The sequence below is a fragment of the Rhodanobacter sp. L36 genome, assembly GCF_009765755.1.
Taxonomy (GTDB): Bacteria; Pseudomonadota; Gammaproteobacteria; order Xanthomonadales; family Rhodanobacteraceae; genus Rhodanobacter.
In genome coordinates this window covers 441,096-496,655 of record NZ_LMUV01000011.1, presented here as the reverse complement: position 1 = coordinate 496,655, position 55,560 = coordinate 441,096, and the positions used below count along the sequence as shown (strand labels likewise).

Annotated in this window: 57 protein-coding genes and 6 tRNA genes (2 of these 63 running past the window's edge); 19 read left to right on the top strand and 44 right to left on the bottom strand. The window is 61.4% G+C overall.

The features are described from left to right. The 9 genes from tig to rlmE all read right to left on the bottom strand — a co-directional run. A protein-coding gene (gene tig / locus GSQ73_RS11990; RefSeq protein WP_158884276.1) for a trigger factor crosses the window boundary here: on the bottom strand, nt 1–1,134 show its 5' portion. The gene continues 159 nt to the left of window position 1, outside the view; the window shows 1,134 of its 1,293 coding nt (coding positions 1–1,134); it begins with the start codon at nt 1,132–1,134; its stop codon lies beyond the left edge, outside the window. An 85-nt stretch (nt 1,135–1,219) separates the two neighbouring features. After that, nucleotides 1,220–1,304 (bottom strand) — tRNA-Leu (locus GSQ73_RS11985). Nucleotides 1,305–1,618: 314 nt separating this feature from the next. Beyond that, nucleotides 1,619–1,694: transfer RNA gene (locus GSQ73_RS11980), tRNA-Lys, on the bottom strand. Nucleotides 1,695–1,731: 37 nt separating this feature from the next. After that, nucleotides 1,732–1,808 (bottom strand) — tRNA-His (locus tag GSQ73_RS11975). 15 nt (nt 1,809–1,823) lie between these two features. Next, nucleotides 1,824–1,900: transfer RNA gene (locus GSQ73_RS11970), tRNA-Arg, on the bottom strand. A 25-nt stretch (nt 1,901–1,925) separates the two neighbouring features. Continuing rightward, nucleotides 1,926–2,002: transfer RNA gene (locus tag GSQ73_RS11965), tRNA-Pro, on the bottom strand. Nucleotides 2,003–2,199: 197 nt separating this feature from the next. Continuing rightward, nucleotides 2,200–2,276: transfer RNA gene (locus GSQ73_RS11960), tRNA-Arg, on the bottom strand. Nucleotides 2,277–2,499: 223 nt separating this feature from the next. Beyond that, complete coding sequence (gene ftsH, locus GSQ73_RS11955) at nt 2,500–4,461, bottom strand: ATP-dependent zinc metalloprotease FtsH (protein WP_174236100.1); 1,962 nt, start codon at nt 4,459–4,461, stop codon at nt 2,500–2,502. After that, nucleotides 4,454–5,107: a 23S rRNA (uridine(2552)-2'-O)-methyltransferase RlmE gene (gene rlmE / locus GSQ73_RS11950; protein ID WP_158884274.1), complete on the bottom strand. Its 654-nt coding sequence runs from the start codon at nt 5,105–5,107 to the stop codon at nt 4,454–4,456. Before rlmE ends, ftsH begins: the two co-directional genes overlap by 8 nt. Nucleotides 5,108–5,185: 78 nt before the next feature. On the opposite strand from rlmE, the gene yhbY reads away from it, so the two are divergent. Beyond that, nucleotides 5,186–5,482, top strand: coding sequence for a ribosome assembly RNA-binding protein YhbY (yhbY, locus tag GSQ73_RS11945; RefSeq protein WP_158884272.1), 297 nt, complete (start codon nt 5,186–5,188; stop codon nt 5,480–5,482). Continuing rightward, nucleotides 5,482–5,865, top strand: a complete 384-nt coding sequence (locus GSQ73_RS11940; protein WP_158884270.1) for an Mth938-like domain-containing protein — start codon at nt 5,482–5,484, stop codon at nt 5,863–5,865. Before yhbY ends, GSQ73_RS11940 begins: the two co-directional genes overlap by 1 nt. A gap of 41 nt (nt 5,866–5,906) precedes the next feature. On the opposite strand, the gene GSQ73_RS11935 is transcribed toward GSQ73_RS11940, so the two are convergent. From GSQ73_RS11935 to surE, 4 genes are read right to left on the bottom strand one after another with little or no spacing between them, the layout of a single operon-like run. After that, nucleotides 5,907–6,920 (bottom strand): peptidoglycan DD-metalloendopeptidase family protein, encoded by a 1,014-nt coding sequence (locus tag GSQ73_RS11935; protein ID WP_158886444.1) that lies wholly within the window; start codon nt 6,918–6,920, stop codon nt 5,907–5,909. 53 nt (nt 6,921–6,973) lie between these two features. After that, nucleotides 6,974–7,579 (bottom strand): DedA family protein, encoded by a 606-nt coding sequence (locus GSQ73_RS11930; RefSeq protein ID WP_158884268.1) that lies wholly within the window; start codon nt 7,577–7,579, stop codon nt 6,974–6,976. Then, entirely contained in the window at nt 7,579–8,259 is a 681-nt protein-coding gene (locus tag GSQ73_RS11925) for a protein-L-isoaspartate(D-aspartate) O-methyltransferase (RefSeq protein ID WP_158884266.1), read from the bottom strand. The genes GSQ73_RS11930 and GSQ73_RS11925 overlap by 1 nt, the downstream gene beginning before the upstream one ends. After that, complete coding sequence (surE, locus tag GSQ73_RS11920) at nt 8,259–9,053, bottom strand: 5'/3'-nucleotidase SurE (RefSeq protein WP_158884264.1); 795 nt, start codon at nt 9,051–9,053, stop codon at nt 8,259–8,261. The genes GSQ73_RS11925 and surE overlap by 1 nt, the downstream gene beginning before the upstream one ends. Before the next feature lie 162 nt (nt 9,054–9,215). On the opposite strand from surE, the gene GSQ73_RS11915 reads away from it, so the two are divergent. Continuing rightward, entirely contained in the window at nt 9,216–9,761 is a 546-nt protein-coding gene (locus GSQ73_RS11915; RefSeq protein ID WP_158884262.1) for a Smr/MutS family protein, read from the top strand. A gap of 18 nt (nt 9,762–9,779) precedes the next feature. Here the strand turns inward: GSQ73_RS11915 and truD are convergent, their stop codons facing one another. The 7 genes from truD to GSQ73_RS11880 form a co-directional block, all read right to left on the bottom strand. Then, nucleotides 9,780–10,808: a tRNA pseudouridine(13) synthase TruD gene (gene truD, locus GSQ73_RS11910; protein WP_158884260.1), complete on the bottom strand. Its 1,029-nt coding sequence runs from the start codon at nt 10,806–10,808 to the stop codon at nt 9,780–9,782. A 92-nt stretch (nt 10,809–10,900) separates the two neighbouring features. After that, nucleotides 10,901–11,374 carry a 2-C-methyl-D-erythritol 2,4-cyclodiphosphate synthase gene (ispF, locus tag GSQ73_RS11905; protein ID WP_158886442.1) on the bottom strand — a complete coding sequence of 158 codons (474 nt, stop codon included), beginning with the start codon at nt 11,372–11,374 and terminating at the stop codon, nt 10,901–10,903. Beyond that, entirely contained in the window at nt 11,374–12,069 is a 696-nt protein-coding gene (ispD, locus tag GSQ73_RS11900; protein WP_158884258.1) for a 2-C-methyl-D-erythritol 4-phosphate cytidylyltransferase, read from the bottom strand. Before ispD ends, ispF begins: the two co-directional genes overlap by 1 nt. Beyond that, nucleotides 12,066–12,398 carry a cell division protein FtsB gene (gene ftsB, locus GSQ73_RS11895; protein WP_158884256.1) on the bottom strand — a complete coding sequence of 111 codons (333 nt, stop codon included), beginning with the start codon at nt 12,396–12,398 and terminating at the stop codon, nt 12,066–12,068. The genes ispD and ftsB overlap by 4 nt, the downstream gene beginning before the upstream one ends. A 19-nt stretch (nt 12,399–12,417) precedes the next feature. Further along, on the bottom strand, nt 12,418–13,716 hold the full coding sequence (gene eno / locus GSQ73_RS11890) for a phosphopyruvate hydratase (RefSeq protein ID WP_158884254.1): 1,299 nt from the start codon (nt 13,714–13,716) through the stop codon (nt 12,418–12,420). 117 nt (nt 13,717–13,833) lie between these two features. After that, nucleotides 13,834–14,667 (bottom strand): 3-deoxy-8-phosphooctulonate synthase, encoded by an 834-nt coding sequence (gene kdsA, locus GSQ73_RS11885; protein ID WP_158884252.1) that lies wholly within the window; start codon nt 14,665–14,667, stop codon nt 13,834–13,836. Then, nucleotides 14,664–16,337 carry a CTP synthase gene (locus tag GSQ73_RS11880; protein ID WP_158884250.1) on the bottom strand — a complete coding sequence of 558 codons (1,674 nt, stop codon included), beginning with the start codon at nt 16,335–16,337 and terminating at the stop codon, nt 14,664–14,666. The genes kdsA and GSQ73_RS11880 overlap by 4 nt, the downstream gene beginning before the upstream one ends. Nucleotides 16,338–16,476: 139 nt before the next feature. Here GSQ73_RS11880 and GSQ73_RS11875 point away from each other — a divergent pair, with 139 nt between their 5' ends. Then, entirely contained in the window at nt 16,477–18,282 is a 1,806-nt protein-coding gene (locus GSQ73_RS11875; RefSeq protein WP_158884247.1) for an aminopeptidase P family protein, read from the top strand. A gap of 176 nt (nt 18,283–18,458) precedes the next feature. On the opposite strand, the gene GSQ73_RS11870 is transcribed toward GSQ73_RS11875, so the two are convergent. From GSQ73_RS11870 to GSQ73_RS11840, 7 genes are all read right to left on the bottom strand, one after another. Next, entirely contained in the window at nt 18,459–21,215 is a 2,757-nt protein-coding gene (locus GSQ73_RS11870; RefSeq protein WP_254063398.1) for an EAL domain-containing protein, read from the bottom strand. A gap of 62 nt (nt 21,216–21,277) precedes the next feature. Beyond that, nucleotides 21,278–22,054 carry an iron-containing redox enzyme family protein gene (locus GSQ73_RS11865; protein WP_158884245.1) on the bottom strand — a complete coding sequence of 259 codons (777 nt, stop codon included), beginning with the start codon at nt 22,052–22,054 and terminating at the stop codon, nt 21,278–21,280. A gap of 842 nt (nt 22,055–22,896) precedes the next feature. Beyond that, nucleotides 22,897–23,574 carry an NAD(P)H-binding protein gene (locus tag GSQ73_RS11860; RefSeq protein ID WP_158884243.1) on the bottom strand — a complete coding sequence of 226 codons (678 nt, stop codon included), beginning with the start codon at nt 23,572–23,574 and terminating at the stop codon, nt 22,897–22,899. A 65-nt stretch (nt 23,575–23,639) separates the two neighbouring features. Continuing rightward, nucleotides 23,640–24,068, bottom strand: coding sequence for a group 1 truncated hemoglobin (locus GSQ73_RS11855; RefSeq protein ID WP_158884241.1), 429 nt, complete (start codon nt 24,066–24,068; stop codon nt 23,640–23,642). A 1-nt stretch (nt 24,069) separates the two neighbouring features. Then, nucleotides 24,070–24,960, bottom strand: a complete 891-nt coding sequence (locus GSQ73_RS11850) for a DUF3034 family protein (protein ID WP_254063397.1) — start codon at nt 24,958–24,960, stop codon at nt 24,070–24,072. 7 nt (nt 24,961–24,967) lie between these two features. Next, on the bottom strand, nt 24,968–27,355 hold the full coding sequence (locus GSQ73_RS11845) for an EAL domain-containing protein (RefSeq protein ID WP_158884239.1): 2,388 nt from the start codon (nt 27,353–27,355) through the stop codon (nt 24,968–24,970). Next, nucleotides 27,345–28,034, bottom strand: a complete 690-nt coding sequence (locus tag GSQ73_RS11840; RefSeq protein ID WP_254063396.1) for a methylamine utilization protein — start codon at nt 28,032–28,034, stop codon at nt 27,345–27,347. The genes GSQ73_RS11845 and GSQ73_RS11840 overlap by 11 nt, the downstream gene beginning before the upstream one ends. A 318-nt stretch (nt 28,035–28,352) precedes the next feature. On the opposite strand from GSQ73_RS11840, the gene GSQ73_RS11835 reads away from it, so the two are divergent. Continuing rightward, nucleotides 28,353–29,561, top strand: coding sequence for a glycoside hydrolase family 172 protein (locus GSQ73_RS11835; RefSeq protein WP_158884237.1), 1,209 nt, complete (start codon nt 28,353–28,355; stop codon nt 29,559–29,561). Nucleotides 29,562–29,615: 54 nt separating this feature from the next. On the opposite strand, the gene GSQ73_RS11830 is transcribed toward GSQ73_RS11835, so the two are convergent. The 3 genes from GSQ73_RS11830 to GSQ73_RS11820 form a co-directional block, all read right to left on the bottom strand. Continuing rightward, a complete protein-coding gene (locus GSQ73_RS11830; protein ID WP_158884235.1) occupies nt 29,616–29,792 on the bottom strand; it encodes a hypothetical protein in 177 nt (58 codons plus the stop codon). Next, nucleotides 29,789–30,274: a DUF6496 domain-containing protein gene (locus GSQ73_RS11825; protein WP_158884233.1), complete on the bottom strand. Its 486-nt coding sequence runs from the start codon at nt 30,272–30,274 to the stop codon at nt 29,789–29,791. Before GSQ73_RS11825 ends, GSQ73_RS11830 begins: the two co-directional genes overlap by 4 nt. A gap of 94 nt (nt 30,275–30,368) precedes the next feature. After that, entirely contained in the window at nt 30,369–32,186 is a 1,818-nt protein-coding gene (locus tag GSQ73_RS11820; RefSeq protein ID WP_158884231.1) for an FAD-dependent oxidoreductase, read from the bottom strand. Between the two features lie 76 nt (nt 32,187–32,262). On the opposite strand from GSQ73_RS11820, the gene GSQ73_RS11815 reads away from it, so the two are divergent. Both GSQ73_RS11815 and GSQ73_RS11810 read left to right on the top strand, forming a co-directional pair. Then, nucleotides 32,263–33,114, top strand: a complete 852-nt coding sequence (locus GSQ73_RS11815) for a hypothetical protein (RefSeq protein ID WP_158884230.1) — start codon at nt 32,263–32,265, stop codon at nt 33,112–33,114. 224 nt (nt 33,115–33,338) lie between these two features. Continuing rightward, a complete protein-coding gene (locus tag GSQ73_RS11810; protein ID WP_158884228.1) occupies nt 33,339–34,184 on the top strand; it encodes a DUF4097 family beta strand repeat-containing protein in 846 nt (281 codons plus the stop codon). Between the two features lie 21 nt (nt 34,185–34,205). On the opposite strand, the gene GSQ73_RS11805 is transcribed toward GSQ73_RS11810, so the two are convergent. After that, nucleotides 34,206–35,327 (bottom strand): M23 family metallopeptidase, encoded by a 1,122-nt coding sequence (locus tag GSQ73_RS11805; protein ID WP_216844773.1) that lies wholly within the window; start codon nt 35,325–35,327, stop codon nt 34,206–34,208. 447 nt (nt 35,328–35,774) lie between these two features. Between GSQ73_RS11805 and GSQ73_RS11800 the strand changes: the two genes are divergently transcribed. Beyond that, a complete protein-coding gene (locus tag GSQ73_RS11800) occupies nt 35,775–38,291 on the top strand; it encodes an HWE histidine kinase domain-containing protein (RefSeq protein WP_158884224.1) in 2,517 nt (838 codons plus the stop codon). Between the two features lie 21 nt (nt 38,292–38,312). Here GSQ73_RS11800 and GSQ73_RS11795 read toward each other — a convergent pair whose 3' ends face one another. Continuing rightward, nucleotides 38,313–39,116 (bottom strand): biliverdin-producing heme oxygenase, encoded by an 804-nt coding sequence (locus GSQ73_RS11795; protein WP_158884222.1) that lies wholly within the window; start codon nt 39,114–39,116, stop codon nt 38,313–38,315. 12 nt (nt 39,117–39,128) lie between these two features. Between GSQ73_RS11795 and GSQ73_RS11790 the strand changes: the two genes are divergently transcribed. The 3 genes from GSQ73_RS11790 to GSQ73_RS11780 all read left to right on the top strand — a co-directional run bounded on the left by GSQ73_RS11790 (nt 39,129) and on the right by GSQ73_RS11780 (nt 42,211). Beyond that, entirely contained in the window at nt 39,129–41,348 is a 2,220-nt protein-coding gene (locus GSQ73_RS11790; RefSeq protein WP_216844772.1) for a penicillin acylase family protein, read from the top strand. A gap of 67 nt (nt 41,349–41,415) precedes the next feature. Then, the gene (locus GSQ73_RS11785) at nt 41,416–41,874 is read left to right on the top strand and encodes an SRPBCC family protein (protein WP_158884221.1); all 459 of its coding nucleotides are present in this window, start codon (nt 41,416–41,418) and stop codon (nt 41,872–41,874) included. Continuing rightward, entirely contained in the window at nt 41,864–42,211 is a 348-nt protein-coding gene (locus GSQ73_RS11780) for a metalloregulator ArsR/SmtB family transcription factor (RefSeq protein ID WP_158884219.1), read from the top strand. Before GSQ73_RS11785 ends, GSQ73_RS11780 begins: the two co-directional genes overlap by 11 nt. 13 nt (nt 42,212–42,224) lie before the next feature. On the opposite strand, the gene GSQ73_RS11775 is transcribed toward GSQ73_RS11780, so the two are convergent. From GSQ73_RS11775 to GSQ73_RS11755, 5 genes are all read right to left on the bottom strand, one after another. Next, the gene (locus GSQ73_RS11775; protein ID WP_158884217.1) at nt 42,225–42,893 is read right to left on the bottom strand and encodes a CPBP family intramembrane glutamic endopeptidase; all 669 of its coding nucleotides are present in this window, start codon (nt 42,891–42,893) and stop codon (nt 42,225–42,227) included. Nucleotides 42,894–42,905: 12 nt separating this feature from the next. Continuing rightward, the gene (locus GSQ73_RS11770) at nt 42,906–43,499 is read right to left on the bottom strand and encodes a TetR/AcrR family transcriptional regulator (protein WP_158884215.1); all 594 of its coding nucleotides are present in this window, start codon (nt 43,497–43,499) and stop codon (nt 42,906–42,908) included. A gap of 51 nt (nt 43,500–43,550) precedes the next feature. Next, complete coding sequence (locus GSQ73_RS11765; protein ID WP_158884213.1) at nt 43,551–43,700, bottom strand: hypothetical protein; 150 nt, start codon at nt 43,698–43,700, stop codon at nt 43,551–43,553. 87 nt (nt 43,701–43,787) lie between these two features. Continuing rightward, nucleotides 43,788–44,552, bottom strand: coding sequence for a hypothetical protein (locus GSQ73_RS11760; protein ID WP_158884211.1), 765 nt, complete (start codon nt 44,550–44,552; stop codon nt 43,788–43,790). An 81-nt stretch (nt 44,553–44,633) separates the two neighbouring features. Next, nucleotides 44,634–45,338 (bottom strand): glutathione binding-like protein, encoded by a 705-nt coding sequence (locus GSQ73_RS11755; RefSeq protein WP_158884209.1) that lies wholly within the window; start codon nt 45,336–45,338, stop codon nt 44,634–44,636. A 248-nt stretch (nt 45,339–45,586) separates the two neighbouring features. On the opposite strand from GSQ73_RS11755, the gene GSQ73_RS11750 reads away from it, so the two are divergent. Then, nucleotides 45,587–46,015, top strand: a complete 429-nt coding sequence (locus GSQ73_RS11750) for a GFA family protein (protein WP_158884208.1) — start codon at nt 45,587–45,589, stop codon at nt 46,013–46,015. A gap of 185 nt (nt 46,016–46,200) precedes the next feature. Next, on the top strand, nt 46,201–47,070 hold the full coding sequence (locus GSQ73_RS11745; RefSeq protein WP_158884206.1) for a DoxX family protein: 870 nt from the start codon (nt 46,201–46,203) through the stop codon (nt 47,068–47,070). A 30-nt stretch (nt 47,071–47,100) separates the two neighbouring features. Here the strand turns inward: GSQ73_RS11745 and GSQ73_RS11740 are convergent, their stop codons facing one another. The 4 genes from GSQ73_RS11740 to GSQ73_RS11725 all read right to left on the bottom strand — a co-directional run bounded on the left by GSQ73_RS11740 (nt 47,101) and on the right by GSQ73_RS11725 (nt 50,795). After that, nucleotides 47,101–47,871, bottom strand: coding sequence for a hypothetical protein (locus GSQ73_RS11740; protein WP_158884204.1), 771 nt, complete (start codon nt 47,869–47,871; stop codon nt 47,101–47,103). A gap of 84 nt (nt 47,872–47,955) precedes the next feature. Then, nucleotides 47,956–48,636: a GNAT family N-acetyltransferase gene (locus tag GSQ73_RS11735; protein ID WP_158884202.1), complete on the bottom strand. Its 681-nt coding sequence runs from the start codon at nt 48,634–48,636 to the stop codon at nt 47,956–47,958. A gap of 72 nt (nt 48,637–48,708) precedes the next feature. Beyond that, complete coding sequence (gene bla / locus GSQ73_RS11730; protein ID WP_254063395.1) at nt 48,709–49,686, bottom strand: class A beta-lactamase; 978 nt, start codon at nt 49,684–49,686, stop codon at nt 48,709–48,711. A gap of 41 nt (nt 49,687–49,727) precedes the next feature. Beyond that, complete coding sequence (locus tag GSQ73_RS11725; RefSeq protein ID WP_158884200.1) at nt 49,728–50,795, bottom strand: hypothetical protein; 1,068 nt, start codon at nt 50,793–50,795, stop codon at nt 49,728–49,730. A gap of 550 nt (nt 50,796–51,345) precedes the next feature. Here GSQ73_RS11725 and GSQ73_RS11720 point away from each other — a divergent pair. After that, a complete protein-coding gene (locus GSQ73_RS11720) occupies nt 51,346–51,837 on the top strand; it encodes a gluconokinase, GntK/IdnK-type (RefSeq protein ID WP_216844771.1) in 492 nt (163 codons plus the stop codon). A 27-nt stretch (nt 51,838–51,864) separates the two neighbouring features. On the opposite strand, the gene GSQ73_RS11715 is transcribed toward GSQ73_RS11720, so the two are convergent. Continuing rightward, the gene (locus tag GSQ73_RS11715) at nt 51,865–52,029 is read right to left on the bottom strand and encodes a hypothetical protein (protein WP_158884198.1); all 165 of its coding nucleotides are present in this window, start codon (nt 52,027–52,029) and stop codon (nt 51,865–51,867) included. A gap of 303 nt (nt 52,030–52,332) precedes the next feature. On the opposite strand from GSQ73_RS11715, the gene GSQ73_RS11710 reads away from it, so the two are divergent. Beyond that, entirely contained in the window at nt 52,333–52,494 is a 162-nt protein-coding gene (locus GSQ73_RS11710; protein ID WP_158884196.1) for a hypothetical protein, read from the top strand. 31 nt (nt 52,495–52,525) lie between these two features. Further along, the gene (locus GSQ73_RS11705) at nt 52,526–52,684 is read left to right on the top strand and encodes a hypothetical protein (protein ID WP_158884194.1); all 159 of its coding nucleotides are present in this window, start codon (nt 52,526–52,528) and stop codon (nt 52,682–52,684) included. A gap of 21 nt (nt 52,685–52,705) precedes the next feature. Here the strand turns inward: GSQ73_RS11705 and GSQ73_RS11700 are convergent, their stop codons facing one another. Continuing rightward, nucleotides 52,706–53,170: an SgcJ/EcaC family oxidoreductase gene (locus GSQ73_RS11700; RefSeq protein ID WP_158884192.1), complete on the bottom strand. Its 465-nt coding sequence runs from the start codon at nt 53,168–53,170 to the stop codon at nt 52,706–52,708. A 191-nt stretch (nt 53,171–53,361) separates the two neighbouring features. Between GSQ73_RS11700 and GSQ73_RS11695 the strand changes: the two genes are divergently transcribed. Next, entirely contained in the window at nt 53,362–53,844 is a 483-nt protein-coding gene (locus tag GSQ73_RS11695) for a hypothetical protein (protein ID WP_158884190.1), read from the top strand. 124 nt (nt 53,845–53,968) lie between these two features. Next, nucleotides 53,969–54,829, top strand: a complete 861-nt coding sequence (locus GSQ73_RS11690; RefSeq protein WP_158884188.1) for a helix-turn-helix transcriptional regulator — start codon at nt 53,969–53,971, stop codon at nt 54,827–54,829. A gap of 102 nt (nt 54,830–54,931) precedes the next feature. On the opposite strand, the gene GSQ73_RS11685 is transcribed toward GSQ73_RS11690, so the two are convergent. Beyond that, the gene (locus GSQ73_RS11685) at nt 54,932–55,192 is read right to left on the bottom strand and encodes a hypothetical protein (RefSeq protein WP_158884186.1); all 261 of its coding nucleotides are present in this window, start codon (nt 55,190–55,192) and stop codon (nt 54,932–54,934) included. 109 nt (nt 55,193–55,301) lie between these two features. On the opposite strand from GSQ73_RS11685, the gene GSQ73_RS11680 reads away from it, so the two are divergent. Then, nucleotides 55,302–55,560: the beginning of a helix-turn-helix domain-containing protein gene (locus GSQ73_RS11680; protein WP_158884184.1), read on the top strand. The gene runs 962 nt beyond the window's last position; 259 of the gene's 1,221 nt are visible here — the first part of the coding sequence; the start codon lies at nt 55,302–55,304; the stop codon falls past the right edge of the window.

The window sequence follows — 55,560 nt, the reverse complement described above, 5'->3', positions numbered from 1 at the left end:
GGGTTCTTCGTAGGTGGAGGCGATTGCAGCAAGCTGCTCGGCCACCAGTTTGCGATCGATTTTGATGTCCTGCTTCCGCGCAATTTCTCCCATCAGCAAACCGGCGATGACTCGCTTGCGGGCAATCGGCATGGCTGCATCCACCAACTGCGGCGGCGGCTGTTGTCCGCGCGGCACACTTGCAGTAGCCATGTTGTTGGCTTCGGACTGGACCATCAGCTTCGGAACATCCAGATCACCATGGAGATCGGACAGCTTCTCCGCAACCTCGGACTTGAGACGCGCCATCAACGCAGCCTTCAGTTCACGCTCGAGATTCGCGCGAACTTCCTTGCGGAAAACTTCGAGATCGCCGTCGGCGATGCCGAACAACTTGGCGAACTCTTCGTCGATGTCCGGCAGCTTCGCTTCCTGCACCTTGATGATGTTGAAGTCGACCGCGGCGGCTTTGCCGGCAAGCTGCTCGTTGCGAAAATCTTCCGGAAAAGTGATCTCGGTTTCAAAGCTTTCCCCGGCCTTGCGACCGGTCAATGCTTCGTCGAGCGCCTTGAACAGGGTGCCTGAGCCGATGACGCTTCCGGCGCGCTCCTTGCCCTCTGCAGGGAAACAGTAATCGTCCACCTGAGCCGAGTATTCGAACATGACGAAATCCGTGTCGGCCGAAGCGCGATCGGTTTCCTCGAAACTGCGACGCTGCTGACGCAGGGTTTCCAGCATCTTGTCGATATCGGCATCGGTCACGGTGGCCACCGGACGATGAATCTCCAGCGCGCTCACGTCGACCGCCGGAAACTCCGGCATGATCTCGAACACCGCGGTGTACGCGATTTCGCCATTCTCCGGCTGCCCGGTCGTGTTGATGGCAGGGTTTGCGATTGGCTGGAGTTTCTCCTGTTCGACCGCCTCGCGCAGCGTGCTGCCGATCAGGTCGGAGAGCACTTCGCCGCGAACCTGATCGCCAAAACGCTGCTTGATCACCGTGGTGGGCACCTTGCCAGGGCGAAAGCCCTTCAAGCGGACGGTGCGACCCATCTCTGCGATCCGCGCACTCACCTGCGTTTCGAAACGCTCTGCGGGAAACTTCACCGTGAGCTTGCGCTCGAGCGTGCCGATGTTCTCAACCGAAACCTGCATGACGTCTCCTGGTACTACTTGGTGTTATGGGCCCGCACGAGGCACCACGGCGACGAATCGCCTGCAAAAAAGAAAATCATGGGCATGGTGCGAAAGGGGGGACTCGAACCCCCACGGGGTTAACCGCCAGAACCTAAATCTGGTGCGTCTACCAATTCCGCCACTCTCGCGCGCCACCCTTTGCCAGACCTGCGCAATCCCTGATCCGAAGTCGGAAACCATGGAGCACGCGCTCCGGAACGGTCTTCGATCACCCTCATTGCGTCCGTCTAAGTCGATGATTCCCTTGTACGAAAGCGATCCATTTTACGGTCGCAAAGCCCTGCAGCACAAGCACGGATAAGGCAAATCAGGAACATTCCGGCTTTCATCGCGTTTGAGGAAGAGTCGAATTCTCGAATACCCAAGTCGCTCGTACAACGCACGCCCTTTCCAGAACTCTGAAAGCAGAACGCCGGTCGCATGCGACCGGCGTTCTGGTGATTGGTGGGCCGTGAAGGATTCGAACCTTCGACCAATTGATTAAGAGTCAACTGCTCTACCAACTGAGCTAACGGCCCTTGAGTTGACGACTGACAGCAAGGGACTGCCTGAAACTGGGGTGGATGATGGGATTCGAACCCACGACAACCGGAATCACAATCCGGGACTCTAACCAGCTGAGCTACACCCACCATAAATCTTGTAACTGGTGCGCCCGACAGGACTCGAACCTGCAACCGTCGGCTTAGAAGGCCGATGCTCTATCCGGTTGAGCTACAGGCGCAGTCACCGCAGGCAGAACGCGTCGCTGGTCGGGGCAGAGGGATTCGAACCCCCGACTTTTGCGTCCCAAACGCAACGCTCTACCAGACTGAGCTATACCCCGCTTTCGAATCCCCGATTCATCACCATCGGAGCCTGGAAATGTTACGGGTGACGCCTCGCTCAGTCAATCCGTATCGAAGCACACCAAGAACATTTGAATCAAAAACATGTGTGGCAAATGTTGTATCCATCAAACTGATCAAGCTATTCGATGAAAACAAAACGGGGTGCAAAGCACCCCGCTTTACTGAATAAAAATGGTGCGCCCGGAGAGATTCGAACTCCCGACCACCTAGTTCGTAGCCAGGTACTCTATCCAACTGAGCTACGGGCGCACTGAAAAAATCTTCGGCTGTCTTCAGGACGTTGGGGCATCCTTCGGCAAACCGAGAAGCGGAATTATTCAGACTCCGCCCCGACGCGTCAACACTTTTCGATAAAATATTTCATCACACGACTGCGTTTACAAACGAGAAACGTGTTTTCGCGCCTGTGCAAAAACCTTCATGCTTCATTCGAACGACGATGAACGGCTGAATTAGACGTCCAAACGTGCAATCAGTTTTCCAGGTGATTTCGATTCTGCGTTGCGGGATCGCCGACCTTTCCCACGGGTGAGCCCGCATCACTTTTGGGCGGCGGCGGTGGTGGCGTCGAGCTGCTGGCAGTCGCGTCCTTCGTCCAATCGGCAGGCGGACCGGGTTCGCGGCCGGACATGATATCGTCAATCTGCCGCGCGTCGATGGTCTCGTATTGCAGCAAGGCATCGGCCATGACATGAAGCTTGTCGAGATTAGCTGTCAGCAACTCCTTGCTTCGGGCGTACGCACGATCGAGAATCCCGCGCACTACGCCGTCGATCTTGCTCGCTGTCTCGTTCGAGATGCTCTTGTGCTGCGTGACCGAGCGGCCTAGAAATACTTCGTCCTCGTCCTCGCCATAGGTAATCGGGCCAAGCTCGTCGGACAAGCCCCACTTGGTCGCCATGTTGCGCGCCATCTTGGTCGCCCGTTCGATATCGTTTGAAGCGCCGGTAGTGACCTTGTCCGCACCGAAGATCAGCTCTTCAGCCACGCGTCCACCGTAAAGCGAGCACAACTGCGACTGGATCGCCACGCGATTGATGCTGTACTTGTCGCCTTCCGGCAGATACATGGTGACGCCCAAGGCACGTCCGCGCGGGATGATCGTGACCTTGTAGACAGGGTCGTGTTCCGGCACCAGACGACCAATGATCGCGTGGCCGGCCTCGTGATAAGCGGTGAGCTTCTTCTCGTCTTCGCTCATCGCCATCGAACGGCGTTCGGCGCCCATCAGGATTTTGTCGCGCGCCTTGTCCAGATGAATCATGCGCACTTCGCGCGCGTTTTCGCGTGCCGCAAACAGCGCGGCCTCGTTGACCAGGTTCGCGAGATCGGCACCAGAGAAGCCCGGCGTTCCGCGCGCAATGGTCATAGCGTTCACATCGCTCGATGTGGGCACCTTGCGCATATGCACCTTGAGGATCTGTTCGCGACCGCGCACATCCGGCAAACCGACAACGACCTGACGATCGAAACGACCCGGCCGCAGCAGCGCAGGATCGAGCACGTCCGGACGGTTGGTCGCGGCAATCACAATGATGCCTTCGGTACCCTCGAAACCATCCATCTCGACCAGCAACTGGTTCAAGGTCTGCTCACGCTCGTCGTGACCACCACCGAGACCAGCCCCACGATGACGCCCGACTGCGTCGATTTCGTCGATGAAGATGATGCACGGCGCGTGTTTCTTGGCCTGCTCGAACATGTCCCGCACGCGACTCGCACCAACGCCGACGAACATCTCGACGAAATCCGAACCGGAGATCGCGAAGAACGGCACCTTTGCCTCGCCTGCAATGGCTTTCGCCAGCAGCGTCTTGCCGGTACCCGGCGGGCCGACCATCAGCACGCCACGCGGAATCTTGCCACCGAGCTTCTGGAACCGACCGGGATCACGCAGGAATTCGACGAGTTCGCCAACCTCCTCCTTTGCTTCATCGCAACCGGCGACATCGCTGAAGTTGACCTTGATCTGATCTTCGCCTTGCAGTTTGGCGCGCGAGCGGCCGAAACTCATGGCGCCACGACCGCCGCCGCCCGACTGCATCTGGCGCATGAACCAGATGAACACGCCAACGATGAGCAGCACCGGCAGCCAGCTCACCAGCAAACCGATCAGCGAGAAACCTTCGGACGGATCCTGACGAACCTCGACGTTCTTGTCCTGCATCCGCTTGACCACCTCGTTGGTGGTAAAGCCGAGCATCGGAGCGACCGTACGGAACGTGCTGCCGTCCTTCAACTTGCCGGTAATCGTCGCGGGCTGATCGGCACTGATCGTGGCGGTAGCCACGTTACCGTTGTCGACGTTCTGAACGAAGCCGCTGTAGGCGAGATCGGAGGAACCGGCCCCGTGCGGATTGAAGCTCTGGAACACCGCGAACAGCACGACTGCGATGATTACCCAGAGCAACACATTTTTCGCTGTCTCATTCATGCACGGTTCTCGCAGGTTGCGCCGCAGAAGGCTTTCGCCCCACCGCCAGCGCGTACACCTCACGCGAACGTGCGCGTGAGGCCTTGGGTTTACGCATGGTCACGCGCGTGAAGTCCGCGCGCAAGCTGCGCAAGTAGTCATCGAAGCCCGTTCCCTGAAACAACTTGATCAGAAACGAACCACCCGGCTTGAGCCACTGCCGGCTGAAATCGAGCGCCAGCTCTGCCAGATTCATCGCGCGAATCTGATCTGCCAGCGCCACACCACTCATATTGGGGGCCAGATCGCACAGTACAAGATCAAGCCTTTCTCCTTGAAGACGCCTTTCGAGCTCGCGCAAGACATCCTCCTCGCGAAAGTCGCCCTGCAGGAAATCCACGCCGGCGATGCTCTGCATCGGCAAAATGTCCAATGCGAAAATCTTGCCGCTTCCACCCAGACGCTGGCTGACCAGTTGGGACCAGCTGCCCGGCGCGGCCCCCAGGTCAACGACGTGGATTCCCGGCTTCAGCAATCGGTCTCGCTCGATCAACTCCTCCAGCTTGTACACCGCACGCGAACGCAGCCCTTCGGCCTGGGCTTTCTTCACATACTCATCATTGAAATGTTCTCGCAGCCAGACGGCGCTGCTCTTGCTGCGGGCCATTGCGCAATCGTCGCTGTGGGGATCAGAGAGTCGCATGATACCCTTTGCCGTTCATTTACCGCGAATCGAGCACGTTGCATGGCCCTTTCATCCTCGCAGACCCGTTACCTGCGCAGCCTCGCCCACGATCTGAGCCCGGTCGTCCTGCTTGGCAACAAGGGCGCCACGGATGCCGTGGTAAAGGAGTTGAATGGGGCACTCGATATTCACGAGCTGGTGAAGGTCAAGCTGTCCGGCGGCGACAAGGACGAAAGAAAGGCGCAGATCGATTTTCTGGTCGACGGCACCCGTTCCGAAAAAATCCATCAGATCGGCCACATCGTTGTCTTGTTCCGCCGCAATGCGGACGAACCGAAGATCGCCTTGCCCCGCTGATGGATATTTCGCTCGACCGTCCGGAAGGCTATTTGTTCGTGCGTCGGGTCGGCATCGAGAGCGTCACATTGATCGACCGCGAACTCAGCGCGAGCTTTCTGCTCGCCCCCGACCAGGCCATCGAAAACTGGCCGGTCAGTGACGCAGCCGCACTCGATGGCAGCCACGTCGAAGCCCTGCTCGCGCTGAAACCAGAACTCGTGATCCTTGGAACCGGTTCGCGGCAGACGTTTCCTTCGCCCGGATTCATGTCCGGTTTCCTGCGCAAAGGCGTCGGCATCGAGGCGATGGACAACGCCGCCGCCGCGCGTACCTACAATCTTCTGGCTGGTGAAGGGCGACGCGTGATTGCCGGATTCATTCTTCCGCGCGTCGACGCGTAAATCTTCCGCTTTGACACGGCTTTGCGGGTCACGACCCGCAATCAGCGCGAAGGAAGAAACCCGAGCGGATCGACCGGATTGCCATCCTTGCGTATCTGGAATTCCAGCTCATTGCGCGACGCGCCCGTGGAACCCATTTCCGCAATCGATTGGCCCGCCGTCACGCGCTGTCCTTCCTTGACCAGGCGTTTGCTGTTGTGACCATAGGCCGACAGAAAACTGTCGTTGTGCTTGATGATCACCAGTTCGCCGTAGCCGACCAGTCCATTGCCGCTGTACACCACCACACCGTCGGCGGCCGCACGGATCGGATCGCCGGCTTTTCCGGCGATTTCGATACCGGGAATCGCATCGCCACTCTGGAATCGCTTGAGCAGACTTCCGTCAGCCGGCCAGCGCCAGCTCACGCCGCCAATTGCGTGCGACGACCCGCCTGCAGCAGGTCTCGTGGGCGGCGCCGGCGGCGGCAAGGTTGCCAGCGGCGGCGTCGGCACACCGGCGACAGGGACGACAGTCGGTGCGGTCGCGGAAACGGCTGGCAGCGTCGGTTTGGGCTTGACCGAAACCGGCGTGCTCGCCACCGGCCGGCCGCTTGAAGCATCAGGTGTCGCAACGGGTTCGAACATGGGCGCTGATGGTGCCGCAGCGGACGACGCCGGCCGCGAATTCGTCGGAACTGCCTGCGGCGGTGAAGACGCGACAGTCACAGGAACAGTCGACCTCCCCTTGCCGGCAGGAGAAAGCTTCAACCGCTGACCCGGCCAGATCGTGTACGGAAGAGCTACACCATTCCATTGCGCGAGGTCGCGAAAATCCACGCCATTGCGGAAAGCGATCGAATAAAGGGTGTCGCCCTTCTTCACTTCGTAGCTGCCGCCCGGCACAGGTGTGCGAGCAGGTGCAGGCGCAGAAGCAACCGGCGCAGACGCGCCGTAATCAGTATCGGACGCAGGCTCGACGATCACCGAACTGCGCATGCTGCCGCATGCTGCGAGCAGAAGCGCTGCGATCGTGATTGCCAGCAATTGGAAGCGTCGACCCATGTGTTTCAGCATACCCAGCCCATGCAGCTTTTTCATGAAGAATCCTTTCATCCCGACGTCGGCGTTCAACGAGGCCACAGCCACCACGCGAGCAACAGCGCGAGAACCAGCAGCGCGATCCAGCCGATCCATTCGACATACTTGTGCAGAAGCTGTTCGGCGCGCTCGCCGAACAGCTTGATCAAAAGTGCCAGCACCCATACACGCTTGCCACGTCCAATCGCCATACAGGCGATGAACGCCGGCAACGGAATGCCGACGATGCCGGCAGCCCAGGTCACGAACTTCATTGGAATGACAGGCTGCAATGCGGCCAGTGCCAACGCACCAAGCATGGTCAGCCAATGTTGTCGCATGTCGTTGCGCAGGTTTTCCACCCAGACCGTGATGGTTTCCTGCATGTGCAGACTAAACAGCGGCTTCACCGCTTCGTACGCCCAATGTCCGAGTGCGTAACCGACCAGTGCCCCGATCAGCGAAAACAGCAGCGATATGTTTGCGTAAAAAAACGCCTTGTGCCGCCTCCCCAGCATCATCGGGGCGAGCATCACTTCCGGCATAACCGGAAAGATGAAAGCCTCGACGAAACTCAAACCACACAGGTAATAAATGGCCCGCGGCGCGCGTGCCCATACCAGCGCACGGGCATAGAGGTTTCCGAACAATCGCATCAGCCGATGCCGCCGAGCAGCGGCACGAAACTTACCGGACCAAGTTCTTCCTGGATGAAATCGCCGTTGCCATCGCCACGCATGCGGATCAACGTCTGCTTGCTTGGCGAACCGACCGGCGCCACCAGCACGCCCGTGGGCGTGAGTTGATCGAGGATGCGCGTCGGCACCGTATCGCCGGCGGCGGTGAGCATGATCGCGTCGAACGGCGCCTCGTCGACCCAGCCAAGCTTGCCGTCATCGTGACGCGTACGCACATTGGCAAGGCCCAACTGGCGAAAACGTCGACGTGCCTGTCGCAGGAGTTCCTCGATGCGCTCCACCGTGTAGAGCTGCGGCACAAGGCCGGCAAGTACGGCGGCCTGGTATCCCGAACCCGTGCCGATCTCCAGCACTCTTTGCGGCACGCCGAACTCGATCAACACTTCGGTCATACGCGCGACCACCCACGGCTGCGAAATGGTCTGGCCGTGGCCGATCGGCAATGCAGTGTTTTCGTAGGCGCGCGAATGCAGCGCCTGATCGATGAAGTGATGACGCGGAACGCTGCGCATCACATCGATGACGCGCGCATCGCGAATGCCGGATTCCTTCAGACTGGTCATCAGGCGATCGCGCGCACGCTGCGAGGTCATGCCTTCGCCTTTCAAATCAGAAGCCGGCAATGGATAGACAGTCATCAGGCGGCCTCGTCATTGGTCAGGTCGGCAACCATGTCGTCACTCAACGCCTGCATCCAGCTGCTTACTTTTTCCAGCGCCTGAAAACGCGTCAGGTCGACGTGGATCGGCGTCACCGAAACAAAGCCTCTTTGCACCGCGTTGAAATCCGTGCCGGGACTCGCGTCGTCGACCTCTCCAGCCGGGCCGATCCACCACATCGGACGACCACGCGGATCGGTCTGCGCCACCGATGGTTCGGAGCGATGACGGCGACCCAGCCGCGTGACTTCGAAACCCTTGATCTCGGACCACGGGCGATCCGGCACGTTGACATTGAGGATGGTGTCCGCCGGCAGCGGATCAACCAGCAACCGCTGCATCAACAACAGCACGGCTTTGGCTGCGGACTCATAGTGGACACCCTTGTGGTCGTGTGTGACCAGTGACACGGCGATCGCCGGCAAGCCGAGAAAGCGCCCTTCCATCGCCGCGGATACCGTGCCGGAATAGATCACGTCATCGCCGAGATTGGCCGAATTGTTGATGCCGGAAACCACGATGTCCGGCTCGTTTTCCAGCAAGCCCGCCAGCGCAAGATGCACGCAATCGGTGGGTGTGCCGGCGACGCGGTAGTAGCCGTTGGCCATGCGCGATACGCGAAGTGGTGCATCGAGTGTGAGGGAATTGCTGGCACCGGATCGATCACGATCGGGCGCCACCACGGTGACTTCGCCGACCGCACCCAGACGTTCGGCCAGCACGCGGATACCCGGTGCTTCAACGCCGTCATCGTTGCTGACAAGAACTCGCATGATGCTCCATCGAAAGATTGCGAAGTCGCACGCCGGACGGCCAAGGGGTTTCAGCGTCGACAGGTGCGATGCACTCTCCCGAGTTTACCGGAGCGTGCACGTGGATTCACACGGCCGTCGCGCGCATGGCGACTTCACACGGGCATTGGGTAGCATGCAGGCATGAAACGCCGCGCATCCGGGCCCGTCGATGACGACGACAGCCGTCTCTTTCGCGAGGCGATCGGCGAAGTGCGCCAGCTTGATCCGGTAACGCCACCGCCTGCGGCCGCGCGACCCGCACCGCACCCGCACATGTTCGAGGCGGATGAAGCCGCAGTTCCCGGCGAGTTGCTCAACATGGCGTTCGATCCGGCCTTGCTCGAGGTCGGCGAGGAACTGAGTTACCTGCGCGACGGTTATCCGCCGAAGTTGTTGAAGCAGCTCAAGCGCGGTCACTTCAGCGTGCAGGACGATCTGGACCTGCACCAGATGAACGCGGCGGCGGCGCAGGCAAGCATCATCGCGTTCCTGGCCGAAGCGAGGCAGCACGGCTGGCGATGCGTGCTGATCGTGCATGGAAAAGGCCTGCGTTCGCGCGCAGCCGGGCCGGTATTGAAAGGTCTCACGGATCGCATGCTGCGGCGGCGCGATGACGTGATCGCCTTTGCATCGGCGCGGCCGTCGCAAGGCGGCACCGGCGCGCTCGTGGTTCTGCTGAAAGGCTAGAAACTCGATCGATCGCGATCAGGTGCGCGCCAGTTCACGCACCACCACGGTGGCATACGCCCCGGCGGGCAACTCGAAGGACAGTTCGAGCGCGTCGTCTTCCAGCCAGCGCCACTTCAGATCCTTCGGCAGCAGACGCAGCGGACGACGTTCCTGATCCATGCGTGCGGCGGCGACGCCGTTCGCCAGATTGCTGTTGGTCGCCGCGACCTCGCGTTCGATGAAGCCGACGTCGCCGGATGTTGGCGGCTCATCCTGCCCCCACAGCGGCCCGGACGGATGGATATCGGCGCGGGCCAATCGTTCTGCCAGCACGTCATTGAACTGCTCGGGACCGAACCACGAACGCGAACCGGAAAGCGACCATACTTCGCCATCCAGCGGCGTGTCCCACGCGCCTTGTTCGACTCTTGCAGCCAGCACTTGATTGAAGATGTGAGAGCGCGCCGCCGAAAGCAGGAACGAGCGCTTATCGCGCTCGACGCGTTTCCCGGCAAACATCGCGCGCGCCTGCGCCACGTTTCCGCCCTCGCGTCCGAAGCGTTGCTCGCCAAAATAATTCGGCACGCCACGGACGGCTATTTGCTGCAGCACTTTTTCCGCTGCCTCGCGATCGCCGTGTATATCGCGCAGCACCAGCACGAAACGATTGCCACGCAATGCGCCGCGCTTCAGCTTGCGCGAGTGACGCGTCGCTGCCAGCACTTTGACCTCGGCGTGTGGAAATGCGGACCAGTCAAGATCAGGCCGACCGGCCAGCTGCACCGAAAAGGTCTGCCGCGTGACGGCGTGGCGATCCTTGAGGCCGGCGTAGCCCACCGCAACCTGCGACACGCCCGCAAACTTGGCCAATTCGCGCGCAACCCAGTCAGTATTGGCGTCGCGCTTTTCGACCCACAGCAACATGTGTTCACCCTGTCCGTCCGCGTCGTAACCGAGAATCTCCTCGACGCGGAAATCATCGGCCGTTGCACGCAGACGTGCCTGCAGCGGCGGCTCGCCGTAAGCACACGGAAGTTCGGACGAGGCAGGTTCGGGCTGAGACATGACACTCCACCGGTTCACCCGGCTACCAAATTAATTTCGTTCCATAGCGGCGCAAGGTTTGGTGTCCGGAGTAACAAGAACAGCGCAGATCGTCAGACCTTTTCGAGCAGCACGCAGGCCTGCGCAGCAATGCCCTCGCCACGCCCGGTGAATCCGAGTTTTTCCGTGGTGGTGGCCTTGACACTGATGCAGCCGATCTCGCTGGCCAGATCGGCAGCCAGCACTTCGCGCATCGCCTGCGCATGTGGGCCAATTTTTGGCGACTCGCAAACCACGGTGACGTCGGCGTTGCCTAATACGTACCCGTGCTGCGCCATCAGGGCCGCCGCATGTCGCAGAAACTGTCGGCTATCGGCATCGCGCCAACGCTCATCGCTCGGAGGAAAGTGCTGGCCGATATCGCCGAGCGCCAGCGCACCGAAAATCGCGTCGCACAGAGCGTGGATCACCACGTCGCCATCGGAATGCGCGAGCACACCCTGACGATGCGGAACGCGTACACCGCCCAGCATGATGTGGTCGCCGTCGCCGAAAGCATGCACGTCGAATCCGTTGCCGATGCGCATCATGCCGTCCTCGCCAGAAGGAATTCCGCCAGCGCGAAATCCGCCGGCGTGGTGACCTTGATGTTGTCTTCCGCGCCTTCGACCAGCAACGGCGCAAAGCCGGCCAGCTCCATCGCCATCGCTTCATCGCTGACCGTCACACCGGCACGTGCCGCGTCACGAAGGGCCGACGTCAACGGACCGCGACGAAACATCTGCGGCGTGAACGCACGCCAGCGATAATCGCGCGACTCGGTGAGCTCGCTGCGTCCAGCGTCATTGGCGCGCTTGAGCGTATCGCGCAACGGCGCACCGAGCAGGCCGCCATCCACCGCAGTGACAAGCTCGATCAGACGAGTGATGTCGGATGGCCGAGTGCACGGCCGCGCCGCGTCATGCACCAGCACAAAATCATCCGGCTTCACTTCTGGTGGCAAGGCCTCGAGACCGGCGAGTACCGAATCACTGCGCTCGGCGCCACCGATCGCAGTGAGCACCTGCTTGCCCTCGGGCAGTTTCAGCGCTCGCCAATGCGCGTCCGTCGCACTCAACAACACCAGCAAACCGGCGATACGCGGATGCGCCGCCAGCCGCTCCAAGGTGTGTTCGATCAAAGCACGACCCGCCAACGGCAGATATTGTTTCGGGCAATCACCACCGACGCGTGTGCCGCGCCCAGCTGCCGGAACGACGCACCAGAATACTGGCGAGCTCATGGCGAACCGGCTGTGGCAGCGGCTGCCGGCGGCGTCGAACTGCCAGCACCTGCCGGTTGTTCCACCACCTGATAAAACACCTCACCCGGCTTGATCAATCCGAGTTCGGTGCGCGCCCGCGCCTCGACTGCCTGATCGCCATTCTTCAGATCGAGCACATCCGCACCGAGCGCCTGATTGCGTTGCTGCAGGCGAGTGTTTTCTTCGGACTGTTTCTTCACCGCGACGCGCAGGCTGTCCACTTCGCGCATGCTGCCGTTGCCCGACCACAGCTTGAGCTGCAGTCCGATCAGGACGAGAAACAGGATAAGGGCGACCCAGCGCAACATGGTCGTCGATGACTCCCGCTCAGCCCGGCAGTCGGGTCAGGTTGGGGAATCCGTCGCGACCGGCATAGCGCGCCGCCGAACCCAACGCCTCCTCAATGCGCAACAGCTGGTTGTACTTCGCCACGCGATCGCTGCGGCAAAGCGAACCGGTCTTGATCTGCGTGGCAGTGGTGGCGACGGCGATGTCGGCGATGGTGGTGTCTTCGGTTTCGCCCGAGCGATGCGAGATCACCGCCGAGTACTTCGCCGCGTCCGCCATCGCGATCGCTTCCAGCGTTTCGGACAAGGTGCCGATCTGGTTCACCTTGATGAGGATCGAGTTGGCGATCTTTTTGTCGATGCCTTCGCGGAAGATCACCGGATTGGTCACGAACAAATCGTCGCCGACCACCTGGATACGATCGCCGATCGCGTCGGTCAGCAATTTCCAGCCGTCCCAGTCGCCCTCGGCCATGCCGTCCTCGATGGTGACAATCGGATACTGTTTCGCCCAGCTGGCAAGCAGGTCAACGAACTGTTCCGACGAATACTGCTTGCCTTCGCCGGCGAGGTCGTACTTGCCGTTCTTGTAGAACTCCGAGCTCGCCGCGTCGAGGCCGAGCAGGATGTCACTGCCGATCTTGTAGCCGGTCTTGCCGACCGCTTCGAGGATGGTGTCGAGTGCTTCGACGTTGGAGCGCAGGTTCGGCGCGAAGCCGCCTTCGTCGCCCACCGCCGTGCTCAGTCCGCGACCGTGCAGCACGCTCTTCAGCGCATGAAAGATTTCCGCGCCGGCGCGCAGCGCTTCGGCAAATGTCGGCAGGCCGACCGGCAGCACCATGAACTCCTGCACGTCGACGTTGTTGTCGGCATGCGCGCCGCCATTGATGATGTTCATCATCGGCACCGGCAACGCGCCGGGCTTGCCATTGGAAAGATATTTCCACAACGGCTCGCCACGCGCTGCAGCCGCCGCATGCGCAGCCGCCATCGAGACGCCAAGCAGCGCGTTGGCGCCGAGCTTGCCCTTGTTCGGCGTGCCATCGAGTGCGATCAGCCTCGCATCAAGACCTTTCTGGTCCGCCGCATCGAAACCCTTCAGCGCCTCCGCAATGATCGTGTTGACGTTGGCGACCGCGTTACGAACACCCTTGCCGCCGTAACGCGACTTGTCGCCATCGCGCAGCTCCACCGCTTCGCGCGAACCCGTGGACGCACCGCTCGGCACGGCAGCGCGGCCGAACCCGCCGCCAGCCAGCGTGACTTCGGCTTCCAGTGTCGGGTTGCCGCGCGAGTCGAGGATTTCACGGGCGTGGATGCGGGTGATGGCAGTCGTCATGTCAGTCCAGTAGGTGGTGGTGTTCAACGAATTCGTGTGGCCGCTTCGTTGCAGGAGTGCATCCTGTGCGCGATGCTCACCGTCATGTGACGAAAAGCTCGCGCACGGGGTGCGCTCCTACAAGTCTTGTTCTAGAAATCCGTATTTCTTGGTCACGGCGTCAAGCGCCATCAAAGTTTCCAGCAGCGCTTCCATCTTGCCGAGTGGCCACGCATTTGGGCCATCGGAAAGCGCCTTGCTTGGATCGGGATGCGTTTCGGCGAACAAGCCAGCGACGCCCACAGCCACGGCTGCACGCGCCAGTACCGGCACGAGTTCGCGCTGGCCACCGGAAGTCGCGCCCTGCCCGCCGGGCAACTGCACCGAATGCGTGGCGTCGAACACCACCGGGCAGGCGGTGTCGCGCATGACGCTCAGCGAGCGCATGTCGGACACGAGATTGTTGTAGCCGAAGCTCGCGCCGCGCTCGCAAACCATGATGTCGTCGTTGCCGACGGCCTTGGCCTTGGCGACGACATGCTTCATGTCCCAAGGCGCGAGGAACTGGCCCTTCTTGATGTTCACCGGCTTGCCGGCGCGCGCGACCTTCTGGATGAAGTCGGTCTGACGACACAGGAACGCCGGCGTCTGCAGCACGTCGACCACCGAGGCGACTTCGTCCATCGGCGTGTACTCGTGCACGTCGGTCAGCACTGGCACACCGACCTGGCGCTTCACTTCACCGAGAATGCGCAGGCCCTCTTCCAGCCCCGGGCCCCGAAAACTTTCGCCCGACGAACGGTTCGCCTTGTCGAAGCTCGACTTGAAGATGAAATGGATGCCGAGCCGTGCGGTGATCTCTTTAAGCGTACCGGCGGTATCGATCTGCAATTGTTCCGACTCGACCACGCACGGGCCAGCGATCAGGAACAGCGGCTGATCCAGCCCGACTTCGAAGCCACAAAGCTTCATGCGACCGACTCCTTCACTGCGAGCAGATGGCCTTCGCGCACGGCCTTGAATTCGCGCGCGGCGCGGATGAAACCGCTGAACAGCGGATGTCCATCGCGCGGTGTCGAGGTGAATTCAGGATGCGCCTGGCAAGCCAGGAACCACGGGTGCTGCTGCTGCGGCAACTCGATCATTTCGACCAGAAGGTCGTCCATCGATTTGCCGGAAATCACCAGGCCAAGATCTTCGAACGGCTGGCGATAGCGGTTGTTGAATTCGTAGCGATGACGATGCCGCTCGCGCACCACGTCCTGTCCATACAGTTCGCGCGCCAGCGTGCCGGCCTTGAGGCGGCACTCCTGCGCGCCAAGCCGCATCGTCCCGCCCATGTCGGACCGGTCGCTGCGTTGTTCGACTTCACCGGTCGCCGTGGTCCACTCGGTGATCAGGCCGATCACCTGGTTGGCGCTCTGGCGCTCGTTCTCGCTGGAGTCCGCATCGGCCAGGCCGGCCACGTTGCGCGCGAATTCCACCACTGCGGCATGCATGCCGTAGCAGATGCCGAAGTACGGCACGCGATGTTCGCGCGCGTATTTCGCCGCGAGCACCTTGCCTTCGAAACCACGCTTGCCGAAACCGCCGGGCACGAGGATCGCATCGACATCGCCCAGCACTTTCGCTGCGCCTTCGGCTTCGACCTGTTCGGAATCGATCCAGATCAGGTTGACCCGCGCCTGCTGCTTGATGCCACCATGGCGCAACGCTTCGCCCAGCGACTTGTACGCATCCTTGTGCTCGACGTATTTGCCGACGATGGCGACATTGACCTCGTCCTTCGGATGCTCCATCGCCTCGACCGTGCGTATCCAGCTCGACAGGTCGGCCGGCTTCGCATCCAGTCCGAGCCGCTTCACGACGATGTCGTCCAGGCCCTGCGCGTGTAGCCACAGCGGTTGCTTGTAGATGATGTCCACGTCGGTGGCGCTGATCACCGCCTGCTCGGGCACGTTGGTGAACAGCGCGATCTTGCGGCGCTCTCCCTCGGGCAGAGGCTGCTCGCAGCGGCACAACAGGATGTCGGGCTGGATGCCGATCGAGCGCAGCTCCTTCACCGAGTGCTGGGTCGGCTTGGTCTTGATCTCGCCGGCGGCCTTGATATACGGCACCAACGTGAGATGCATGAACACCACTTTCTCCGAACCGTGCTCGATGCGCAGCTGGCGGATGGCTTCGAGGAACGGCAGCGACTCGATGTCGCCGACGGTGCCGCCGATTTCCACCAGCGCCACGTCGAATCCGCGCGTGGCCTCGTGGATGCAGTGCTTGATCTCGTCGGTGATGTGCGGGATCACCTGCACGGTGGCGCCCAGGTAATCGCCCCGGCGCTCCTTGCGGATCACCGCGTCGTAGATCTTGCCGGTGGTGATGGAGTTCTTGCCGGTGAGCCGGGTATGCACGAAGCGCTCGTAGTGGCCGAGGTCGAGGTCGGTCTCCGCGCCGTCGTCGGTCACGTAGACCTCGCCGTGCTGGAAGGGACTCATCGTGCCCGGATCCACATTGATATAGGGATCGAGCTTCATCATGGTGACCGAGAGCCCGCGCGCTTCGAGGATGGAAGCGAGCGACGCCGCAGCAATGCCCTTGCCAAGCGAGGACACCACACCGCCGGTGACGAAAATCAGGGGGGTCATGGAAAGCAGCCGTGCTGGAAATTAGGCATTTTAGCGGCAGAAGCGTCCGTCTGCGAGATGGCATTGAACATTTCGTCGAATTGATTCACTTACGGCGCGCGAATACGAGGCCCCGCGGCGCTCTGCTAGCATTTCAAGGATGAACTCTCACGTCTCCGATCGTATCGCTTCCCTTCGCTCGACTATGCACAAGCACGGCATCGCCGCCGTCCTCGTACCCAGTGCCGATCCCCATCTGTCCGAATACCTGCCGGCACACTGGCAGGCGCGCGCGTGGCTATCCGGCTTCGACGGATCGGCCGGCACGCTGATCGTGACCGCCGATCACGCCGGGCTGTGGACGGATTCGCGCTATTTCGCGCAGGCCGAACACCAGCTCGCCGGAAGCGGCGTCGACCTGATGAAGCTGCGTGTGGCGCACACCGCCGAACATGTGGAGTGGTTGCAGAAGCACCTGCACGAAAGCGATGTGCTGGCCATCGCCGGCGACACCCTGGCGCTGAGCACGAAAAAGCAACTCGAACGCAAGCTGGCTGATATAGGCGCCACGCTGCGAACCGATCTGGATCTGCCCGGCGAGGCGTGGCTGGATAGGCCGGCGTTGCCGCTGGCACCCGTGACCGAGCATCCCGCGCCGTATGCGAGCGTGCCGCGTCATGAAAAACTCGAACGCCTGCGCGCCGCCATGCGCAAGCTCGGTGCGACCCATCACCTGCTCTCCAGTCTCGACGACATCGCATGGCTGACCAACCTGCGCGGCAGCGATGTGGAATGCAACCCCGTGTTTCTCGCGCATCTGCTGGTTCAGACTCAAGGTCGCACCACGCTGTTCGTCAACCGGGCGAAACTCACCGACACTTTGGTGGCGGCTCTCGCCGCGGATGGCGTGGAGATCGCAGATTACGCAACGGTCACTTCGGCGCTGGCCGAACTCGGTGCGAACGACAGCCTGCTGCTGGATGGCGGACGCATTGTCAGCGCGATCGACGGGGCAATCGGCAGCGGCGTCAAGCGCATCGAGGCGGCCAATCCGACCACCGCGTTCAAGGCGATCAAGAACGAGGCCGATCTCGAACACATCCGCGAGGTGATGCGCCGCGACGGCGCCGCGCTGGTGCGGGGATTCCGTCGACTGGAGCAGCGCCTCGCCGCTGGCATGAGCATGACCGAGCTGGATGTGGATGCGCTGCTCTACGAAGAACGTTCGGCGCAACCCGGATTTGTCGGCGAGAGCTTCAGCACCATCGCCGGCTACATGGCCAACGGCGCGTTGCCGCATTACCGCGCCACGCCGGAATCGCACAGCACGCTGCAGCCCAGGGGTTTGCTGCTGATCGATTCGGGCGGCCAGTATCTCGGCGGCACCACCGACATCACGCGGGTGCTGGCGCTGGGGCCGACCACCGACGAACAACGGCTCGATGCGACGCTGGTGCTCAAAGGCATGATCGCGCTGTCACGCGCGCGCTTCCCAAAAGGCGCCAGCGGCCCGCAACTGGATGCACTGGCACGCGCACCATTATGGGCTTGCGGCATGGATTACGGACACGGCACCGGCCACGGCGTCGGCTATTTTCTCAATGTGCACGAAGGCCCGCACGGCATTCGTGCACCGGTCACCGGCGGCGCGCTGGTGCCGCTGGAGCCGGGCATGATCAGTTCGATCGAACCGGGCCTCTACAAACCCGGTCGCCACGGCATCCGCCACGAGAATCTGGTGGTGGTGATCGAGGCCGATGCCAGCGAATTCGGCCAGTTCCATGCGTTCGAGACGCTCACCATGTGCCCGTTCGATCGTCGTGCACTTGAACTTGGCCTGCTCAACCCGGAAGAACGCGCGTGGCTCGACGATTACCACGCCAGCGTTCGGGCCGCGCTCGGGCCGTTGCTGGAGGATGCCGACCTGCTCTGGCTCGAAGCGCACTGCGCCCCGCTGTCGAGCTGACCCGCGCGCGTCACTGCCACGATTCGCGAAAACGAAAAAGCCGAAGTGTCTCTCAGCGCATCGGCCTTGATTCACAGCTGACCTGCGTTATCGACCGGCCAGCTGCGTGACCTCCGTACGAATCGCGGTCGAGCCGAACTTCGACACGCCGGGAACACCCAAAAAAGAACGCAACCTCAGTTGCGCTTGGGCGGTACCAGACGAAGCCGTGTCGGTATCTGCGGATGGCTCGGACACAACAGGCGCTCGATCTTCGGTGCGTCGAGCGGATAGGAATACAGGTATCCCTGCCCTTCGACGCAGCCCGCACGCAACAGGAATTCGTGCTGCGCTTCGGTCTCGATGCCTTCGGCGATCGTGCTGAGCCCGAGGCTTTTTGACATCGCGAGCATGGCTTCCGTAATGGCCACGTCGTTTGCATCGCCCGGCAAGCCGGTCACGAACGAGCGATCGATTTTAAGATAGGCGACTGCCGGCAGCTTCAGGTACGCCATCGACGAATACCCCGTGCCGAAATCGTCGATCGCCACTTCGATGCCCAGCGCGTGCAGGGTCTGCATCGTGCGCTCGGTGTCGTCGCCGAGTCGAAGCATCGCGCTCTCGGTGATCTCCAACAGCAAGCGGTTTGCGCCGAGCTGGCGCGACTGCAGTGTGCGGCTCACCGAGTCGACGAAAGCCGGATGACCAAACCATCTTGCCGACACGTTGACCGCTACGCGAATTGGCGGAACACCGGCGAGATCCCACGCCTGAATCTGCGCGCACGCCGCCTGCATCACCCACTCGTCGATGCGACGGATCATGCCGAGGCCTTCCGCGACCGGAATGAATTCTGCCGGCAGCACTTCGCCACGTTCCGGATGACGCCAGCGCAACAGCGCTTCAACCGCGACGATGCGACCGCTGCGCAATTCGACGCTGGGCTGATAGACCAAGTGAAACTCGTCGCGAATCAGCGCCTGTCGCAATTCTGTAGCCAGCTGCAAACGCCTGCGCGTATTGGCATGCATCATCGGCGTATAGAAACGAAACGCGTTGCGCTCCTCGGTCTTCGCCGCGTACATCGCCGCATCCGCGTTGGCTATGAGCGAAGGTGCGTCCGCACCGTCCAGCGGATAACCCGCCACGCCGATGCTCGCGCTCAACACGATTTCGTAATCGTCGACCACGATCGGTTCGGACAACGTCGCGAGCAGGCGATTGACGATCGCCCGCGCGTCCTCGCGCAGGCTGATGCGGCGGATCAGCACCGTGAATTCATCGCCACCGATGCGACCGGCGACATCGCCATCGGCCAGTTGCCGGGTGATGCGTTCGGCTACCTTGACCAGCAAGCGATCACCGATCGCGTGGCTGTAGCTGTCGTTGACGATCTTGAAGGCGTCCAGATCTATGAACAGCACGACAGTCGCCAATCGCTCGCGTTCGGATATCGCAATCGCTTCGGCACAATGCCGCTCGAACTCCGCGCGGTTGACCAGGCCGGTCAACGGATCGTGGCGCGCGAGATGTTCCAGGCTGCGTTGATGGACCTTGGCGTCGTGGATGTTTGTGAATACGGCGACGTAATACAGCACCTGGTTCTCGCGATCACGAATGGTGCTGAGGCTGATGTGTTCCGGATAGCTGCTGCCGTCGGCTCGCGTGCTGACTACTTCGCCGACCCAGTTTTGACCCGCAGCGATTTTGGTCCACACCGCCTTGGATAGCAGCGAGCCATCGGGCATCGTGCGCGTGCTGTCCAGCCGTCTGCCGTGCAGGTCCTGCGTGCTGAAACCGGTGATTTCGGTGTGCGCTGCGTTGGTGGAAATCACCCGACGATCCGCATCGGCAATGATGACGCCTTCGGCAATGCTTGCCAGCGCCTCGGCTGCCACACGGCGCTCGTGCTCCATCGCCACGCGCTCGGAAATGTCGCGAATGATCGCCTGCCGTACGGGCTGATTGCCCCAGCGCGCCACGCTGGTCTGGGTTTCCACCGGCCGGCTGGCGCCTGCTTCGCCGAGCAGAAGGTTGCTCGCCGCGCGGCCTTCCTGATGTCCGGACAACGATTGCTTGAAGAGATGGACGAAGCGATCGCCGATGAGGTCATCCGCGCTGCGTCCCGTCCATGTTGCGGTCATCCGGTTGACGTCGAGAATGCGGCCGGTGCTTTCGTCGACCATCACGATGGCATCGGCAGCGCTGTCGAACAGCAGCCGATAACGTTCCTCGGTGCCGCGCACGCTGGCCAGGATGCGCCGCGCCATGCCCAACCAGAGCAACGCCGCCATGGACGCCGCGGTGAGTACGCCGCCGAACAGCACCTGTCCGAGCCATACCGCGCCGTCGGCGATCTGGCGCGAAAACAGTTTGGCGCGCGGCTCGATGTAACTGTTGATCGCGCTGATGCGCTCGCGCTGACGCAATACTTCTTCGTTCGTCATGCCGCCCTTGGCATAGCTCGCCTGAAGCTGGATGGCGATGATGTTCATCTCGTCGATCGAGCTGTCGGTGGAACGCCAGGCCGACAGGGCGTCCTTCATGTAAGGCGCGGTGGAGAAGTGATGCAGCATGAAGATCACGCCGGGAATGGCGATGGTGACCGTTCTGCTCTGGTGCAGTGCCTGTACCACGGCGTCGTAGTCGTAGTTGCCGGACGCGGTCTGGTCACGCACCCAGTGATCGGCCATCAGCAGGCCGTAGTTGAACTTGTAACTGGCCAGCGCCGCCGGGTCACCCTTGGCGGCGTAGGCATCCAGATCGATCACGGTCTGCTTCTGTGCCTTGGACCAGACGCTCTCGCCGTTGAGGAAACCGGCGAGAGCGACCTGAACCTGCAGAGCGCCCCAGGTCAGTGCAAGGATCAACCCCACCATGCCGACAAGCGCGTACGCCAGCGGCATCAAACGTCGCGACAACGGTTGCTGCAAGGTGATCGTCGATGTACGCATTGGGTCCTTTTCTCACGTTGGACGCATCAGCGTCTAGATGAGCCCCTTGCTCGACCGTTGTTTCAGGCAGCTACTTCGTCCATGGCTTCCAGTACGCGATGCGGCGTCACACAGCGATCCGCGAGTATCCGCATACTGGTGTAACTGCGCTTGATGCACTCACCGATATGGGCCACTTCATCGGCCGCCGGTGCTGTTCCCATGAGTGTACAGACTATCTCCAGGGCCTCCCACGGATGAGTATCGTCATACGCGGCGTGAAGCTGCAGCCAACGCAAGGCACCGGGACGAATCTTCGAAGGGAAGCTTTCCACGTAGTTCTGGTTCTCGTAGATCAGCTGCGACCACTCGCCTGTGGCGCCTTCGACCGCATAGTTGGTCGCGGCGATACTGGCAGCCAGCGTGTCGCGGCTGCTCACGTCCTCGCACCAGTTGGCCAGCGTTTCGGTGCCGCGCGGCGGCACGCCCTGCAGCACTTCCTCGCGCGGGATGCCCGCCGCTTCGGCCCAGTTGAGCCAGTACTCGGCGTGGTTCTGTTCCACGCGAATGTTGCGCACCAGCCAGCGGCGGGCGAGGTTATCGCCTTCGCTGCGGCCGAACTGGGTCTTCAGCAGGCTCTGCGCCATATAGGCCGGAAAGCGCTCGATCACCGGCCAGATGCCCACCATGAAATTGACGGTGCCTTCGTGACCGAGCGTGCCGTTGCTCATCCGCTCCCACAGACTGTGGTCGATGACGCTTTGCTTGGTGGCCTGGCAGTCGGCGACCATGTCTTGCGCCCACTGCGGGTAGCTGGTGATTTCGGTCAGGGGGCCGGTACGTTCGAAATGGCTGTGCATGTGTTTCTCCTAGGGGTTGGGCACTCGGGTGGTTTACTGCTTTTGCTCGCCCGGAACAGACCGCTGCTGTCTCCGGTGGTAATCAGCACCGCATGCGGTGCCGAAAAACTCTGAATTCGAGAATGGCTTTGATGGTTGCGTCGAACGGCCGGCTGTTGGTCCTTCGCGCCAGCCGGGGCTGTCGCGTGTTTGGACGGCCAAACCATCTTGATGCGCAGGCGCGGCATCTCGCGAGCTGTGACGCCGGATCTTTCGAATGGGCGGGCAGCGCAGAACCATCCCATCGAAAACCAGCTCGGTTCACGCGAGATCGGGTTCGAAATCCTACGTCCGTGTACCGCGACGACTCTGCCCCCTCTCACGCAATGCGGCGCGAGCTTCAACCTCCACCTGCTGGGTGAACGATTCCGCGCCTTCACCCCGAAAGCCATACGCTTCCGTTCGGGCGCCATATCTGCCACTAGTGAACCGTGCAGTCAACTATATGCCCGCCGAAGTGACAAACGCCACTTCCGCCGCGCCAGAACGGAACCTGGCCGACACTTCGAGCGTCCGCCAGCGTCGGATTCGAAGGTCGTGGGAACCCATGCAGCCGCATTCAAAGCACAGGCTCGTGCACGGAAGTGATTGACCGCAACCCGTGTGTGGCTGCGTCGCGCTTATACGCACTTATATATGCACGTGTATCGCCAGATGCCCGGCGCATGCGGCTCCCGGCAATGAGCGGATGAGTTCCGCCGTCACATTCGCCATGATCGTCAGACCCGCCTTCACATTTCGACGCCGCGCGACACATGGCAAGCGCAGCCGTCTTCGATGTCGGCGGGAGCTGCGGATCACGACTAGCCTGTCGTTGAACGTCCAGCCGGGCTGATGTCCGCTGCTTCGAGCACCGTTTTCGACGCGCCATGCCGCACCAGGTTCAACATCGCGCGACCAACGATCTCAGTGCTCAGCACGACGTTCGGCATCAACACACGCAGCAACGGCAGCAAAAATCCGGATAGCGCGTAGAACACGCGATAGGACCCCGTCTTTGATCGGATGCCGTGCAGCGGCTGGATGATGCCGAGACGCAGGATGTAAACCGCCTTGAACGGGAGTCGGCGCAGCGCGTTCTCGGTGCGCCCGCGTACACGTGCCCACATGGTCTTGCCTTGCTCGCTGCTGTCCGCGCCGGCACCGGATACATAAACGAACGTCATGTGCGGATTCAGTCGCGCCAGCGTCGTTGCGGCGGCCAGCGTGAGCTCATAGGTGAGCCGTGTGTACTGCGCCTCGTCCATACCTGACGACGTGACGCCGATGCAGAAAAAGCACGCGTCGAATCCCGTCAGCTGCGCCTCGACACTTGAGTATTCGAACAAGTCGCCATGCAGCAGCTCCTGCAATTTGGGATGCGACTGGCCGGTTTCCGTGCGCCCGACAGCCAGAACGCGTGATACATCGTCGGCCAGCAGGCATTCGCGCAAAGCGCCCTGCCCGACCATTCCGGTGGCGCCAAACAGCAGCACGTTCATTCGCGGACTTCCTGCGTCGTGGAAGTCGATCATGCCATTGCCGCGTATGCCGCAGCAGTGACGAATTACTTGTAGAGGACGTCCGTGCGAACTTTCGCCAACCGCTTGATCAGGCGGTTCTGTGTCGGCACGGAAACATGCACCGAGGTCATCGCTGCCGTGAGGTCTTCCACGATCGCGTTGAACTGGCCTTCGTGCAAATTCATGCCGCGATGGGCATCGGCCATGCTGGCGCCGGTGTAACGGCAGGGCCCATCGCTCACCACGCAGATGTATTCGGCGAATACGCGACGAAACCGGCCGATATCAACGTGGTCGAACATCGGCGCCACGCGAGGATCGGCAGCGTATTGATCGATCGCCGCATCGGTCAGCCTTGCAATGCCGGCGTTGCCACCGAGTTGATCGTAGAGAGTGGCCGGCGCTCGCACGGTGGGCGCGCATGCCGACAGCGCCAGTATCGAAAAAATGAAAACGATCGTTCGCCCTGTCATCTCAGAAACTCCCCTGCAACGAGAGATACGCGCCTCTTTGTCGAGCCAGTCCGGCAATGGAACCCAGTTCCACCCAGGAACCGATCACGGCCACATGCTTGTTCGCGAACCACGCCAGAAAAACGTCGGCGGCATTGTCTTCGCGAGCAAAGCTCAGATGATCCGGCTTCTGCCGATACTCCACGCCGGCGGCCCAATGTGGATCGAACAGCATCGCCACCGAGCCTTCGGCCAGCCAGCGGCGATCACCGCGATCCCCGCCGAATCCGAGCAGGCCAAACTGGTTCGCGTTGCTCGAACGCACGGTGAGGTTCCACAACAAATCGTATCCATCAAGCGCCGCCAGCTCCAGATGCGTCGCCGTGATATAGACGTCCGTTCCGGAATCGTGCCGCGCACCGACGAGCTTGGGAATGCTGAAGTCAAGATCGTGCTTGTACTGCGCGCCGATGCTTATCTGCGGCAGATCGCCGTAAACGAGGTCGCCGGCCAGTCGCACTTTCACGCCCATCACGTTTTGCCTCAAGGCGGCGCCGGGCATGCCGATCGCCTTGCCCAGCGTGCCGAGATCGAAACGATCTCGTGCCAGCGAAAATTCGACGCGGTTGTCGATGGTGAATGCGCCGCCGTAAGCATCCAGCCGATAGTCCGGCAGCTGCAACTGCGTGCGGAACACGCTGCCACCGATTTCGTCGCGCGTGCCATAACCGGCGAGCACCGCCCACGGCACCAATCCGCCACCTGCCGAACCTTCGACTTCGGTGGCGCCCCCGGTGGCGATCAAACGGCCATCGCCAGCGCGTGCAGCGTGCGCGATCGCGATGAAGAAAAATGCGATAGCCCAACGCATACACACGTTCGCGGACGATGGGTTGACAGAATTCGCGATCATGTCGGACTCACGCTTCGCTGAGCTCTTCGTCCCAGTCACAGGCTTCGAATGGCACGTTCTGCGACCGTTGCAGCCATCGCGTGGCTTCTTTTTCCGGCAACGGACGGCTGATCAGGAAACCCTGCGCCACGTCGCAGTGATAGCCATGCAGCATGTCGAGCGTGCGCGTATCTTCCACGCCTTCGGCCACCACCTTCAGCCCCATGTTGTGCGCCAGTTCGATGGTGGAACGAACGATCACCGCGTCGTCGCTGTCCTCGGCCATGCTGAGCACGAACGACTTGTCGATCTTCAACTCGTTCACCGGCAACCGCTTGAGATGCGACAGCGAGGAATAGCCAGTGCCGAAATCGTCGATGGCCAGTTGCACGCCGCAATCACGCAGGCGATTGAGGACCTCAAGCGCATACACCGCATCGCGCATCACCGCGGTCTCGGTCACTTCGAGAATCAGCCGCGATGGATCGACCGCGTACTTGGCAAGGTAACCGTTGAGCACTTCCGGCAATTCACCGCAGCTCAGATCCATCGCCGACAGGTTCAACGCCACGCCGATTTCGAGATCCTGATCCGACCACGCCGCACACTGGCGGATGACCTCGTGCATCACCCAGTCGGTCAGCATGCGGATGATTCCGGAATATTCCGCCAGCGGCACGAACTCCATCGGAGGAATCAGGCCGTGCTGCGGATGATTCCAGCGCACCAGCGCCTCGACGTGGTCCACGCGTCGGGTGAGCAGATTGAGTTTGGGCTGGTAGTAAAGCTCCAGCTCGCCGTTGGGTATCGCGCGACGCAAGTCGTTGACCAGCGACAACCGGTACAGATGCATCGCATCGCGTCCGGGCTGGTAGATCTGCATGCGCAGGTGCGACTGCTTGGCGTCGTACATCGCGATGTCGGCACGCCGCAACAGTTCCTCGGCCGTGGCTCCGTGTTGCGGATAAATCGCCATGCCCAGGCTGGTGTCGAGGAAGAGTTCCATCGCGTCGATACGGATCGGCAACGTCGCGGCCTGGCAGAGCGCTTCCGCTGCCCTATCGAGCTCGGCACCGACGCGTCCTTCGATCAACACCACGAATTCGTCGCCGCCGAAACGCGCAAGCATGTCGCCGATGTCGAGACTTTCGCGCAGGCGACGGCCCATTTCGATGAGAACGCGATCACCGATCGCGTGGCCCATGGTGTCGTTGATTTCCTTGAAACGGTCGATGTCGAGCATCAACACCGCCAACGTGTGGCCATTCGCTTTTGCGTTCTCGATCGCCTGATCCAGTCGTTCCTGCAGGCTCGCGCGATTGGGTAGCGAGGTCAGGCTGTCGTGATGCGCCTGATGCGCGATCTGCTGTTCCCGCTGTGCGATACCGCGCTGCATGCGGTTGAAACTGTCCGCCAGATCGCCGAGTTCGTCTTCGCGATCCACCCCGACATCGGTGTCGTAATTCCCCTGTTCGATGCGCCGCACGGCTACTGCGAGCCGCGAAACCGGTCGCGTGACGTGGCGCGACAACCACAAGCCACCCGCCAGCGATGCGATCAGCGACAACACGGCGATCAACACGAGTTCGCGTTCGAGCGACTTGTATGCAGACAGCGCACCTTCCCGGGAAAACTGCAGCACTGCGCCGAGTTGCCCGGTGTCGCTGCCTTTCAGCGGCTGCCACAACGTGAAGTAATCCGCCGGCCCGACGCGAAACAACACCGGCGCGCCGGATACGCTGGTCGTCGAAACAAGGCTCAGCAGCGATGCACCCTCATTGGCGTTCATCGCCGGCAAGGTCGATTGCAGCCAGCTCGCGCCCTGCGATTTTCTGGCGACAAAGGTCACTTCGAGACGCGTCAGATCCTTGAGGTTGCGCGCGAGTTTTTCATCCAGCGCGAAACCCATGCCGAGCCACGCAATATCCGTCGGCGCCTTTACCGGCACGATCACCAATTGGTATGGACGGCCATCGATCATGCTCACGGTCGACCATTGCCGATCGTGTTCCGCGCGTTGCAGAAGCGTTGTCCAGCTATCGACGTGTAGCGGCTGACCGCGCGCATCGAGGCTCGCAACGACATGTCCCTGCAAATCGGAAAGCACGACGATATCGGCCTGGATACGATGTCCCTGGTTGTAGAGCACGGAATGAATCGTCGGCGTGTCACCCGTCGCCACGGCCTGGCGAAATCCGAAGTCGCTGGTGATCAACTGCACGGCGTCGAGCAGTTGCGCGCCGCGCGCATCCATCAAGCTGGTGAACACGCGCGCGCCGGATTCGAGCCGCGTCTGCGCCTGCGACACGGCGCTTTGCCGCGTGGCCACATAGAAAGCGAGAAAGGTCGACATCTGCACCAGCGCGAACAGCGCCAGCAACAACACCGTCATGCGCGTGCGGAATCTAAGTTCCATGCGGACGCATCCGATGCCCGAGGCCCATCTCCAGACCCGCCGGCGGCATGTTGCTCTGATCGGGCGCGCGTAGATGCAAATGGAAATCGCGCTGCAGCGGTGCGCCGGCCACGACCAGATGTTGCTCGACCACCTGCGACGTCGCGTCTTCGATGCGCGGATGCCACAGATGCACCACGTACTCACCGGCCGGCAGGTTCGCGATACTTGCGCTGCCATCCGCGGCGGTCTTGGCGAAATACGGCGTGTCGAGCACGACCACATAGCCGACCATCCAGTCATGGATATTGCAGCCGAGCGTGACGATGCCGGGTTGGTCGAACAACACCGTCGATGCATGGTTGCCGGTATACAGGCTCAGCTGAAAACGCTTGCTCGCGGAGAACGAGTAGACCTGATGCCGCACGTTGTCGCTGTTCGGAAAAGTCACCGTGGTGCCGGCCTGGACTGGCAACACGAAAGGCGCGAACCGCAGGTCGTGTTGATCCATCGTGGCCGAGGCTTTCCTCGGCGTCGTCGGCGTACCGCCTACCCGGTTCAGCGACAGCACTGCGTCGGCGACCGGCGCGCCAGCGCCGTCGTCCACGCGGACGCGAATCTCCGCCGCTTGCGCAGCAGCCGCCAGAAAAAATATGCACCCCACGATCAACAGCCGGCGCCCGACGCTCCGTGCAGCCATGTCCACCCCCTCTAGTCCATCAGACATGAAAGCAAGTTGCAGGCCAATGGAAATCCGGCGTGTGTCGGCGCTCGCGAGCCCCTGTGGCGAAGAACACCGGTATCGTCAGGGCAGTTTCCGCGCGGCCCGCTTTGCGTCCGCGAGCACAAAGCGCCTGAAAGTGACACGACCCGGCAACCGCCCGTTGCGTGCATCAAAACCTCGTGGGGCGCACTGATCGATGCGTTGCAGCTGGCCCCGACGTCTGACAAGGTCCATCCGTTCGGCGATGGGAATTCGCCTCGACAAGCCCGCTCCGCTCCATGGGATGTGCATGACATGAAACCCCGCCACGCCGTCTGGCTTTTTTTGTTGGCTCCCACCCTATGCGCGCAGTCGCTGTACGACTATCGCGATCAGTCGCCGCGCTGGATCAGTCCGGAGAACCGCACCGCCGCGCCGGGCCGGGGCGCGCTGGAGAACCGCGGCGCCAAGGGACATGCCTTCGATTCCATCGCAGCCGGCCAGTCGCTGGAACTGGGCCGCATCGACGGCGCCGGTGTGATCCGTCGCATCTGGATGACGATCAGCGATCGATCGCCGCGCATGCTCCGCGCGCTGCGACTGGAAATCTTCTGGGACGATGCGAAGACACCGGCTGTATCCGTGCCGCTGGGTGACTTCTTCGGCGCAAACCTCGATGGGCTCAAGCCGTTCGAGAACGCGTTGTTCTCCAGTCCGGAAGGACGTTCGTTCAACAGCATCGTGCCGATGCCATTCCGTCATGGCGCGCGGCTGGTGCTGAGCAACGATTCGCCTGTCGACCTCGCCGCCGTCTTCTACGATGTCGATTACACGCGCGAAAAAGTTGCAGAGGACGCGTTGTATTTCCACGCCGACTGGCATCGACAAAACCCGACCACACTTGGCGAAGATTTTCGCATCCTGCCGCCGGTCAAAGGTCGCGGTCGGTATCTCGGCGCCAGCATCGCGGTCATCACCAACTCCGCATACCGGGACACCTGGTGGGGCGAAGGCGAGGTCCGTATTTTCCTCGACGGCGACCGGGACCACCCGACCCTGGTCGGCACCGGCACCGAAGATTACGCGGGCTCGGGTTACGGATTGGCGCCTTACATCCAGCGCAACCAGGGCGCGCCTGTTGCCGATCTCAAGACCGGCCACTGGTCGTTCTACCGTTTCCACCTTCCCGATCCGGTGTACTTCAGCAACGCTTGCGAGGTACGGCTGCAGCAGATCGGCGGTGGCCCGCGCGCGAAAGTAGTGGCGTTGATGAAAGCCGGCGTGCCGATCAAGCCGGTCACGCTCGACCGTGGCGGCCGCGCGCATTTCATCAAGCTGCTCGATAACGAGCCCATGCTGAAAATCGATGGCGCGAAGGCGCCCGATGGATGGCTCAACTTCTATCGCAGCGACGACGTGGCCGCCACGGTTTACTACTACCTCGATCGACCGGAATCGTCATCGCCGACACCGCTCGCGCCGGAAGCACAACGCGTCAGCGATGCATCAACGGTCGTGCCTTGATCTCGTGCGCGATTCGCGCGCCCTGAGGCATGCGAAACAACGCGCAGACCACATTCACTTCGTTTTCGGCTTCGCCGGTTTCGAGGTCACGTCGCGCTTGCCGACTTGCTTGTCGTGGTCACGCGAGTCGGCGAGTTGCTGCTCGAACTTCGCGTTCTTCTTGACCGGCGTGCGCAAGTTGGGCGTCTTCTTTTCAGCGCTCGAAGACTTGTCCGCTCGATTCGCGCTCACTTCTCAGCCCTCGTCTTGGCCGCTTTCTTCGCAGCCGACGAACGTCCCGCAGCACCCTTGGTCTTTGCCGCCTTTTTCGCAGCGCTGGATTTCGAACTTGCGGTGCGTTTGGCTGCGCTCTTCTTGCCTTGACGCGAAAGCGCAGTCTTCGATGCGGCACTATGACCTTCCTTCTTCAACGCCTTGCTGGTCGCCTTCGAGCGCGTGGCGGACGTCTTCTTGTGCGTGTGCGACGCGGCTTCGTCGGAAGCGGCTTTCTTTCGCGTGGACTTGCTGGCGGTCTTCTTTACCGGTGCCTTCACGCCTGCGCGGCGTGCCTTGGAAAGACCGATCGCGATGGCCTGCTTCGCCGACTTGGCGCCATGCTTGCCTTTGCGCACATGCTCGATTTCCTCATGCACGTATTCGCCGGCCTGCGTGCTGGCGGACTTGCCTTGCTTCTTGTCCTTCTCCGCTGCTGCGCGCGTTTTCTTCTCGGGCATGACGGACTCCTGCGCTGTGGTTTCGCAGACGTATCCCATGCTCCATGTCGACACTTCGTCAAATAAAAATCATCGTTCGCGCACGACATGGGACTCAACGCTGCGGCGTGAATCCATCCGCGCTCCACGCTTCACTACCTACACCGTGATGAACGAAGAACAGTCCCGACGGATCGTATTTGCGCTTCACCGCGGCGAGTCTCGGGTAGTTCGGTCCCCAGAACGACCGTTGCCACGCCGGCTCGAAATAATTGCTTTCGGAAACGTAAGAGCCAGCATTCGGCGCGACCTTCAACAATTGTTCCATCGCCCTGGTCACTCCGGTGGCCTCGCCTCGCGCCTTGGGCAGATTCGCACCGGGGCCAGGCATGCCTGCAAATGCGGGAGCACCATCCGCGCCGCACATGGCGAGTGCGAACGCGCCGAGTACGTCGGGATTCATGGCAGTGTCGCGTGATGCGTCCAGCGCACTTTCCGGCGCGCCCGCAAGGCCCTTGTTGAAATGCAGCGCGAGTTCCCACTGTCGCGTGGCGGCAAATATCGCATCGACCAGCCGTGGCTGCGCATGTTTTTCAAGCAGCGTTGCAGGCATCCATGCCGATCCATACGCATGCAGAAACCAGCCTGCCTGACCATGGTCGCCGGACCAGACGATGTGATCGCGCGGCGCGCCGGGACGGTCGTCTTCAACGATCGCGGAAGGCGCGTACTTGCGATAAAAGTCGGCATCCCAGAAATGCTCCGCCGGCAAATCGAGAATCTTCACCTCCTTCGCGATGCTGTACTCGCTGCTGGAACGCACCCAGTCGAGAAACGGTTTCCATATCGCCTGCGCCTGCGCCTGGTCGATGCCCTGAAACACCATGGCTATGCGCAGCACATTGTCGGACTGGAATATCCATTGCTCGCCCCAGTGCCTGTTGAACAGCTTGTCCTGATAGAACGCCATCGCTCGCGCGATCAGTTCGCGATACGCCTCATCGGAAAGCGCCTTGATCGCGCCAAAGGCCGCGCCGAATTTCTCGGGGAGTTCGTGCGTGCGCAAGGTGAGCCGCGTGACCACGCCGAGGCTGCCGCCACCACCGCCCTTGATGCCCCAGAACAACTCCGGATTGGTGCGCGCGTTGGCAATCCGCACCACGCCATCGGCGGTGACAATCTCCGCTTCGAGCAGGCCGGCTGCCGCGATACCGAAGTTTTTCGAGAAGCTGCCGAAGCCGCCGCTCTGCACCAGCCCGGCGACGCCGACCGTGGTGCAGCCACCGCCCTGCACGTAGCGTCCACCGCGCGTGGTCACGGCATCGTAGGCATCGATCCACATCGCGCCCGCGCCCATCGTCACCGCCGGTTGCGGCGCGTGCGAGCCTTCGCAACCCTGCGCGACGAAGGCGTTGTGCAAGGTCACGTCGTTCATGTGGCGCGTCCACACCAGCAACGAATCCGGCGCGTTGGATGTGCCCTGGTAACTGTGGCCACCGCCCTTCACCACCAGCCGCAAATGATGTTCGCGCGCAAAGTTCACTGCGGCGACCACGTCCGCGCTGTGATGGGCGACCACGGCGTACGCGCTGGGCTGCGAGGTCCAGGCGTCGGCCCAGCCGCTGGTCTGGGTCAGCGCCGGCTCGTCGCCGATGTAATAGGGGTTGTCCAGATGTCGCAGCGCTTCTGCCGTTGCCGCGGACGACGCGCCGCCGGCGAACGGCGACACCGGCTTGATCAGCCGGCCGCCGACGTCGCGGCTCAGTTCCTCCCATTGCGCATCCTGTGGCCAACCGGACTGCCCCGGACGCACGCGCGGGCGAAACGTGCCCGATGGGATTCCCGCTGCGAACGCCGAGGCCAACGAGCCCGACAGGACGGCCGGAAGAAATGGAATGGCGATCGCCGCTTTCAGCAAGTCTCTACGTTTCACAGCGTGTCCCTCACCAGGCCACAGTGGCCTTCACACCGCCAGTGTTGGCGCGAGATCGATGCGGTGCCACCGCAGAGTGCCGGTCAGCGGCGACCGGGTGACCAATGGCGGACTGCAGGGACGAACGGAGGTGTTGTGCGCCGTACCTTTCCTTGCTCAACGTAGCGTTCATCACCGACAACCATCTTGGCAAGATCCTTCGACCGACGTGTTCGCCGGTTGTCCGCCAGGCGCGGGAATGCGAATCTCTGCCAGGTACCGCGCGCCCGTCGGACCATGGAGATGCCACATGCTGGACGTTCACAGTTTGAGCAAGAAAATCCACGGATCGAAGTTTCTCTTGCTGGAGCTTTTCACCACGACGCTCGGCCTGCTCATCGCGCTGAGCCTGAATGACTTCGTTGAATCGCGACACCATCGCAACATGGTGCATGAGGCAGATGCGGCGCTGCATGGCGAAATCAATGACAACGCCAAGACGGTAGCCAGCATTCAAAAGCAGATCGCCGAGACCAGCCAGGAACTCGATCAGAACCTTGCCGTGCTTGCCGAACTTCATACGCATCCGGACACGCCACGGGCGAGCCTGAACTTCAATTTCACCATCCGCGGTTTCGACGACACGGCGTGGCAGACCGCCCAGACCGCCGGTACCTTCGTCTACATGCCCTATGAGGATGCCAGCGAGTTCTCCGGCATCTACCGCTCTCAGCAAGAAGTCGACAAGGTTCAGAAGCAGGCGATCGTCGATGTGCTGACCGCCGCCTCGGCCGTCATCACCAAGCCCAAGGGTGCATTCCTCACACCGACGGAGATCGACACCACGATCGACCGCATCGGCATCGCCAAGATGCGCCTCATCTATCTGAAGAACCTGGTCAGTGGCCTGGACGATGATTACAGGCAATATCAGAAGAAGCATCCGTGACTGACTTGGCCGGCGGTGTCGGGCACATCGGGTACACAAACGCGCGACGCATCAGATCGCCGGATGCAACCAGTTGCCGCCCTGCCGCATCACAGTTGGCGGCGATGCGGATTCCGCTTGCGGTCCGCGCCGGAATCTTGCCGAAAGTCATGTATCGCAGCGATCCGTGCGTCACGTATAACGAGCTTGTCCCGCAAATAAACGCGCCCCAATGGAGGGACTTCATGCGTAAATCAGCCACCTTATTCCTGTTGTTGCTTCTGCCCGTTGCGGCCAGCGCGGAGATGCCGTGCAAGTATCCCGCAGCGCGTAACGCCAACATCGACGCGGCTGGCCTGAAGAGTCTGGTGCTGACGCTGGGTTCGTCCGATCTCGATATCCAGAGCTCACCCGGGTTGAGCCGCATCGAGGTACGCGGAACCGCGTGTGCCTCCGAGTCGAAGTGGCTCGACGATCTTCAGGTCAACACGCAGCGCAGCGGCGATCACGCCACCGTCGATGTGAAAAACGACCACGACGGCATGACGATCAGCCTGTTCGGTTCCAGCTATGCCTACCTGAAACTGCAGGTGCGCGTGCCAGCGTCCATCGCAGTCAGCATCGACAGCGGCTCGGGCGACGTCAACGCCAGCAACCTGGCGGCGCTGGATTTCGACTCCGGCTCCGGCGACCTCACTGCCGACCACATCAGCGGCGCGCTGTCGCTGCGGCTTGGTTCGGCCGATGCGAAAGTGCGCGAAGTCGGCAGCGTGCATCTGCACGAAACCGGATCGGGCGATGTCAATATCGATGGAGCGCACGGCGATGTTCGCGCCGACGAATCCGGGTCGGGCGACCTGGTCTTCAGGAACATCGGCGGCAGCGTCATGGTTGGCGAAACCGGATCGGGCGACGTCACGCTCGACCAGGTCGGCCACAACGTCGAAGTCGGCAGCACCGGCTCCGGTGACATCCACGCCGATGGTGTCGGCGGCAACTTCACCGTGCGCAACAGCGATAGCGGCGATGTCTCCTACAGCGACGTCAAGGGCAAGGTCACCGTGCCGAAAAAGGATGACGACGACGACTGAGTTCGCAACGATTCGCGCCCATCACTTCGATGGGCGCGGGTCCGTCGAGAATCCGATCACGTCGTTGTCCAGCGGCATCTCTTTTCTATGCATGCCGATCTTCGACGTCGCATGAAACACCGCCTTCGAATCGATCGCCTGATTCACCGACCAGATGCCCGGCCGGGTGAAGTGGTCGAACACGAACGGAATGCCTTCGGAGCCTTCGAAGGTCGGTGCATTCGATACCTGGAAATGCAGATGCGGTCCGCCGGAATTGCCTGACTGACCGACGTGCCCCAGCACGTCGCCGCGATGCACATGCTGGCCCGCCTTCACCACGACGCTGCCGTGTTGCAAGTGCGCGTAATGAGCAAACACATGCGGCGAGATTTCCAGCACGACATAGTTGCCGTACAGGCCATCGGCGGTCAGCGAAGCGGGCTCGTCCTGCGGTGAAAGTGGTGGATGATCGACGGCCCCATCGTGCGTGCTGCGACCCATGCCATCGGCCACCGCCAGTACGTCGGCACCAAAGCCGATCCAGTCCGCATGCTTCGATTGCCGCAAATCGCCCGCGCCGGCGCGAACGGCATGGCCGCCAGCATCGACACCGATCAGATCGACCGCGTAGCGCTGCGGGACGGTCAGTTGCCCGTTCACCACCACGGTGCTGCCCCAATGATGCGAGCGCGAATTGCCCGGCCCTTCGGTCGCCACCCAAAAGCCGCCACGCAGCGGCGCGCCCAGCACGACGGGTGATGACGTATCGACATACACGCGCGCGCCATCGACTGACGTCGTCGTGCCCTTCGCCGTTTCGAACTCGAGACGATGCCGCAAGGTCGCGGGCGGCGTCGTTCCTTTCGGCAGATCGAGCCAGATGAAAACCGTCGCCTGCGCACCGGACTTGATCGAGAGAGCGGCGCCGACCTTGGCACCTTCCGGCGCATGCGGCGACATCATCGCTTCCAGTGCCGGCCCTTCAAATGTCGCCAACGACCGCTTCGAAGTGCCATCGAACACACCGACATGCCTCAGCTGCAGCACGCCGGTATCGCCATAAAAGTTGAGTAGGTGCAGTTCGTAGGCCAGATGCACCACACCATCGCTGCCGGTCACGACTTGCGGCGCCCACGTATTGCGCACTTCGACCGGTGCCATCGCATCCTGTGCGGAAGCCGACGCGGCTCCAGTGACCATGATGGAAAACAACAGCCTTGCGATCATTCGCATCGAACGATTTGCCAACGTGCCAACTTCCGCGCTTTCTGTTGCGTCCATCACGATCGAGTCCCCTGTCGGGTCATTTGCCCATCCCGGAAAATACACGAGCGCGCGACAGTCGGCCCGGTTCTGCTGGTTGCGTTGCCGATTCGTCACGCACCATGCCTCGATGTGACCAAGAACGATTTCCGCACGCCCGCGCGCGTAACAACTCAGATGCTATGGTGCGGAGGCTATGCCCTAGCGCGCAGCTCTTGTGTGGACCCTTGGTAGTGGCCTTTCAGTCGGCGCATGGCGACGACTGAACTGCTGCCGTGAACCCTCCTGTCGCCACGACCGTTACGTCAGCGTCGGACAGGCATTGGAATTCCAGGGGCCACGCACATGACAGGATCCAGCCTGACGCTCACCACGTGCGACCGCGAGCCGATCCATCTCCTCGGCGCCATCCAGTCGTTCGGATTTCTGCTGACGGTATCGAGTGACTGGCGCGTCGGCCAAGCCTCCGCAAACCTGCATGAATACCTTGGCTTGTCCCCGACCGAAGCATGCGGACGACTGCTCAGTGACGTGCTCACGCAGGACGGAGTGCACGCGATCCGCGGCGCCTTGCAGTCGATGGCCTCGCACGATTCCGTGGAGCGGTTGTTCGGGCTCGTGCTGAAACCGGGTCTGGCTTTCGATCTGGCCATCCACCGCAGCGATCAGTGGATCGTCATCGAAGGCGAACGGAGTGTCGCGGAAAATCCCGCCGACGCGGCGCAATCCACGCGCACGATGATCATGCGCTTGCAACGTGCGGGAACCCTGCTCGAAACCTGTCAGGAAGCCGCGCGCCAGGTGCGCGCGCTGACCGGCTTCGATCGGGTGATGATCTATCGATTCGACGAGGACGGCAGCGGTGAAGTGATCGCCGAGCGTGCGCAGTCCGTGCTCGAACCGTACCTCGGGCTGCATTATCCGGCCTCGGATATTCCACAGCAGGCACGCGCGCTTTACCTGCGAAACACCTTGCGCATCATCGCCGACGTCGACGACGCCGTCAGCACGATCGTGTCTGTTGCCGGCGTCAACACGCATCCGCTGGATCTCTCGCTCAGCGTGCTGCGCGCGGTATCGCCCATCCATCTGCAATACCTGCGCAACATGGGCGTCGCCGCATCGATGTCGATCTCCATCGTGCAGCAGGGCGAGCTGTGGGGACTGATCGTCTGCCATCACGGCAAACCGCGCCAACTGTCGCTGGGCGTGCGCACTACAGCGGAATTGTTTGGCCAGATGTTTTCGTTTCTGGTCGAAAACCGCCAGCGCGAAATGGAACTGGCGCAGGAGCGATTCACTCGCGCGCAACACAACCGGCTGATCGCATCGCTGCCAGGCGAAGGATCGGTTTTCGATAACCTCGCAGCGGTGGCCTCCGAGCTGCGCGGAATGATCGAGTGCGACGGCCTGGCCATCATCGTCGACGACCGGATCTGCGCGACGGGCCGCGTGCCTTCCGACGCCGCGATACGCGAACTCGGCCGATTCATCGACAAGACCTCGCCCGGCGCGAGTTTTTCCACCGACCGACTGGCCACCATCTATCCGCCTTCGCGCGAGTTCGACAGTTGCGCAGCCGGCATGCTGGCGATGCCGATTTCCAGTGTGAAGCGCGACTACCTCATTTTTTTCCGCGACGGCTGGAACCATGCGCGCGAATGGGCGGGCGACCCCGGCAAGCCGACGTTGATGAACGCGAACGACGACGCGATCGGCCCTCGCAAAAGCTTCGCGGCCTGGAGCGAACTGGTCGAGGGCCACAGCAGAAAATGGAGCGCCGGCGACGTGCGCGTCGTCGAGCAACTGCGCGTGTCGTTGCTCGAAGTGATTTTTCGCGCCTCCGATTCGGCCGATCGCGCGCGCCAGGAAGCTGGCACGAAACGCGAGTTGCTGATCGCCGAACTCAATCACCGGGTTCGCAACATACTCGGGTTGATCCGCGGGCTGGTCGCCCAGAGCCATGACGGCGTTTCGCATGTGGAGGAATTCATCGAAACGGTTAGCGGCCGCATCCAGGCGCTGGCGCGTGCGCACGACCAGATCACCGCCGAGCAGTGGAGCGCCGCACCGCTGCGCAGCCTGATCGAAGCCGAAGCCAACGCGTATCTGCTGCCCGGTCGCGACCGATTGCAGATGACCGGGCCGGATATCCTGCTCGATCCGCATGCCTTTTCGACCATCGCCCTCGTGGTTCACGAGCTGATGACCAACTCGGCAAAATACGGCGCGTTCTCCACGCCCGGCGGACGCGTGGTGATCGCATGGGCGATCGATGAAAACGCCAGCATGACGCTATCGTGGATCGAACAAGGCGGCCCGCCGGTTCGCGCACCGACCCGCCGTGGCTTCGGCAGCACGATCGTGGAACGGGCCATTCCGTTCGATCTCAAGGGCACCGCGGCGGTCGACTATGCGCTAGGCGGGCTGCAAGCGAACTTCGTCATTCCGAAAGCATTCTTTCGGCTGAGCGACGGCGTGGTGGCCGCCGTGGCAGCGAAACGCGCCGCACCGCTCGATCACCTGCAAGGCGAGGTGCTCGTACTGGAAGACAACATGATCATCGCCCTCGATGCCGAAGACATCCTGGCCCGGCTTGGTGCGTCAAAAGTCCACAGTGTCTCGCGCGTCAGCGAGGCGTTGCAGCTGATCGAAACCCAGCTGCTTACATTCGCCCTGCTCGACTTCAACCTCGGTGACGAAACCAGTCTGGTGGTCGCGCTGCAGTTGCGTTCGCGCGGCGTCCCTTTCATGTTCGCAACCGGCTACGGCGAAGAGCTGCGCCTGCCCGAGGAGCTCAAGCACGTGCGCGTCATCACCAAGCCGTACAGCGTGGAATCGTTTCGCAGCGCGGATGCCTGACGCGCGTTCGCACATGCGTAATCAAGCCTGTGCGATGCACCCATCCCGATCGTTCGCGGGCAGCGCTTCGAACATCGTCTGAAACAACGCGAACGTTTCCTTAGCCTGTGACAGTGCCGAACGCATGTCTCCGGGGGAAGCCAGCGCAGCATCGAGCAGGATCTGGAAGTCCTTCCACGCATGCGCCGGCCGATGCGACCCCAGGTTGAAGAATCGGTGGGGATGCGCAGGAAAGCGCCCGGCGAGATGTCGCGCGATGACCTGTCCGCCAAGTAGCGATCCCTCGATCACATACAGCGCGCCCCAGGCTGACAATGTAGCCACGCTTTCGAATTTACGAACTGGTGCTTCGGAAACATCTCCGAGCGATTCGAGGTCGCATTCCAGTGCAGGCAGTCGACTTTCATATGTCCACCCAACCGCAACCAGCCCGCGCAGCCAGGTCGCATGACGATTTTCCCAAGCCGCGTGGAGTTCGAGATATCTACGCAGCAGTTGCGCGTAAGACGACACATTCAACGGGTCATGGAACAGATGACGCATGGCGGCGGTCGCTTCCACACGCTCGTGTTCGACACGCGTCTGCTCACGCAGAACGACGTGCGGCAAGCATGCTGTGATATCGCTTTTCATGGATGAAACCGGCAGATGACCAGCAGCAGGCATTGCCGCGCCAGGAGACACGGCAGGCTGGTCTTGGAGGAAACGCAGAGCCGTTGATGCGCGCGCGGCATTCCTGCGTTGCCGTGACACTACACCATCCGCTTCGATCAGCCCTGCTAGAGTTGGCGCCCGCAAAGACATTCGCGAGCGACGAAACTCCAAGGGGAAAATCCGATGCGCAAGAATCGTCCGGAAGTTTCGCGCGACACCATGCGTCTCGCGCTTCACTCAAGTCTCGTTGTTGCCTTGCTCGTGTCTTTCGCGCCGCTCCATGCTCAGACCTCCGACGCGTCACGCTGGCAGCACGAAGCGCAGGCGGTAACGATCACGCGCGACGACTGGGGCATCGCGCACATTCATGGCAAAACCGATGCCGACGCCGTGTTCGGCATGGCGTATGCGCAGGCCGAAGACGACTTCAATCGCGTCGAAACCAACTACCTGAATTCGATGGGCCGCCTCGCCGAGGCCGAAGGCGAACCGGCGATCTGGCAAGACCTTCGCATGAAACTCTTCGTCGATCCGGTCGAGCTGAAAAAACTTTACGCGCGCAGCCCTGCCTGGTTGCAGACGCTGATGAACGCTTGGGCCGACGGACTCAATGATTACCTCGCCACACATCCTGATGTGCACCCGCGCGTCATCCATCATTTCGAACCATGGATGGCGCTGAGCTTCACCGAAGGCAGCATCGGCGGTGATATCGAAGACGTGGCGCTCGAACCGCTAAGCGCGTTCTACGGCCACGATCACGAAAACGTGGCGAGCGTGATGACGCCTTCGAGCTGGGTTGAACCGACCGGATCGAACGGCATCGCCATCGCGCCAAAGCTCACCGCCAATGGCCACGCACTGCTGCTGATCAATCCGCACACCTCGTTCTTTTTCCGCTCCGAATTGCAGATGACCAGTGACGCCGGGCTCGATACCTACGGCGCAGTCACGTGGGGACAGTTCTTCATCTACCAGGGTTTCAACCGGCACATCGGCTGGATGCACACCTCGACCGGCGCCGACGTGGTGGACGAATTCGCCGAGACCATCGTGCACAAGGACGGCCATCTGTTCTATCGCTACGGCAAGGAACTCCGTCCCGTGACCTTGCGCTCGATTGATGTGCCTTATCGCGCGAAAGATGGGTCGATGTCGAAGCGCAACTTCACCGTCTATGCCACGCACCACGGCCCGATCGTGCGCGAAAAGGACGGCAAGTGGATCGCCATGGCGCTGATGAACAAGCCGATCGAAGCGCTCGAACAGAGCTGGCTGCGCACGCGTGCCACCGACTACGCCAGCTACATGAAAGTAGCTGCGCTCAAGGCCAATTCATCGAACAACACGATCTTCGCCGACGACAAGGGCGAGATCGCATACATGCACCCGCAATTCATCCCGAAGCGCGACGATCGTTTCGATTACACCAAGCCAGTGGACGGCAGCGATCCATCGACAGACTGGCACGGCCTGTTGCCGCTCGAAGCGGCACCGCACTTGTTGAACCCTCCCAACGGCTGGATTTTCAACACCAATGACTGGCCCTACTCCGCAGCCGGACCGTACAGCCCGAAGCGCGCGGACTATCCGCGCTACATGGACAGCTTCGGCGAAAATCCGCGCGGCCTGCACGCCACCCGATTGCTGACGGATCAGACGGATTTCACCAAGGCATCGCTGATCACCGCCGCGTTCGATTCCTACCTGCCCGCGTTCGCGCGACAGCTTCCGGTGTTGATCGCCGACTACGACGCGCTGCCCGCGAGCGATCCACGCAAGGCGAAACTCGCCGGACCGATCGCACTGCTGCGCCACTGGGATTATCGCTGGGGTATCGCCTCGATGCCGACCACGCTCGCGGTGTTCTGGGGCGACACGCTGTGGGACAAGGTCAAGCTCGACGACACCTCCGAAGCGTTGACTGTCTACGATTACATGGCTGAAAACGCGGGCGCTGACGCGCGCCTCGGTGCTCTGCTCGAAGCCTGCGATCGCCTGGAAAAAGATTTCGGAAGCTGGGGCGTGCCGTGGGGCGAGGTGAATCGTTTCCAGCGCCTCGACGGCGAACTCGTGCAACCGTACAACGACACCAGGCCCAGTCTTCCCGTGCCATTCGTTTCATCACGATGGGGTTCGCTTGCATCGTTCGGTGCACACCGCTGGCAGGGCACGAAACGCTACTACGGCAATAGCGGCAACAGCTTTGTCGCCGTGGTCGAATTCGGCCCGAAAGTCAGCGCCCGTGCGATCACCGCCGGCGGCGAAAGCAGCCATCCCGAATCAGGACACTTCAACGACGAAGCCGAGCGTTACACCACCGGCAACCTGCGCGAGGTGTACTTCTGGCCGGAGCAGCTGAACGGACATACCGAACGCGTCTACCATCCAGGGCCGGGATAAATTGCAACATAAAGGTTGCGTTTCTTTAAAAATGATCGCACATTGATATGCAACCAAGAGGTGGCATATGAGCGATCACATCGAAAAACAGATGGAGCTGGATGCACCGGTATCGCGGGTGTGGCGCGCGCTGACCGATCACCGCGAATTCGGCGAATGGTTCCGGGTGAAGCTGGACGCGCCGTTCAAGCCCGGACAGGAAGCCACGGGTAACATCCTGCACCCGGGCTATGAGCATCTCATCTGGCGTGCGGTGGTGCAGAAGATCGAGCCAGAACATCTTTTCTCGTTCACCTGGCATCCCTACGGTATCGATCCGAACGTGGACTATTCGATCGAAATACCGACGCTGGTCGAGTTCCGTCTGGAACCGCGGGGCAAACGTACCTTGCTCACGCTGACCGAATCAGGCTTCGACAAAGTACCAGCAGCGCGTCGCGCCGAAGCGTTCCGCATGAACGTGGGTGGATGGACCACGCAAATGGAAAACGTCCGTCGGCACGTGGAAGGCTCCGATGCCGATTAGCGCGCAAGCACTGCTGGCCCGAAGAGCCCCGGCCGCGGCAACATCGTTCGCCGCACTGGGTGACCCGACCCGACTCGCCCTGGTCGCGAGGTTGTGCGATGGCTCACGACGATCGATCGCGCAGCTCAGCGAGGGATTGCCGCTGAGCAGGCAGGCTGTCACCAAACATCTCGTTGTGCTCGAAGGCGCGCAACTGGTCAGCAGCCAGCGCAACGGACGCGAGAGCCTTTACGCACTCAACCCGGTACCCATCGAAGCGATGAGAAGCTACATCGACCTCGTCTCCAGCCAATGGGACAACACGCTGGCGCGATTGAAGACTTTCGTCGAGAAATGAGGCAGTCCGCACTTCAACCCAGCAAAAAGCCGACCCCGTCGACGATGAAATGGGCAAGCATGTTGGCCCACAGGTTTCGTCGCCACAGATAGAGCAGTGTCAGCAGCGCGCCGGCCAATCCGGCGATCAACAAGTGATGCCAGCCCCAGTAACTCAAATGTTCGAGGGTGAAAATCGCCCATGTGGAAACGCCAGAAAATAGACGACTTCCACTGAGTTGCTCGATGCGCTCCAGTGCGTAGCCGCGAAACAGGATCTCCTCCGAGACCGCCGCGCGGATGACCTGCATGAGCCGCAACCAGAATGGAACCGCCGTCAGTGTCTGCAGCTGGTTTGTTTCATCCCAGTGCAATGCGGGAAATACGACCAGATATATCACCGCCAACATGGCGACGATCAACGCACCGGTCGCGCATGCGAGCAGCAAGTCGACGATGCCTGGCGTCTTCAGTCCGATCGACGACAACGGACGACGCTCGACACGCAGCACGTAGAACAGCACGGCTGCCACGAGACCCCAATAAACCAGTTCGTTACCCGCCATATGGCCGACGCTGGCCAGCGAATCATCCCATCGTCCGAACGGAAGGCTGATGACGCCCAGCGAAAGCATCAAGCCGCCAAGAATGATCAGCCACAGTTTCTTTCGATGCTGCACGGCCTGCGCGGCGACGGTCGACATGCTTCCACCCTGTCAGTTGGCTGATGCTTTCGCGGATTTCTTGTGGGTGACGCGCGACGTTTCGCGCGCATCGTCCACGAGCTTGATGAAGTGATGGATGGCCAGGGTCGTGCGTTTTCTGTCGCCGGTGCTCATCAGCTCCAGAAACAGTCCGTCGAACACTGCGCCCACCAGGGTCACCATGGCCGGAGTTCGTTCGTTCTCCGGCAAGGCCATGGCAATAAGCTCGGACCAGTTCGAGGCGTTCTGTTGCAGATACTGGCCGTAAGACTCCGGATTCTGAGCGGCGAGAATCTGCAGCTCGTAAAGGAGTCGCAGATAAGGAAAATTGCGGGCCGCAATCGCCCAGTCCCAGAACTGCTTGAGCGGTCGCTCGGAAGATCCGCTTCCTCGTTCGAGCATGGTGCCGAACGACTGCCGCAACCGCGTCTGCATGCGCTCCAGCACTTCGGTCAGCAACCCTTCCTTGGACTCGAAGTGATAGATGAGCAAGCGAGCGCTGGTACCCAGCGCTTCGGCCAAAGGTCTCAACGACACATTCGACAGCCCGTTTACGAGCATGTATTCGACAAGTTCGTCGACCAGCGTTTCTTTTCTCGTCTGCATGTAACAGACGTTACATGTAACACTCGTTACATGTCAACAGCGAACGGATCGTCAGTGTCGTTTGAAGTACTGCACTTCACGCTCGTGCTTTTCGGCTGCCGCCCGCGTCTTGAATGTGCCGAGGTTGCGACGTTTGCCCGTATCCGGATCGGTCTTTCTCGAATAGAGGCGGTATTCGCCGGTTTTCAGTTTGCGGATCATGGTGATTTCCTCCACGCGCGATGCTGCCCCGGTCGAAGTCACGGCACGGTGAGCCACCCGTGATGAGCATGCAACGGCAGCGAAGTCTCAGCCGCGTACACCGAACAATGCAACAGCCCGGTGGCCCACGTTGTCGATGGAGTGCAACCACGGCTCGTCGGCGATGACGGCCGTGCACGGTCCGTAAGATGCGACACGGATCGATCGGCGGCCCGCTTCGCGCTTCAGGCCGTCAAGCACGGCGCGCATGACGCCACCGGTGAATGGCGTGTACAGATAGAACACCGTGCCCGTGGAAAAGTCCGCGTCACGCGCATCCTGCTGAAAGCAGGCCGCGCGCGACAGGCCCAGCGACGCAGCGCTTCGGCGAAAGCAATCGACATACGACCGTTCCCTCTCGATGCCGACGCACGTCGCGTCCGAACAGATCGATGCGATCAGCGGAACATGCCCGAGTCCCGACCCGAGATCCATCAGCACATCGTGTTCGGTCAGGCCAAGGCGACGGATCAGATCGAAAACATGTCGTGCCGGCGTCGGCTGATAGAACACCATGTCCGGCGGCGGCTCGATCGCCGCATCGTCGGGCAACTCGAGCTGCAGCACACCGCTGATGATTTCGTCGAGATAATCGTAGCCCTCGTCGAACCCGATGCCATCTCCACCACCGCCATCGCTCCAGGCGGATAGCGCTACTGCGCCGGCGCCCTGGCGAATCGCTTGCCGCAGCTCACGATAGATCGCTTCATTGAAGGCCTCGAACTTCGTGCGGAGGATATTGACCTTTCGCTGCGCGATGTCATCGAAGATGCCGAGTTCGAGAAGGTCGAGCGCATCGAGCCTCTCACGCAACCTTGCAGGATCGTCGAGCGAGTGATCCCGCACCAGTTGATCGAGCCATGTGTTCTGCGAGAGGTGTCGATCGAGGATGGATCAGCTCCTGCCGGGAATTTTCAGCCCGCGCTGCACGGCCGGCCGGGCGAGTGCGCGTTCGAGCCATGTCGATACATTCTTGTAGTCGTCGTAGCCAACCAGTTCGCGTGCTTCGTAGAACGTGATCAGGTTGTTGACCCAGCCGATCGTGGCGATGTCCGCGATGGAATAGTCGTCACCCACGAGCCAGGTGCGATTCGCCAGGCGCGCATCGAGTACGCCGAGCAGGCGCTTGGACTCCTTCACATAACGGTCGAGCGGACGCTTGTCGGCAATCTCCTTGCCGGCGAATTTGTGGAAGAAGCCGACCTGCCCGAACATCGGGCCGATCGCCGCCATCTGGAAAAACACCCACTGAATCGTCTCCCAGCGCGTCGCTGCATCGGCCGACATGAACTTGCCCGATTTCTCGGCAAGGTACATGAGGATCGCGCCGGATTCGAACAGGCCCAGCGGCTTTCCGCCCGGACCATCCGGATCGATGATCGCGGGAATCTTGCCGTTGGGGTTGAGCGACATGAACTCCGGCGTGTTGCTTTCGTTTTTCATGATGTCGATGAAATGCGCTTCGTACGCAAGCCCGGTTTCCTCCAGCATGATCGACGCCTTGACGCCGTTGGGCGTGTTGAGCGAATAGAGCTGGATGCGTTCGGGATGCTGCGCGGGCCAGCGTTTGGCGATGGGGAAATCGGAAAGCGTGGACATGGACGGCTCCTGCGTGGACAAGTTGTGGATGCTGGCGAATCCGCCGGTATGAACCCGTGAATTGTCTCAGGCTTGCGCGCTCGCGTGATCGCATCGCCGCAGAAGGAAACGTTGTGATGAGCGTCGACCACGTTGCCGGGCCAGCCAACTGGCCTAGTCCGGCTGGCCGCCTTGGAGGCGATGGTGCGCGAGTCCACAATCGCGCGGACATGGCTCGATGCCATCGCCACTCAAACGGGAGAATCAGCATGACCGACACGCATACCGGCCAGTGTTTTTGCGGCGCCGTCCAGATCGAAGTCAGCGGCGCACCCGAAGCCATGGGCTACTGCCATTGCGGATCGTGCCGTTCTTGGTCGGCCGGACCGGTGAACGCGTTCACATTGTGGAATCCAACCAACGTCAAGGTCACGCGGGGCAGCGAGTTCATCGGCCACTTCAAGAAGACCGACATGAGCGACCGGCAGTTCTGCAAGCAGTGCGGCGGTCACTTGATGACCGACCATCCGCCGCTCGGGTTGATCGATGTATACGCGGCCACGATTCCGACTCTCGCGTTCGCACCGGGCGTGCACGTCAATTACGCCGAGACCGTGTTGCGCATGCACGACGGCCTGCCGAAGCTGAAGGATTTTCCGGCCGAGTTCGGCGGCTCGGGCGAAACGATGGCGCAATAACGAACGCGACATCAGGCGCGCTTTCGCATGATCCTGATGCGTGGATGCGCGTTGGTCCGAGATAAATCCGAAGTAATTGGACCTGTTTTTCGTGCGGCGGATCGTTTCCCATGGCCGGAGATCGGAAGACCGACTTCCAGCAACGCGTATCCGCAACGATGTCCAATGCAAGCGAGAGGCAAGCCATGGCTTCATTCACTTCGACGCATCGCACGCTGCTGGGTCCTTCGGCGGAAGTCGCCGACATATCGCCTGCTTCTCTTCCCCTGCCGCTGGGTCACATCCTGCTCGCGGCAGCGATGATCGGACTGGGCATACGAGGTTTGATCGTCGGCGACTTTGCATCGGTGTGGCAGCGCATACCGATCGAACACCTGCCTGCGCGCTCCTTCTTCGTCTACGCGTCTGCAGTGATCGAGTTGGCAACTGGTTTGGGTTTGCTGATGAAGCGCACGGTCGCGCCGTCGTCCGCCGTGCTGCTGGTTTTTTTGGTGCTATGGGCGGTGTTGCTGAAATTGCCCGCGGTGCTTTTCGTTCCGCAGATGGAAGCGACCTGGCTGGGCTTCGGCGAAATCGCCGTTATCGTCGCGGGTGGCTGGGTCGTGTTCGCATCACATGCGGGAGCTTGGTCGGGACATCATCTTCGGTTCGCGACGGGTGCGCGTGGCGTGCGCTGGGCGCGACTTCTATTTGTGTTCGCGCTGCCCATGATCGGCCTGTCGCATTTCGTGTATGCAAAGATCACTGTCGGGTTCATTCCAACGTGGATATCCGCGCCGTATGTCTGGGCGTATTTCACTGGCGGCGCCAGCATCGCGGCGAGCCTCGCGGTGCTGTTCGGCATCGTGCCAAAACTTGCATCGACGCTTGAGGCGGTGATGCTCAGCGCCATCACGATGCTGGTCTGGCTGCCCGGCGCCGTCACTGCGCCTGGCAACGATTCGATCACGCCCTTCCTGATGTCCGCCGCCATCGCATGCGGCGCCTGGGCATTGGCGGATTCGTATCGAAACGTGACAAGCGTGCGCCAGCCGTCGAAGGCGATGTCCGAATAGCGCACGACGTGACATGGAAGCACATACGCATCACGGCGTCATCGATGTCTGCGCATCCAGCATCGGTTGCTGCGACACCTGCACCGCGCCACGGACCGGCTGATCGATATCCAGCACGAGTGCGGCAGCGATCAACAACAGCACGAACAACATGGTGCTGGCCCAGCGAGATCGCCCTTTTTCGTAGCCCACCAGAAATGCAACGAACAAGGTGTAGATCAGCAGCACCACCAGCACGCGTTGCGGAATGTGCGCAGCACGCGCCGCTTTCCGTGACGCCGCCAGATCGAACATGTCGTTCGTGGTGGACACGACCAGCGAATACAGCGGCGTGGTCCGGATCGGTTCGATGTCCCGGCCCATGGCCTGCCAGAAGCGATTCTGCAAAATCGATGCGCGCGCATAGCTGGCGTTCTGCGCATCTTCGGTCGGCGTATCGCCGTAGACGATGCGCTCGGCGACATAGGCGCGCAGCAAGGGCGAGAGTTCCGCGCGGGATTTTTCGTCCAGCAGCTGGACACGCAGCCATGTCGTGCCGATCGCGTTGGATTCGTCCAGCACCAGTTGTCGGCGCGTATCGAAACGGCTCAGGCTCATCGAGAAAGTGAAACCAACCAGCAACGCCAACAGTCCAAGCACGCTGGTCAGTGTGAATCCGTCCTCGCCAGCTGGCGCGCCGCTGGCCACCCTGCGTCGGTGGAGCCAGTAGCCCACTTCACGGGAGGCGATCAGGCAGAGCAGTAGCCCGATACCGATCAGCCACGCCACGATATCGAAATCACTTTTCGAAATGGAAAACATGGGATCCCCTGCGCGAGCGACAGCCAGCGTCAGGTTGCATGGTATATGCGTTGCATCGATGGGCGATGCGTCCCTCCTGCGGCATCAGGCGCGGCGCAACGACCAGAACCCGATATCGCGGCGAAGCCGATAGCCAAGCTGTTCGTAAAGCCCTTTCGCGCGCACGTTGCGATGGCTCACGTGCAGGAACGGCACACGTCCAGCCGCCAGATTATCGTTCGACAGTATCGCCAGCAGGCGACGTGCGTAGCCCCGACCGTTGAAATCCGGATGCGTGCAGACCGCACTGATTTCCTGATGGCCGTCCATCCCCAACCGTTCGCCAGCGATCGCCGCGAGGCGACCTTGCTGATAGATGCCGAAATACCGGCCCAGTTCCATCGTGCGATTTCTGAAGTAATGCGGGTAGACCAGCGCGGTCAATGCGAGCACATCGGCGCGATGCGATTGGCTCAGCGCGATGACCTCCGGCCCGTCGATTTCCGTCACGGGCGCCGTGCAGATCATCTGCGCGAGGGGATCGTCGGCAATCAGCAGCCATCCTGCGGGAACCTTTGGTGCCACGCCGAGCAGCAGCAACGATTCCTCCGCCGTGATCATCGCCGGTAGCGCCTGCGACACATCCACGTCGGCATTCGCCACGCCGAGAAACGGCGCGACATCTGCGGGGAAGCGCGCAACATCGCCGATGCGATGCGCCAACGCACGATGCCTTCTGTTCAACGAAGACCAGAAAGGATTGTCGAGTTCAAAGTCGGAAGCCATGTCATGAATACTGAAGTGCGGACCATCATGGTAATCGCACTTCTCCACTTCATTCTTCAAATCAGCAAGGCTTCAGATCACCGCTGCGATGCGCCCTACTTCCGCCAGCACCGCATGGCGCGTGGCGACATCGGCGACGGGTGCCACATAGTAAGCCGTGACCACCACAGGCGCTCGATTCGGCGGCAACAGCACGGCGACATCGTTGGTTTCATCGCCAGCACCGCTGCCGGTCTTGTCGCCTGCCGTCCAGTCGGCAGGAATGCCGCTGCGCAATTGATCGATGCCCGTGCGACACGCGCGCATCCATGCAGCGAGTTGCGCGCGTGATGCGCTGGAAAGACGATCACCCAGCAGCAGTTTCTGCAAGGTGGCAAGCATGGCATTCGGCGTTGTGGTGTCGCGCAAATCGCCGGCATGCCCGACGTTGAGGTCCGGCTCGATGCGGTCAAGGCGCGTCACCGGATCGCCCAGTCCACGCACGAATTTCGTCACGGCTTGTGGCCCACCCATGCTCGACAGCAGGAGGTTGGCCGCGGTGTTATCGCTGAGTTCGATGGTCGCCTCGCACAGCTCCGCCACGCTCATGCCCGGCGCACCGACATGCTTGCTGGTGACGGGCGCGTACGACAACACGACGTCGTTGCCGAACACGATGCGCCGGTCCAGCTGCTCGATGCCGCGATCGACACGTGCCAGCACGGCAGCCACCGCCAGCACCTTGAACGTGCTGCACATCAGGACGCGCTCGTCGCCACGATGCGACACGCGGCGCCCGGTGCCCGTGTCGAGAATCGAGACACCCAGACGACCGCCGTGCCGTCGCTCCAGCGCAGCCAATCGCGCGACCGCGCTATCGATTCCGGCAAGCGACAGAGTAGGACGCAACACCAGCGCGGACGCGCCCAGCAGCGCACCTTTCAACAAGCTTCGACGGATCATGAATTCACCTTCGCGGTAACCATAGGAAATTGCTGCGCGCGATGCGCGAGCTTGTCCATCCTGTTTGCCGCAAGGGCGCATGCGCTGCACGAGCCAGGGCGATTTCATGGCGCTCGCAGGACCAGCGCAAGGCTTGTCGCCGGACGATCTCAGCGTCGACCGTGCTGCTGTATCGCCTGGCCGCAGCGGGCAGAAAAATCGTCGACGTTATGCCGCACCGGTGCGAGCCAGAGCGTAAAGCCGTAGCGCAGTGGGCTGCTCCAGCCGACGACCCACGCACCCATGGAACGCGCGGAGAACAAGCGGGCCGTCTGGTTCACCGGATAGACGCGATCGATCACCACCGCCTCGTTGAGCTTGGTGACCCCACCGCTTCGCTGCGGCAGCGTTTCCTGCTTGTCGATTTCCAGGAATGACCGCGCCGCGCCTGTCACGATCTGTCGTGCGCGGTCCGATCCCACGATGTAATACGAAGTCAGCGCCAAACCTTCAGGCTTGCACGTGATGACCATGCGGTTGACGCCATTGCGAACCATCTGGTTGAGCGTAAGAGAAGGTGCACCTGCCGAAAGCTGATACGTCGCGGTGATCGGAAGGTGGCCGTTGTTCGCCGCCCCCGAAGCCATCATCGCATCGGCATCCAGCCAAACGACGCCATCGCGCGAGCCGGCTTGCGGTGCAAGCGTCTCGGCGCGAATGCCCATATCCTTCAGATAAGACGAGACCGCAAGAGCTTGCTGCGCACCGGCTTTCGGATTCGTCGACAACGTGTGCCATCCAAGGCGATCCCGGCCCGCCGGCGCCCAGCGATAGAGGCCGCCGAAATACGCAAGCGTGCAGGCGTCCATGCACAGCGCGTCCCTGGAAATCGACCGCGTGCGCTGGGTGACACGTCGCGGCGTGCCGAGATGCGTGACCATGCCGTTGGCGCGGAAGAGTTTACCGAGTGCGATCCCCGCATCGAGATCGCCGCCGGGTGAATTCAGATAGACGTCCGAACCGCGCGGAATTTTCCACGAACGGATCAACGCCTCGACACGGTGCGGCGCATCCGCGTCCATCGGCCCGTACATGTAGACCTGCGGCGCGCGCGCCACCGCAAGCGTCAGCTTGTCGTCGTTGACCTGTATCGCAAGCTGATCCGCCGTCGGTGTCGACGACGCGACTTTCGCGCCGTGCGAGCGGCTGGCATGGGCCGCCGCGACATTCGTCGTCATCATGAGGATCGCGAGAGAACACGAGAGAACGCGTCGGCGTCGAATGAATGGCCGAAAACTACGCATATCGAGGAAAGCAGATTGCACCACGACTCCCGTCGTTCAAAGCATGCACTCTCGCTGATCCGTCATGTCCACAGAGTGAATCGGGCATCACCGGCGTACCTAACGGCAAACCTTGCTCGCTATCTTCGCTCACGCTACGCAGCGGCCAAAAGCAGGCGCCTTGGTGTTGACTGAGCCGGAAGAATCATCCACTCCCGCGCTTTCCAAAACAGCTGCGTGCACTTCGGCAAATACGGAGTGGAGGGCAAGCACGACAGCACCAAATGGAGCCAGTGAGCATAATCGCGCCAATCGATGATCCCGCCGGGTAATCATCGCTGCATGCCGATGCGCGAACCGAATGAGCATTCAAGCAGGGCACCGAGGAAAATACGGATTCAAATCGAACCACGCAAAAGAACACCACCATGTTGACTGCCATCCCCAAACCTGTAACCAGGCGCGCACTCGAACACGTGGCGCCGCAGCCGTGGACGAACTCCCGATGCTGATCGTGATCATGGGCGTCTCGGGCAGCGGCAAGTCCACGCTGGGCGGAGCATTGGCCGGTGCGCTCGGATGGGACTTCCAGGAAGGCGATGACCTGCATTCATCGGAAAGCATCGCGAAGATGCAGACGGGTATCGCGCTGGATGATGCCGATCGCGAGCCCTGGCTGGCTGGCATCGCGCACTGGATGAGCATGCAGAGCGAGCGCGGACGAAGCGGCGTAGTGAGTTGTTCGGCGCTGCGGCGTCGTTATCGCGATCAGCTTCGCGCCGCCGATGCCGACGTGCGTTTTGTTTATCTGCGCGTTTCGCGTGATGCGCTGGAACGTCGCATGCTGCAGCGACAGCACTTCATGCCCGCGTCGCTGCTTCAAAGCCAGCTGTCGAGCCTGGAAGAGCCAGAGCTCGATGAGCACGTCCTGGAACTATCAGGAAACCTTGCGCTGGACGACGCGATTCGCGACATCCGTGCGTGCGTAGACCGCTGAACGCGTGATCCGCGATCACCGAAACACTCAGCCAGCCGGCGTCGTCAGCGTAGCCACCGGCGCGTTGCTCGCCGCAGCATAGAACGTCGTCTTCGCGGTCAGCATGGACCCGACCACTAGCAAGCAGACCAGGGCGCAGGCCGCGAACAGACCCTGCAGCATCAGGGTTTCGAATTTGAATGCGTTTTTCATGGTGTTCTCCTTGCGTTGAGAGATGAGGCTTTCAAGGTAGAGATGGCAAGTGCCGTGCCAACCTTTCGGATCGCTTGAAACCCGCATTCCCAAGCCATTCTTGCGATGACGCCCTCTGCATCGCGATTGTCCGCGGACGGTCTTCTTTGTGTCCGGACAACGCTCGGACGGACATTCATGCGCGTTCGCCGCAGCGAAGCGACAAGTCCATCGACGATGGAGACGCGAGCACGTCCTCGTATCGACGCACTTTGAACATCATCGATGTTTCACTGCAAAACACACGGATGCGGAGAAGTCGACATGTCTTTCAAAAATGTTTTCGCGAGCCTCGCCGTCAACGACTTGCACGCAGCATCGACATGGTACGAAAGCGTTCTGGGCCGCGCCGCCGATACGACACCGATGAACGAACTCGCGGAATGGAAGTTCGAGGGCGGTGGGGCAGATTTATCAGCTGAGTGAGCGCGCCGGCCGCGGTTCATGCACATTGGCCGTGAATCACCTCGACGAGCACATAGCGAAGCTGGACGCGTTGGGTATCGACACCGCGCAACGTACGCACGACGAGAAAGTCGATACCGTCATGATCGTCGACCCCGACAACAACCATCTGGCCTTCGCCGAGGCGCACGACGCATCGGTGTCGAAGTAAACGCCGTGCAAACAACTCGGCTTAGCTGGTGTGATCCACGATGATCTTCCAGCCTTCCATCGTCTTTTCCCACAGCAAGGAGTACACGCCATCATCCTGAGCCGCTTCGCCGTGCGCGCTGCGGTCGAGATGAAAGCGACCGGTGACCAACGCATAGCGCACCGCGCCGCCGGCCTCAGGCAACAGGCGCACATCAATGCCGGAAAACGTGAGGCGCCCCATCTGCGCCTTGTTGGCGTAGTGCTTGCGGTAGTCCGCAAGGATCATGCGATAACCCTTTCGCACACTGCTGCCAACAAATGTGGTGTCCGGAGCGTCCTTGTAGCCATGCATGAAATTCTCGACATCGCCGCTATTCCACGCCGCCTGTTGCTGGCCCAGCACCAGACGGATCGCCGTTGCATCGTCGCCCGTGGTCGCCGCCCTGCCCGATCCGGCCAAGGTCAACGCAAAGCCGAGTGCAAGAAAGAAACGTCTGATCGTCATTGAGTTGCTCCGATGCGATGGGTAGGCCGATCTTTCGCAGAAAACATCTTGCCGCTCATGGCGGTACCCGCGAGAGTTTCTTTATCGCACGATGACCTTCGCGCAACAAATCCGCGGAGCGAGTCGATGGCCTATACAGGCCATGACCGCTGGGCTAAAAGAAGTAACGAAGACGCGCAAAGGAGCGAGCGATGAACTGGAAAACCATCGGTTGGATGATCGGGGTGTTCGCGGTTTTAACCGGCGCGCTCTACGGTTGGCAACACCATCGGGAGACGCTCCAATTACGCGTGCTGGAGCGGCAATCGATGGGCACTCCACTCTATGCGGAAAGTTGGTCAGTGCCGCCAACGTCTTGGCCGGTTGCGAGTGAGTCTTCATGCGCCACTGTCCCTGAATCCTCCGAGTTCGAATTCAAGTTCGGCAAAGCCATGACTGTGGCCGACGCCGACTCGGACGACCCCGGGACAGTGCCCGGCGCCAACGAAAAGGTGACGTTGCGAAATAACGCCGACTGGATTGCTCTCAAGTCACGCATGCGGCCGGGCGACATCGTCCGGCGATGGGGATTGTCCAGTGGTGCGGCGGGCGGTTTTGCCTTATTCAGAGGGCCATGTTTTCTTGGGGAAGTGCAAACCTGGCACGCCTTTGTCGAGCCTCATGTGCCTTCATGAACTTTGTCTCGCATGGGCGAGCGCCACAATGGCCGTTCGTTGTTCAATTCTCCGACGCACTATGTGAGGCTTGAGATTCGACAAATCGTGACAGCTCGACGACACCGTTACTCACAGGCAACGCATGGCCATCGCACCCGACGAAAATTCACTTGGCGATTATCTGAGAGACCGCCGCACGCGTCTGGACGCTGCGGCGTTGGGTTATCCGATGACGCGCAGGCGTACGGCGGGGTTGCGTCGCGAGGAAGTGTCGCAGCGCGCCAATGTCAGCATCACCTGGTACACATGGCTGGAACAGGGGCGCGGTGGCGCGCCATCCACCGAAGTTCTCGATCGTCTTGCTGCTGCGCTCGTGTTGACCAGGATCGAACGCGAGCATCTGTTTCTGCTGGCACAGAACCGTCCGCCCGAAGTGCAACATCCGCAGCCGCAGGACGTCACGCCGCAACTGCAACGCATACTGGATACGCTGGAGTTCAGCCCCGCCTACGTAAAAACCGCGGACTGGGACGTGATCGCCTGGAACCATGCTACCGAGATCATCATGGCGGCCCTGATGTCCTTGCCTGTTGAAAAGCGCAACATGCTGCGGCTGATTTTCTGCGTGCCGCGCGTGAAGGAAATGATGCACGACTGGGAGAACGTGGCGCGTTTCGTCGTTGCAACGTTTCGCAGCGAAACCGCGCGGGCCGGTGCCAGTGACTACACCCATGCATTGATCCGCGAACTGAGCCAAGCCAGTGCGGATTTTCGCAGCCTGTGGCAGGAGCATGACGTCAGCATGCACGGCGAGGGCACCAAGCTTATCGATCACCCGACGCTGGGATTGATCACGCTGGAATATTCCGCATTCGCCGTCGACGGCAAGCCACACCTGAGCATGGTGATCTACAACCCGGCGACGCCGGAAGATCGCGCGCGTGTGCGAGCCTTGATCGGCGACGTCCCGATGCCAGCCGTGCCCGGCGCATCCGGAAACTGATCGTTCCGCAGTCGACGCACTGCCTACCGTTCCAGCTCGGTTGCGCGCCATAGAATCCGCGGTCTCGGCGCCATGCACGTTTTTGAACACGCACATTTTGAATCAGCAACGACGCCGACGACGCGCGAACATCCTCAGCCATGGCGTCGCGTGGAACGCACTCATCAGCAGGTACATCGGCAGCATGCCGTCGAACGACAACACGCCATGCATCGATGAGCACAGCATGTCCATCGGGCCATTGCCGAACGCGCCGGTCAACAGCGCCATGATGACGAAGGTAGGCGCGGCCGCGAGACTCAGCCATTTGGCCATGCGGAGAGTCACGGTTTCGCTGCGCGCTGCGCTTTCGTGAGTCGACATCGCTGGCTCCTTCGTTGCACGCACTGAACGCAGACATTCGGTTGAGGGTTGTGCGATAGATTAGAAAGCGCATGCCCAACGAGGGAGTGACAAATTTGGCGGGATACGGATGGATTCGCTGATCACGGCGGCAGCGCGTGCCCTCGCGGCGGGCGATTCGCTCGGTGCCTTGAAGCGCGTCGCGCTGCGCGACGATGCACCGGCGCTAGCCCTGCGCGGCATCGCGATGGCGCAGCTCGGCGATTTCACGCGGGCAAAGTTGTTGTTGCGCCGCGCCGCGCGTGCGTTCGGTGCGCAAGAGTCGATAGCCCGCGCACGATGCATGGTGGCCGAGGCTGAAATCGCACTGGTTTCGCGCGAACTCGGCG

Coding starts and splice junctions, on each gene's coding strand:
- ftsH (WP_174236100.1), bottom strand. CDS start 4,461: ATGAATGAGACAGCGAAAAATGTGTTGCTCTGGGTAATCATCGCAGTC.
- rlmE (WP_158884274.1), bottom strand. CDS start 5,107: ATGGCCCGCAGCAAGAGCAGCGCCGTCTGGCTGCGAGAACATTTCAAT.
- yhbY (WP_158884272.1), top strand. CDS start 5,186: ATGGCCCTTTCATCCTCGCAGACCCGTTACCTGCGCAGCCTCGCCCAC.
- GSQ73_RS11940 (WP_158884270.1), top strand. CDS start 5,482: ATGGATATTTCGCTCGACCGTCCGGAAGGCTATTTGTTCGTGCGTCGG.
- GSQ73_RS11935 (WP_158886444.1), bottom strand. CDS start 6,920: ATGCTGAAACACATGGGTCGACGCTTCCAATTGCTGGCAATCACGATC.
- GSQ73_RS11930 (WP_158884268.1), bottom strand. CDS start 7,579: ATGCGATTGTTCGGAAACCTCTATGCCCGTGCGCTGGTATGGGCACGC.
- GSQ73_RS11925 (WP_158884266.1), bottom strand. CDS start 8,259: ATGACTGTCTATCCATTGCCGGCTTCTGATTTGAAAGGCGAAGGCATG.
- surE (WP_158884264.1), bottom strand. CDS start 9,053: ATGCGAGTTCTTGTCAGCAACGATGACGGCGTTGAAGCACCGGGTATC.
- GSQ73_RS11915 (WP_158884262.1), top strand. CDS start 9,216: ATGAAACGCCGCGCATCCGGGCCCGTCGATGACGACGACAGCCGTCTC.
- truD (WP_158884260.1), bottom strand. CDS start 10,808: ATGTCTCAGCCCGAACCTGCCTCGTCCGAACTTCCGTGTGCTTACGGC.
- ispF (WP_158886442.1), bottom strand. CDS start 11,374: ATGCGCATCGGCAACGGATTCGACGTGCATGCTTTCGGCGACGGCGAC.
- ispD (WP_158884258.1), bottom strand. CDS start 12,069: ATGAGCTCGCCAGTATTCTGGTGCGTCGTTCCGGCAGCTGGGCGCGGC.
- ftsB (WP_158884256.1), bottom strand. CDS start 12,398: ATGTTGCGCTGGGTCGCCCTTATCCTGTTTCTCGTCCTGATCGGACTG.
- eno (WP_158884254.1), bottom strand. CDS start 13,716: ATGACGACTGCCATCACCCGCATCCACGCCCGTGAAATCCTCGACTCG.
- kdsA (WP_158884252.1), bottom strand. CDS start 14,667: ATGAAGCTTTGTGGCTTCGAAGTCGGGCTGGATCAGCCGCTGTTCCTG.
- GSQ73_RS11880 (WP_158884250.1), bottom strand. CDS start 16,337: ATGACCCCCCTGATTTTCGTCACCGGCGGTGTGGTGTCCTCGCTTGGC.
- GSQ73_RS11875 (WP_158884247.1), top strand. CDS start 16,477: ATGAACTCTCACGTCTCCGATCGTATCGCTTCCCTTCGCTCGACTATG.
- GSQ73_RS11870 (WP_254063398.1), bottom strand. CDS start 21,215: ATGCGTACATCGACGATCACCTTGCAGCAACCGTTGTCGCGACGTTTG.
- GSQ73_RS11865 (WP_158884245.1), bottom strand. CDS start 22,054: ATGCACAGCCATTTCGAACGTACCGGCCCCCTGACCGAAATCACCAGC.
- GSQ73_RS11860 (WP_158884243.1), bottom strand. CDS start 23,574: ATGAACGTGCTGCTGTTTGGCGCCACCGGAATGGTCGGGCAGGGCGCT.
- GSQ73_RS11855 (WP_158884241.1), bottom strand. CDS start 24,068: ATGACAGGGCGAACGATCGTTTTCATTTTTTCGATACTGGCGCTGTCG.
- GSQ73_RS11850 (WP_254063397.1), bottom strand. CDS start 24,960: ATGATCGCGAATTCTGTCAACCCATCGTCCGCGAACGTGTGTATGCGT.
- GSQ73_RS11845 (WP_158884239.1), bottom strand. CDS start 27,355: ATGGAACTTAGATTCCGCACGCGCATGACGGTGTTGTTGCTGGCGCTG.
- GSQ73_RS11840 (WP_254063396.1), bottom strand. CDS start 28,034: ATGGCTGCACGGAGCGTCGGGCGCCGGCTGTTGATCGTGGGGTGCATA.
- GSQ73_RS11835 (WP_158884237.1), top strand. CDS start 28,353: ATGAAACCCCGCCACGCCGTCTGGCTTTTTTTGTTGGCTCCCACCCTA.
- GSQ73_RS11825 (WP_158884233.1), bottom strand. CDS start 30,274: ATGCCCGAGAAGAAAACGCGCGCAGCAGCGGAGAAGGACAAGAAGCAA.
- GSQ73_RS11810 (WP_158884228.1), top strand. CDS start 33,339: ATGCGTAAATCAGCCACCTTATTCCTGTTGTTGCTTCTGCCCGTTGCG.
- GSQ73_RS11805 (WP_216844773.1), bottom strand. CDS start 35,327: ATGGCACCGGTCGAAGTGCGCAATACGTGGGCGCCGCAAGTCGTGACC.
- GSQ73_RS11800 (WP_158884224.1), top strand. CDS start 35,775: ATGACAGGATCCAGCCTGACGCTCACCACGTGCGACCGCGAGCCGATC.
- GSQ73_RS11790 (WP_216844772.1), top strand. CDS start 39,129: ATGCGCAAGAATCGTCCGGAAGTTTCGCGCGACACCATGCGTCTCGCG.
- GSQ73_RS11785 (WP_158884221.1), top strand. CDS start 41,416: ATGAGCGATCACATCGAAAAACAGATGGAGCTGGATGCACCGGTATCG.
- GSQ73_RS11780 (WP_158884219.1), top strand. CDS start 41,864: ATGCCGATTAGCGCGCAAGCACTGCTGGCCCGAAGAGCCCCGGCCGCG.
- GSQ73_RS11775 (WP_158884217.1), bottom strand. CDS start 42,893: ATGTCGACCGTCGCCGCGCAGGCCGTGCAGCATCGAAAGAAACTGTGG.
- GSQ73_RS11770 (WP_158884215.1), bottom strand. CDS start 43,499: ATGCAGACGAGAAAAGAAACGCTGGTCGACGAACTTGTCGAATACATG.
- GSQ73_RS11765 (WP_158884213.1), bottom strand. CDS start 43,700: ATGATCCGCAAACTGAAAACCGGCGAATACCGCCTCTATTCGAGAAAG.
- GSQ73_RS11755 (WP_158884209.1), bottom strand. CDS start 45,338: ATGTCCACGCTTTCCGATTTCCCCATCGCCAAACGCTGGCCCGCGCAG.
- GSQ73_RS11750 (WP_158884208.1), top strand. CDS start 45,587: ATGACCGACACGCATACCGGCCAGTGTTTTTGCGGCGCCGTCCAGATC.
- GSQ73_RS11745 (WP_158884206.1), top strand. CDS start 46,201: ATGGCTTCATTCACTTCGACGCATCGCACGCTGCTGGGTCCTTCGGCG.
- GSQ73_RS11740 (WP_158884204.1), bottom strand. CDS start 47,871: ATGTTTTCCATTTCGAAAAGTGATTTCGATATCGTGGCGTGGCTGATC.
- GSQ73_RS11735 (WP_158884202.1), bottom strand. CDS start 48,636: ATGGCTTCCGACTTTGAACTCGACAATCCTTTCTGGTCTTCGTTGAAC.
- bla (WP_254063395.1), bottom strand. CDS start 49,686: ATGAAATCGCCCTGGCTCGTGCAGCGCATGCGCCCTTGCGGCAAACAG.
- GSQ73_RS11725 (WP_158884200.1), bottom strand. CDS start 50,795: ATGACGACGAATGTCGCGGCGGCCCATGCCAGCCGCTCGCACGGCGCG.
- GSQ73_RS11720 (WP_216844771.1), top strand. CDS start 51,346: ATGCTGATCGTGATCATGGGCGTCTCGGGCAGCGGCAAGTCCACGCTG.
- GSQ73_RS11715 (WP_158884198.1), bottom strand. CDS start 52,029: ATGAAAAACGCATTCAAATTCGAAACCCTGATGCTGCAGGGTCTGTTC.
- GSQ73_RS11710 (WP_158884196.1), top strand. CDS start 52,333: ATGTCTTTCAAAAATGTTTTCGCGAGCCTCGCCGTCAACGACTTGCAC.
- GSQ73_RS11700 (WP_158884192.1), bottom strand. CDS start 53,170: ATGACGATCAGACGTTTCTTTCTTGCACTCGGCTTTGCGTTGACCTTG.
- GSQ73_RS11695 (WP_158884190.1), top strand. CDS start 53,362: ATGAACTGGAAAACCATCGGTTGGATGATCGGGGTGTTCGCGGTTTTA.
- GSQ73_RS11690 (WP_158884188.1), top strand. CDS start 53,969: ATGGCCATCGCACCCGACGAAAATTCACTTGGCGATTATCTGAGAGAC.
- GSQ73_RS11685 (WP_158884186.1), bottom strand. CDS start 55,192: ATGTCGACTCACGAAAGCGCAGCGCGCAGCGAAACCGTGACTCTCCGC.